Genomic DNA, 57,332 nt, shown 5'->3' on the forward strand with positions numbered 1-57,332 from the left:
CCTCGCAAAACGAGGCAGAATTTACAGTTCAGAACAATCTGACCTAAACAAAAGACACCAAAAACTGGCATCAAAAAAACAACCACACCCCACAAACGGGAAAACACGAGGCATGGCCAAAAAACAACAAACAAAAACCACCAAACACACTATTGAGTTCTCAAACAACACGCCCGGCCTGACCGCGCAACAAACCCGCGGCTAAAAGCCGCGGTCCGTAGTGCGGGCAGTGAGGAACTCCCAACTTAATGGGTGTTACTCTCGGATTTGGTCTTCGCTCTCCGGCGCTTGTCCGTGTCGCTCTGACCTGGAATAAGTTACGGCAGGGCTAACAGCGAGTCAAATCGCCAGGTCAGCGAGCCGTTTCCCCTGGTCAGAGGGGTCGTCAGCCCTGGCCGGAGCCGCCAACCCGCCGCACCCCCGCGATGTGGCGCTTGCCACGCCGCAACACCAGCCAGCGCTCACCGAGAAAGTCCGACGGCTGTGGTACCCACTCGTCGCTTTCCACTCGCGCGTTGTTCACATAGACGCCGCCCTCGGCGACCGTGCGGCGCGCTTCCCCGCGACTCTTCGACAGGCCCGTCGCAACCAACAGATCGGTGATCCCGTCCGGACCACCTGGCGCCAGCTCCGCGACCTGGCCATTGCTGGCCTCCGTCAACGCCGCCGACAGCGTCGACTCGTCGAGATCTGCGAGTTCGGCACGGCCGAACAGCGCCTGACTCGCCAGCTCGACGGCGTCGGTCGCCGCCTGACCGTGCACCAACGTGGTCAACTCCCGGGCCAGCCGGCGTTGCGCAGCTCGCTCATGGGGACGCTCCGCGGTAGCGGTCGCGAGTTCACCGAGCTCGTCGGCGGACAGGAAGGTGAACCAGCGCAGGTAGCCCACGACATCGGCGTCGGCCGCGTTCACGAAGTACTGGTACCAGGCATAAGGGCTGGTCAGCTCGGGATCGAGCCACAGATTGCCGCCGCCGGTCGACTTGCCGAATTTCTTGCCGTCGGCCGAGGTGACGAGCGGAACCGTCAGCGCATGTGCGGTCGCACCCAGCTTCTGGCGCACCAGGCGGACGCCCGCGATGATGTTTCCCCACTGGTCAGAGCCGCCGACCTGCAGACTGCAGCCGTGCTTCTTGTACAGCTCGACGAAGTCGTTGGCCTGCAGGAGCATGTAGCTGAACTCGGTGTACGAGATGCCGTCGCCTTCGAGCCGCCGCTTGATGGTGTCGCGGTCGAGCATGACGTTGACCGAGAAGTGTTTGCCCAGGTCACGCAAGAACTCGATGGCCGACATCGGCCCGGTCCAGGACAGGTTGTTCTCGACGATCGCGCCGTTGCCCGAGTCGTTGAACTCGACGAATCGCTCCAGTTGACCGCGAATACGTTCGGCCCAGTCGGCGACGGTGTCGGCGGTGTTCATCGTCCGCTCGCCGTTGTCGCGGGGATCGCCGATCATGCCGGTGGCACCGCCGGCCAGCACGATGGGTCGGTGGCCGGCCTGCTGGAATCGCCGCAGCGTGAGCAGGGGAACCAGGTGTCCGGCGTGCAGGCTGGGCGCGGTCGGGTCGAAGCCGGCATACAGCGTGAGCGGCCCATCCGTCGTCGCGGCGGCGAGCGCTTCGCGGTCGGTCGATTGCGCGATCAGGCCGCGCCAGTCCAGTTCGTCGAGGATGCCAGTACTCACGTCGTCGATCTTCCCCTATTGCAGGTCATCGCCTGTCATCAGTCACTGTCGCCCGGTGCCGGCGCCCGGGGACTGCGCCGGTAGTTCGACACTTCAGGGGTGCCCGGCAACCAGAACCGCCAGGGGCGGTCGGCGGCCTGGCTGACGCCCACTCGCGGCCCGGCGCTGCCCTCCTGCGGCGGGTTCAGTTCGATCCGGACAGGTGATCGGCGATCCACCAGGTCAATGCCGTTGTCCGCCAAGGTGATTCCGAGCGCCTCGCACAGATTGCCCGGGCCGCGAGCGTACGCCGCGGGCGCGATGCCGGCCCGCCGCCGGCCCGCGGCCACGCCGCCACCGTCGACGACGCGGGCCGCACGGAGCAGTACGGCACCCGCCACGCCGTCAGTGCAACAAACGACGTTGGCGCACACGTGGATTCCGTGACTGCGGTAGGTGTACAAATGCCCGGCCGGCCCGAACATCACCGAGCTCCGGGGCGTCGGCCCGCGGAACGAGTGCGCAGCCGCATCCGGCCAGGGCCCCGATGGTGGGCCGCCATAGGCCTCGACCTCGACCACGGTCGCGACGACGTCCCGGCCGTACAACGTGGCGCCGAGCAGGCGTCGGGCCGCGGTGACGGGATCGACGGCGAGTAGCTCGGCACTCATGGCCCGCCATTCTGCCCGGTCCGAGCCGGCCGTTGACACGTCGACACCAGGAGCGGAGTATTCATCACATGATGAGTTCATCGGTTGGTGAATTACACGGTGATGCCGCTGACGTGGCAATTCGGATCGAGGACCTGACCGTGATCCGGGGTAAGCGGCGCGCGATCGACGGGGTGTCCCTGCAGGTCCGGCGTGGCAGCATCACCGGGTTGCTCGGCCCGTCCGGCTGCGGCAAAACCACCCTGATGCGCGCCATCGTCGGTACGCAGATCATCACGAACGGCACGGTCACCGTGCTCGGGAAACCCGGCGGATCGGCCGACCTGCGCCGACGCGTCGGGTACGTGACCCAGGAGCCGACGGTCTACAACGATCTGCGCGTCATCGACAACGTGCGGTATTTCGCTGCGCTGACGGGCTCGAGCAAGACCGCGGCCGACGAGGCCATCGCTGCCGTCGGCCTCCAGGATCACCGAACCGCGTTGTGCGGCAACATGTCCGGCGGTCAGCGGACGCGCGCCTCATTGGCCTGTGCGTTGGTGTCCAAACCTGACCTGCTCGTGCTCGACGAACCGACGGTCGGACTGGATCCGGTCCTGCGGGTCGACCTCTGGGACCAGTTCGACCGACTGGCCCGCGACGGCACCACCCTGCTGGTGTCCAGCCATGTCATGGACGAGGCCGATCACTGCGGCGAACTGCTGCTGATGCGCGACGGCCGCCTGCTCGGACACACCACGCCCACGCAACTACGAGAGGACACCGGATGTTCATCGCTGGAGGAAGCGTTCCTGACCATCATCCGGCGCAGCACCGCGGCCAGAGCCGGCTGACGCTCCGGCCCTACCTGGCCACGACGGCCCGCATCCTGCGTCAGCTCGCCGCCGACCATCGCAGCATGGCGATGATCCTCGTGGTGCCGAGTGCCGTCATCACCTTGATGTACTTCATGTTCGACGATCTGCCGCACCGTCCCGGCACGCTGTCGCCGTTCAACAACGCCTGTCTGATCCTGCTCGGCGTCTTCCCGCTGATCGTCATGTTCCTGATCACCTCGATAACCATGCAGCGCGAACGGGTTTCGGGCACGTTGGAACGAATCCTGACCACTCCCCTGCGCCGGCTGGATCTGCTGGCCGCCTACGGATCGGCATTCTCGGTGGCTGCGGCCGCCCAGGCGACGCTGGCCTGCCTGGTGTCGTTCTGGTTCCTCGGGTTCGACACCGCGGGCAGTCCCGCCCTGGTCTTCCTGATCGCGATCATCAACGCGGTGCTCGGCGTCGGACTGGGGCTGTTGTGCAGTGCCTTCGCGCGTACCGAGTTCCAGGCCGTGCAGTTCATGCCGGTCGTGATCGTGCCGCAACTGCTGTTGTGCGGCATCATCGTTCCCCGCGAAATGCTGCCCGACTGGTTACGGTGGATCAGTGACGCACTACCCGCGACCTACGCGCTCGAGGCTCTCCAACAAGTGGCCGACCACCCCGACATCACCAGCACCACGATGCGCGACATCGTCATTGTGATCGCGTTCGCCGTCGTCACCATGTGTCTGGCCGCTGCGACCCTGCGCCGTCGGACCCCATGACCACGACACAGCCGCGGCCGCGCCGCAAGCCGCCCGGTCGTCCCACCGGAACCTCGGACACGAAGGAGACGATCCTGTCGTGTGCGCGGGACCTGTTCGCCCGCAACGGTTTCAACAACACCTCCGTGCGAGCGATCGCCTCGGCCGCCGGTGTCGACGCGGCGCTGGTGCATCACTACTTCGGGACCAAGCAGCAGCTGTTCGCAGCGGCAGTGCACATTCCCATCGATCCGCAGATGGTGCTGGGCCCGTTGCGGGACACCCCCGTCGACGAACTCGGCCACACCCTGCCGTCGCTGCTGTTCCCGATCTGGGACTCGGAGCTCGGCGTGGGGTTCATCGCGGCGTTGCGCTCGATGCTCGCGGGTGACGACGTCAACCTGATCCGGATTTTCCTCGAGGACGTCATCACCGCCGAAGTCGGTGCGCGGGTTGACAACCCGCCCGGCACGGGACGAATCCGCGTGCAGTTCGTCGCTTCCCAGCTGATGGGCGTCGTGATGGCCCGCTACATCCTGCAACTGGAACCGTTCAGATCGCTCCCGGTGCAACAGATCGCGGAAACGATCGCCCCCAACCTGCAGCGCTACCTCACCGGCGACCTGCCGGCACTGAGCTAACGCTGGGCAGCGCCGAGCAGTCGCTGATGCTCGGCGTCGTCGGTGACGTCGACCGCCTCGTCGATGAGCAGCACCGGTACCCCGGCGTCGATCCGGTACGCCCGGCGCAACCGCGGGTTGTACAGGCATTCGTCGCCGACCAGCAGCAGCTCACCCCGGTCCTGCGGGCACACCAAAATCGCGCGCAAAGCTTCGTCGATCACCTGGCGTCAGCCACCCAACGGAATCTGCGAGCCACCGGTACCCGGCACCAGGCCGGGTGGCAGGCCACCCGGACCACCGATGACGATGGGGTTCTGCGGCTTCACGCCGGCGGCACGGGCCTGATTGCGCTTCTGGAACTTCACCGTGTCCTGCAGCGCATGGATCAGCGGTACCTGGTTCGGACGCTGATCGAGGGCCGCCTCGATATCAGCGAGGTTGCCCCTCGAGGGGCCGAAGCCCTGGGCACGCAGCTTGAGCGACGTGTGCAGCAGCTTCGCGAGGTCGCCGCCACTGGCACCGATGTCGTACTCGGCGTCGAGGTCGTCCAGGACGTCGGCATGTGCCGCCGCAGGAGTGATCATCATCCCGACGGCCACAGCTCCCGCCAGAATCGCGCCGGCAACACCACGCCGGCGACGGCTGGTGTGTGACGTCATGCGTTCTCCATTCGATATCTGCGCCCGACGGCGTGTAACCCCGACTGACAAACCGCAGCCTAACAGCGACGACGAGGACCGGCAGGCTGTCACGACAGACTGCTCGTCCCGGTCAACTCGGCCTGGGCGGCCGCGGTGAAGGGCACGAACGAGTCACTGTCGACGTCGAACTGCCAAGAATTGTCCGTCGATTCGGGCACGCCGGCGGCCCGCAGTTCGGCCAGCACCGGGCGATACGACGCGTTGAGCGCCAGCTCCGGCACCACGTGGACGAGGTCCGGCACCACGCCGACCGGCAGATCGGCCAACGCCTCACGGAGGTCGGCGGGCAGCACGCTGCCGCCCGGACGCAGGCTCAACGCCGTGACCGCCAGCTCCCGATCGCCGACCGGCACCCGGTAGGTCACGGCGATGTCGACCGCGTCGAGACGGCCCAGCGCATTGCCGACCTCCTTGCCGAACACGGCGCCGCGCGGGGTGCGGATGACCGAACGGCGGTTGTCGACCATCCAGTAGTCGCCGTCGTCGTCGCGGCGGAAGAGGAACTCGGTCGAGACCCAGGTGTCCCCCGGCGCGAAAACACCGCGCTTGACCGACGCGGTCGGGTCGACAGGTCCACGCGGCTTGGCCAGCAACACGCCCACCTCGTTGGGCTCGGCGAGCGCCACGAAACCGTCGTCGCCCTCGAGGATGAGGTCGTCATAGACGTCGTAGGCGGCCAACGCGATCTGGCCGCCGCCCGGTAGTGGCCGGCCCTCGCTGCCGATCTTGGCGCCCGACACGTTGGCCAGCACGGCCTGACCGTCGGTCGTGGTGAAGAACTCCAGCACATGTGCGGGCTGGAACGCCTCCTCGACGCGGCGCCACAACCCGGCCGGCATACCCGAGCCGATGAACAGGCGCACCGGGTGGGTTCCGTTGATCACGAACGACGGGTCGTCGATGACGTCGCGCAGCATCGCCCAGGTGTAGGACACCACCGTGACGCCGTACTGCCGCAGTTCGTGCACGAAACGGTCGGGGCGCAGCCCGCGGGACAGCGCGATGCGCGCACCGCCGACGACAGCGCCGCCGAGCGACACGAGCAGGCCGGACTGGTGGTGCAGCGGGGTCAGGCAGTAGACGGTGTCGCCGCGGCCCAGGTTGGCCGCCGAGGCGGTGCCGAATGCCGACAGCGCCCAGCGGAAGTTGGTGATCTGCCGGGCCACCAGCTCGCCGCCAACGTTCGCGAACGCGATGTAGGCCAGGTCCTGCGCGTAGCCGGGGTTGGGCCGGTACCAGCCGGGCAGCTCAACGACGTCGGGGTCGATCTGCTCCATGTCCACGACGTCGGCGTCATCGGACACGTGCAGGTCGCGGTTCTCGCCGCCGCCGAGCACCAGGACGCGGGTCCGCAGCCGCCGGGCCGCATCCAGATTGGCCGGGTCGGAGATGATGTCGGTGACGCCGCCGAGGCGGGCGGCCACGGCCAGGTCGGCGTCGGGCGGCATCAGCACGGCCACCGCGCCGAGACGTGACAGCGCCGCGATGGCGACGAGCGCACTGGGGCGGGTCTCCATCAGCACGCCGACCCGAACGCCTTGTCGGACACCGACTTCGATGAGACCACGCACGACGTTGTTGATGCGGCGGTCCACTGCCTCGTAGGTGTGCACGCGGCCGTCGAACAGCAGGAACTCACCGTCCGGCGCGCCCTGGGCCTGCTCGCAGATGATGCGGCCCAACGAGATTCGCGTGTGGTCGTTGATCTGACCGAGACGGGCCAGCCGCGGTAGGGTCCGGACGGTCTCGATGGCCAGTGCCCGCGTCGACTTACCGGCCGTCACCACGGCGTCGGCCGCGGTGTTGGCAAGGCTGAACGCCATCTCCGTCGCGGCGGCAGCACCGTGCGCCACGCGGATCGCCAACGGCACCGACTCGCGCGGCAGTTCGGACTGCAGCGGCATCGGTACCACGTCGGACGGCATCGGTCCGCCGGCGTCGAGCCACTTGACCCACGACGCCACCGTCGGCCAACTCTGACTGGCGGCCTTGGAACCGACGACGAGACCGAAATGCCCGACGCGAATGAGGTATTCGTAGACATCGGCCTCCGGGGCGGCGCGCTTGATACCGCGCACGGCGGCGGGCTGACCGATGTCGTCGACCTCACCGACCACGGCCAGGACCGGGCAGGTGATGTCGGACAGCGTCACCAGGTTGCCGTGGATGGCGAAACCGCCGGTCATCATGCGGTTGTGCGCGATGAACTGCTTGAGCAGCTCCGCGATGGCCGGGCCGGACCAGGCGATCCAGCCCTCGCTGGCCAGGAACCGTCGCTGCTGCTCACGCGGCAACAGGGCCTCGCGGTCGTGCAACTGGCGCAAGAAATCGAGGCGCGACTGCGCGGTCTTGATCGGGTCGAGCATCTGGAAACCGTTGCGCGCCAGCCAACCCGGGATGTTGAGGCGGCTGAAGACATGGTCGGCCATGAAGTCGGCAACGCCGGATGCCAGGTTCGCCGGCATGTTCATCGGCAGTGCGGCCAGCGTGTCCACCGGAGACCCGAAGGCGACGATGCTGGCCAGGTCGCGGGACTGCCGATATGCGGCGGTCTGGTAGGCGAACATGCCGCCCTGCGAATAGCCGGCCAGGTGAACGTCTTTGCCGGTGGTTGCCTTGACGGTGTCGATGGCCGCACTGAGACCCACCACGTGGTCCGCCAGATTGCGGTCCATGCCGCCCTCGACCTGATCCGGCGAACCGAAGTCGATGACCCACGGGTCCAGACCGGCGGCGTGCAGGATGCCCACGGCGCCGTCGTCGCGGGTCACGTCCCACATGTCGGCGGACATCATCATCGGATGCACCATCAGCACCGGCGATCCGGCCGGGGCCGCGCCCGGACGCGCGTCCGGCGGGAAGTACCGCCGCAGCCGGTACATCGGCACGCTCTCGACGATCTGGAACGGCGACGGCACGGCGCCCGTCTCCAGCCCGCCGTAGCGAAGCACTTCCAGGCCGTTTTGAGCGGTAGCTACCAACCGCTCCACCGGCCCGGTGATCACCGAAAAGTCCACCACCGGGTACTCCCTTTTGGTCAAATAAGTACAAATCCCCCGATTACGACGCCATCATGGCACAACGCGCTGGTTACGGCGTGGCAGAGGCACCCGCGGCCGACGCCTAGAATCTGCGCCTGATGGCGCATCTACTTGGGGCCGAAGCCCTGCATCTGGAATTTCCGACCCGAGTGGTTTTCGATTCGCTGACGGTCGGGATCGAGGAGGGCGACCGGATCGGCATCGTCGGCCGTAACGGCGATGGCAAATCCAGTTTGCTGGCAATGCTGGGCGGCCGGCTCAAGCCCGACTCCGGGCGGGTGACGGTACGCGGTGGCGTCCGGATCGGGATGCTCGACCAGGCCGACACGCTCGACCACACCGACACCGTCGGGCACGCCGTCGTCGGCGACGTCCCCGAGCATGAATGGGCCGGCGACCCGCGGGGCCGCGACGTCATCGCCGGGCTGCTCGGCGACCTCGACTGGAATGCCGTGATCGGCACCCTGTCCGGTGGGCAGCGTCGCCGTGTGGCCCTGGCCCGGCTGCTCGCCGGTGACCACGACGTCCTGATCCTCGACGAGCCCACCAACCACCTCGATGTCGAGGCGATCACCTGGCTGGCCGCGCATCTGAAGAAGCGCTGGGCCGCCAACGCCGGCGGCTTGCTCGTCGTCACCCACGACCGGTGGTTCCTCGACGAGGTGTGTACCGCCACCTGGGAGGTGCACGACCGCATCGTCGAACCGTTCGAGGGCGGCTATGCGGCGTACATCCTGCAACGGGTGGAGCGCGACCGGCAGGCGGCGGCTTCTGAAGCCCGGCGCCAGAACCTGGCCCGGAAAGAACTCGCGTGGCTGCGCCGCGGTGCGCCGGCGCGGACGTCGAAGCCGAAGTTCCGGATCGACGCCGCCAACGCGCTGATCGCCGACGTGCCGGAGATCCGCGACAAGGTGGCACTGCAGTCGCTGGCCGTGACGCGCCTCGGCAAGCAGGTTGTCGACATTCTCGACGCGTCGGTGACCTACGGCGAGCGGCAGGTGCTGCAGGACGTCGAGTGGCGGATCGCGCCGGGCGAACGCACCGGAATCCTCGGCGTCAACGGCGCCGGCAAGTCGACGCTGCTCGGGTTGATCGACGGGTCGGTCGAGCCGACCGGCGGCCGGGTCAAGCACGGCAAGACAGTGCAGATCGCCACGCTCACCCAGGGTGTGGAGAAGCTCGCCGAGCATCTCGATGAGCCCGTGCGGGCGGTGCTGAGCCGGCTGGCCACCACTTACACGTTCGGATCCGGTTCCAAGGCGCAGGAACTCAGCCCGAGTCAGCTACTGGAGCGCCTCGGCTTCGCCAGTGCCCAGCTGTCCACCCCGGTGCAGGATCTGTCCGGTGGGCAGCAGCGCCGGCTGCAGTTGCTCCTGATCCTGCTCGAACAGCCCAACGTGCTGATCCTCGACGAGCCGACCAACGACCTGGACACCGACATGCTGGCGGCCATGGAGGACCTGCTGGACTCCTGGCCCGGCACGCTGATCGTCGTCAGCCACGACCGGTACTTCCTGGAGCGCGTCACCGATCAGCAGTTCGGCATCCTCGGCGGCCGGTTGCGCCACCTGCCCGGCGGGGTCGACGAGTACCTGCGCCTGCGGGCGACGCACTCGGCCCAAACCGGTACCGCCGCAGCCAAACCGGCTGTGGTCGCGACTGAGGGACTGTCAGGTGCAGAGCTGCGCGCGGCACAGAAGGAACTCACCGCCATCGAGCGTCGACTGGAGAAACTTGCGGGCCAGATCGACACGGCACACCAGCGTCTGGCTGAGCATGACCAGGGCGATTACGAAGGGCTGCAACGCCTCACGGGCTCGCTGCGCGAGCTCGAAGGTGAAGTGACCGAACTCGAGGATCGCTGGATGGAGTTGTCCGAGGACGTCAGTAGCTGAACGTGGTGGCCGGCTCGTCGCCGATCCACTGCCACAGCGGGATGGTGCCGCCGAGGTCCGCGTTGGCCACGACGTGTTCGGCGTCAAGGGCTTTGGCATTGAAGCAGATCGGGCAGATGAGGAACTTGCCGCCGGCGGCTTCGTAGCGGGCCATCAGGTCCGGCAGTGGTGGGCAGCCGTCGCATGCGACGCCGAGCGCGAACCCCGGTTGGGCGAGGCGCACGGCTTCCTTGGCCAGGAACATCATCGTCGGGTGTCCCTGTTCGGCCGCGCCGACGGCCATGAGCAGGGCGATGGTGACCTTCTCGGCGTCCTCCAGACCGGTGGTGAGGCTGATCGCCACTTTCGAGCTCATGAGCGGTTCTCCTTCTGTTCGGGCTGAAATCCTGAGCACAGCAGGTCGATTGAATGGATGCGGTCGTCGGCGGCGGCGAACAGGCGCTGCTCGACGATCTTGACGGCGGTCGGGTCACCCGGTGGCGAGGTGCGAACCCGCCAGCTCAGCGCGACGCGGTCGCCCACGCGGCCGACGGAAGCATCGACCAGTTCGAACGTGTCGGCGCCGAACCAGTGCCGGAAGCGCCCGACGGTGTCGTCGGCGCCGGTCACGTCGACGAGGCCGGGAGGGATCAGGGCGCGGAAATGTACGTCGGGAGCAAGGCATTCGGCGAGCGCGGCGAAGTCCTGGCCGGCGAAAGCCTCCAGAAAGGCGCCCGCCACAGCCCATCCCGCGCCGATGTCGTTGCTCATGTATCGGTTCTACGGCCCGCCGGCGCCTCGGCACATCGGGTGAACACCCGATCTATTCGGCGGCGCTGACCAATCCGTGGCGCATGGCGAACATCGCAGCGGCACCGCGCGTCGACACCCCGATCTTGGTGTAGATGTGTTCGACGTGGGTGCCGACGGTGCGTGGCGTGATCGAAAGGTGTTGGGCGATCTGCCGATTCGATGAACCACGGACCAGCTGCTCGAGGACTTCGAGTTCGCGGCCGGTCAGACCGGCGACGAGTGGGGTCCGGCGGCTGGGCCGGCAGCCCGCGGCGGTCAGCACCGCTCCGACGGCGGCGCCGTCGAGCCGCCCCGCGGTGACCTCCGCGCGCAGGGCCTCGGCGCGGTCGGCGGGTGCCAACGCGGTCCGGTGCGGGCGATCCTCGCCGAGTGCCTGGTAGACCGCCGCGGCGGCCAGGAGCCGGGCCGGCGCGGGGATCGCGGTGCCGGTGAGCCCGCGTGGGTACCCGCTGCCGTCCATGCGCTCGTGGCAGGCCGCGGCGACCGCGCCGATCTCGCACAGCCGCGGCTGCCGGCACAGCACCCGTTCGGTGAGATACGGCACGGTGCGAACGCGCTCGCGTTCGGCAATCGTCAAGGGACCCGGCTTGTTCCAGATGCCCGTCGAGACACCGATGGCCCCGATCCGGTGTACCAACGCCGCGCGTTCGGCGAGGGCGACGTCGTCGTCACGCAGTCCGGCCGCTCTGGCCGCCGCTGCGGTGAGTTCGGCGACGCGGCGTGAATAGCCCAGGAACCAAGTCGATTTCAGGTCGGCGTAGTCGGCGAAGACCTGCAGCACCCCGGTCAATTCGGCGTCGGGAATGGTGCGATCGAGCGACGCGCAGCCCCCGATCACCGCGCCCCAGGCGTCGACGGTGTCGAGTCCCCCGAAGATCTCGTCGGATCTGGCACCGCACACGTCCACCAGCTCGGGGTCGAACTCGCTCCCCCGTCGGCCGCGCAGCATCTCCAGCGCGCCGTCGACACCGCCGGTGCGGTGGTGCACCTCGGCGTCGTCGGCAATGTGGACGACCCGCATCACCGGCTGAATCTGCGCGCCCCGGGCCCGCCCCGGCACACCCTTGCCGTCCCAGCGCTCGAAGGCGTCGAGCAGTGCGGCGCGCACCTCGGGCGGCAGGTCCAGGCGGTCCGCGATGTCGCTGGCCGTCTGACAGTGGCTGACAAACAGTTTCGGCATCTCGGTGACGCCCTGGGCCAGGAATCGGCCGACCATGGTGATGCGCTGCAACGCCGGCTGCCCTTGCGCGAGGTGTCCCAGCAGAAACCGCGCCATGCCGGGTCCGGCCTTGTCCACGTGATAGCTGTCGGCCCGCATCCGGAGGTCGTCGCCGAACCAGTGCGCCAGCTCGTGCGAGTCGGCAACACATCCCATCCAGGCCAGTAGCGACACGTAGAAGGCAGCGGCCTGATGCTCGGGCGCCATGCCCGCGGCGGCGGCCAGGCGCGTCGCGAGGACCGTCTGGCGCAAAACATGCTCCTGCGGCTGTCCCAGACCGAGATCGGTGGCCAGCGAGAGCGAGGCGATGAGCTCCGCCAGGCGCACTTCGGGCGTCTGGGTACCGGCCATCGGCTCAGTATTGCGCCAGTTCCCTGGCGATGGTGGCCTTCCGGAGCAGAAACCCGCCCTCGTCCAACTTCTTTCGGCGCAACCAGCCGGTGACTTCGGCATTGCACTTGCTGGCGTTGCACGACCGGCACGCCGGCACCACATTGTCGAGCGTGTACCGCCCGCCGCGGGAGATGGGCTGCACGCAATCCTTCTGCAGGTCGGCGTCGTCGGCGCCGCAGTAGGCGCAGCCGCCCCAGATCTCTTGCAGGACAGCCCACTGCTGCGTCGTCAGGTCATGCTCGACCTTCGCCATCCGACGTTTGCGTCGTCTGGCGTAGACCGCGGCGCGGCTGCGAGCTGGCACCGCCCGAGCCTACGGCCGCCGACGGCCTCAGCCCTGCAGGCGGGCCCGCAGACGGCCGGCGGTGTCGGCTGCTTCAGCGGCTGGGCGCCGGCACCGTGAAGGTCGGTATGGGTGGCAATGGGCTGAACGTCGGCACCTGAATGTTGCCGGGTGACAACGGCCCCGGCTGATACGTGAAATCGACACTCGCTGCCCGGTGACCACACAACAGCACGAGCCACGCACAACCGGCGAGGAACAGCGCCGCCATGACATACCCCGACCATCGCAGACCCCGGCCGGCCAGGGCCACGACGTACTCCACACAGCGGACCCCGAACACGATCGGCAGCACCATCAGTGCAAACCACAGCGCGCCGGGCTGCGCCGCCAATCGGTAGCACGCCCATCCCAGGCCGACCGGCAGTCCCAAGCCGAGCAGCCACACCAACCAGTAGCCCGATTGCTCGGTCAGATGGTCGCCCAAGCTCACGTCGCGGTCGCTGCGAAGGCGCCCGATGGTCACCATGACGTGAGCGAGACCGGCCAGCAGGCACGCGACGATCAGTGCCTGATACCCGAGGCGTACACCATTTGGGCTCCATCCAACGATGATCAGCACAGGTGCGACCGTGGCGATGAATGCGGCCAATGCGGCCAACCCGATGCCGGCCAACGCAATCGGACCGCGCCACAGCCGCCGGGCCAGGTAACCGCGCGGAAGCTGCTTGCGCACTCGAGAGAAGGTGCGAATCCAGTGCACCAGCAGCGGCGCCATCAACACCGGCGCCAGATGACGCAACACCGACGGCGGCACCCACGCGGAGAAGAGGACCACCGCCAACGTGTAGATCCAGACGCCGCCGGCAAGCCGGGCGATGGTGCCCCACACGGTCTGCGCGAGCGTGTGCCGTGCTGCGCCGTGGGTGGGTTCGTCGACGAGAACCGCGGACAGACCCGCCACGCGCCCTCCGGCGAAAGGCCGAGCCGCGGCGGCCTCGGTCTGCAGATCAGCACTTGATGGATCGAGGCTCAATCCGGTGGCGATGAATTGCGCAGCGCGGTCGTCGCCACACCGGCGGGCCACGCGTGCTGCGGCCAAAAACAGCTCAGCGTCATGGGATTCGAGTTCCAACGCCCGATCCAGGGCCGCCCTCGCGGCACGTCGATCCGGCACCTCCGCCAGGCAGGTCGCGAGGAGCATGTGCGCGTCGGCGTCATGGGGATTCGCTTCTACAGCCCGACGGGCATATCGGACCGCGTCTGCGGTGCGGCTCGCCGAGAGGCTGACGCGCGCCAGCACCTGCAACGCCAACAGCGACGTGCCGTGTTGCGCTATCGCCGCATCTGCGGCGGCGCGCGCACGGTCCAGATCGCCGACGTTGTAGACCGCGACGGCGAATGCTTCGAGCAGCTGTCCCTCGTGCGGGTGCTCGGCAAGGCCGGACGACAGCAGGTCCGCGGCGGCTTGCCACTGGCCGACGTCGCCGAGCAGTTGGGCTCGCAGCACCACCGCCTCGACGTCCACCGGCGTCTACCCCAGCTGTGACCGCAGTTGCGCCGCCCGATCCCGCACGATGGTGAGCTGCTCGGCAACCCTCGCCGGCGACGTGCCGCCGCGGGCGTCACGCGACTCGACCGAACCGGCGATGGTCAGGACGTCGCGCACTTCGGCGGTGAGTCCCGGGTGGATACCGGCCAGCTCGTCGGCGGCGAGTTCTTCCAGCCCGACTCCCCTGGCCTCGGCGGCCTTGACCGCCGCACCGGCTGCCTCGTGCGCGACGCGGAACGGAATACCTTGGCGCACCATCCATTCCGCGATGTCGGTGGCCAGGGTGTAGCCGAGCGGCGCCAGCGCGGCCATCCGGTCGGTGTCGAAGGTCAGGGTGCCGACCAGGCCGGCCATCGCGGGCAACAGCAGCTCGAGCTGAGCGACGGAGTCGAAGACCGGCTCCTTGTCCTCCTGCAGATCCCGGTTGTAGGCGAGCGGCTGCGCCTTGAGCGTCGCCAGCAGGCCGGCCAGGTTGCCGATGAGGCGGCCGGACTTACCGCGGGCCAGTTCGGCGATGTCAGGATTCTTCTTCTGCGGCATGATCGAGCTGCCGGTCGACCAGGAGTCGTGCAGCTTGACGTAGCCGAATTCCGTTGTGCTCCAGAGGATGATGTCCTCGGACAGGCGGGACAGATCCACGGCGATCATCGCGAACACGAACGCCGCCTCGGCGGCGAAGTCGCGCGAGGAAGTGGCGTCGATCGAATTGTCCGCAGCCGCATTGAATCCTAGATCCGCCGCGATGGCGTCGGGGCTCAGGCCGAGCGAGCTACCGGCGAGCGCACCGGAACCGTAGGGCGACACCGCCGCCCGCTTGTCCAGATCGAGCAGCCGGTCGGCGTCGCGCAGCAGCGGGTGCGCGTGCGCGAGAAGGTGGTGGGCCAACAGCACGGGCTGCGCCGACTGCAGGTGCGTCTTGCCGGGCATGATCGCCGTGGGGTGCGCCGCGGCCTGGCCGGCCAGCGCGGCCGCCACGTCGAGCACGCCGTTGCCGACGGTCTTGATGGCGTCGCGCAGCCACATGCGGAACAGCGTCGCCACTTGGTCGTTGCGGGACCGGCCGGCGCGCAGCCGGCCACCGAGGTCCTCACCGACGCGGTCGATCAGGCCGCGCTCCAGTGCGCCGTGCACGTCCTCGTCCGTCGGCAGCGGCCCGAAGGAACCGTCGGCGACGTCGTTGCCGAGGCTGTCCAGGCCGGCCAGCAGCCCGTCGCGCTGCTCGTCGGTGAGCAACCCGGCGTTGTGCAGCACGCGGGCGTGCGCCTTGGACGCGGTGACGTCATATGGCGCCAGCGCCCAGTCGAAGTGCGTCGACTTGCTCAGTGCGGCAAGCGCATCGGACGGGCCGGAGGCGAACCGGCCACCCCACAGCGAACCCTCGTTGGTCGTGCTGCCCGACATTTACAGACCCAGGTCGCGCTTGGCGGAGATCTTGGAGCTCAGGCCGTGCAGCTGGACGAAGCCCTTGGCCGCGCTCTGGTCGAAACTGTCGCCCTCGTCGTAGGTGGCGAGGTTGAAGTCGTAGAGCGACTCACCCGAGCGCCGGCCGTTGACGGTGATGTGGCCGCCGTGCAGGACCAGGCGGATGTCGCCGGAGACGTGCTGCTGGGTGTGCTCGACGAACGCCTCCAGCGAGGCCTTCAGCGGGCTGTACCAGAGACCGTCGTAGGTCAGCTCGCCCCACTTGCGGTCGACGCCGCGCTTGTAGCGGCCGAGCTCGCGCTCCAGGCAGACATGCTCGAGCTCGGTGTGCGCGGTGATCAGCACCATGGCGCCCGGGGCCTCGTAGATTTCGCGGGACTTGATGCCCACCAGGCGGTCCTCGACGACGTCCAGGCGGCCGACGCCCTGCGCACCGGCGCGGGTGTTGAGCTCCTGGATGATCTGCAGCACGCTCAGCGGGCGGCCGTCGATGGCGACGGGGCGGCCCTTGTCGAAGCTGACGATCAGCTCGTCGGGGGTGTTGAAGTGGACCGTCGGGTCCTCGGTGTAGTCGTAGACGTCCTTGGTCGGGGCGTTCCACAGGTCCTCGAGGAAGCCGGTCTCGACGGCACGGCCCCACACGTTCTGATCGATGGAGAAGGGCGACTTCTTGGTGACGTTGATCGGGATGTCGTTCTCCTGCGCGAAGGCGATGGCCTTCTCGCGGGTCCAGGCGTAGTCGCGGACCGGGGCGATGACCTCCAGCTCCGGGGCCAGGGTGTTGAAGCCGACCTCGAAGCGGACCTGGTCGTTGCCCTTACCGGTGCAGCCGTGCGCGACGACGGTGCCGCCATGGCTGCGGGCCGCCTCGACCAGGTGCTTGACGATCAGCGGGCGCGAGATGGCCGACACCAGCGGGTACCGGTCCATGTACAGCGCGTTGGCCTTGATGGTGGGCAGGCAGTACTCGTCGGCGAACTCGTCGCGGGCGTCGACCACCACGGCCTCGACAGCGCCGCAATCGATGGCACGCTGACGCACCACCTCCATGTCCTCGCCGCCCTGGCCCAGGTCGATGGCCACGGCGACGACCTCTTTGCCGGTCTCCTTGCCGATCCAGCTGATCGCGACCGAAGTGTCCAGACCGCCGGAATACGCCAGGATGACGCGCTCGGACATGTGTCAATCTCCTTGTTCTAGTACTGCTACAGGTTCTCGAAGGTGGCGGCGAGCTCGGCGCCGCTCATCGGTTCGCGGGCGACAACCAAAAGGGTGTCATCACCGGCGATCGTGCCCACAACATAAGGCAGAGCCGCCCGATCTATTGCACTGGCCAGGTACTGCGCTGCCCCAGGTGGCGTACGTAACACCGCCAGGTTGGCGCTGGCGTCGGTGGACACCAGCAGCTCGCCGAGCAGTCGGGACAGCCGCTCGGTGCCGCCGGAGACGCCTTTGACGGGGCTGCCGTCCTCGGGGACGACGTAGACGCCGGTGCCGCCGTCGGCACCGCGCAGCTTGACCGCACCCAGTTCCTCCAGGTCCCTCGACAGCGTGGCCTGGGTGACGTCGATGCCCTCCGCGGCGAGCAGGGCCGCGAGTTCGGTCTGGCTGCGCACCGGGTTCGCCGACAGCAGCGCCACGATGCGCGACTGTCGTCCGGCCCGGGTCGGTGCGGTCATCGTGCGTTGTGCTCCAACAGCCAGACCAGCATGGCCTTCTGCGCGTGCAGACGGTTCTCGGCCTCGTCGAACACCGCGCTCTGCGGGCCGTCGATCACCTCGTCGGTGATCTCGTCCCCGCGGTGCGCCGGCAGGCAGTGCAGCACCACGGCGTCATCGTTGGCGCGGCCCAGCAGCGCGGTGTTGACCTGGAACGGGCGGAACGGCCGCACGCGGTCCAGGCCGTCGTTCTCCTGGCCCATCGAGGTCCAGGTGTCGGTGACGAGGACGTCGGCGCCGTCGGCGGCGGCCTGCGGGTCGGTGGTGACGGTGACGGTCGCGCCCGTCTCCGCCGCGCGCTTCTTGGCGGCCTCGACGAACTGCGGGTCGGGCTCGAAGCCCTTCGGCGCGGCGATGGTCACGTTGAGGCCGGCCGTGACGCCGCCGACCATCAGCGAGTGCGCCATGTTGTTGGCGCCGTCGCCGAGGTAGCTCATGTTGAGCCCGGCCAGCTTGCCCTTGCGCTCGGCGATGGTCTGCAGATCGGCCAGCACCTGGCAGGGGTGGAACTCGTCGGACAGGGCGTTGACGATCGGTACGGTCGCGCCCGACGCCATGGCCGTCAGGCGCTCCTGCGCGAACGTGCGCCAGACGATGCCGTCGACGTAGCGCGACAGCACGGCGCCGGTGTCCTCGAGGGTCTCCTCGCGGCCCAGCTGCGTGCTGCGACCGTCGACGACGACGGCGTGCCCGCCGAGCTGGGCGATGCCCATCTCGAACGAGAAGCGGGTGCGGGTGGAGTTCTTCTCGAAGATGACGGCGATGCCCCGCGGGCCCTCGAGCGGACGACGGCTGAACGGCGCCTTCTTGAGTTCGGCGGCCAGCGCGAGGACCTCGGCCTGCTCTTCAGGCGTCAGATCGTCGTCACGGAGAAAATGGCGGATCACTGGGACTCCCCTGCTGCGGTGTCGAGAACGGTGGGTAGGGCGGTCAGGAACGCGTCGATCTGCGCGTCGGTGATGACCAGCGGCGGCGCCAGCCGCACGACGTCGGCAGCCGCGGCGTTGACGAGGAAACCCGCGTCGCGCGCGGCGTTCTCGACAGCCTTGGCCTGCGGCGCGGTCAGGACGACGCCGAGCAATAGCCCGCGGCCACGCACGTGGTCGACCAGCGGGTGGTTCAGCTCCTCGATACCGTGTGCCAGCGTCTTGCCGGCGGCGTCGGCGCGGTGCACGAGGTCGTCATCGGCGAGGGTCTTGACGACCGCCAGGCCCGCAGCCGTGCACACCGGGTTACCACCGAAGGTGCTGCCGTGCATGCCCGGCTGCAGCAGTTCGGCCGCATCGCCGATGGCGATGCAGGCGCCGACGGGCAGACCGCCGCCGAGGCCCTTGGCCAGCGTGATGACGTCGGGCGTGATGCCGTCGTGCTGGTGCGCGTAGAACGCGCCCGTGCGGCCGATTCCCGTCTGCACCTCGTCGAGCACCAGCAGCGCACCATGTTTCGCGGTGAGCTCTCGTGCCTTGACCAGGTAGCCGGCCGGCGGGGTGACGACGCCGCCCTCGCCCATGATCGGTTCGAGGAACACCGCCGCGGTCTCGTCGGTCACGGCCGCTTCGAGCGCCTCGACGTCGCCGTACGGCACGTGGGTGACGTCACCGGGCAGCGGCAGGAACGGCTCCTGCTTACCGGGCTGGCCGGTCAGGGCCAGCGAGCCCATGGTGCGGCCGTGGAACGCCCCTTGGGCCGCAACGATTTTGGTGCGGCCGGTGAGCCGGCTGATCTTGAACGCGGCTTCGTTGGCTTCGGCGCCGGAGTTGCAGAAGAAGACTCGCGCCGGCGCGTCGAGCTGGGCCACCAAGGCTTCGGCCAGCGCGATACCCGGTTCGGTGGCGTACAGATTCGAGGTGTGGCCCAGCGTGTTCAGCTGCGTGGTGACGGCCTCGATCACCGCCGGATGACGATGTCCCAGCACGTTCACCGCGATGCCGGCCAGGAAGTCGACGTAGCTCTTGCCGTCCGCGTCGGTGACCACGGCGCCGTCGCCGCTGACCAGCGCGACGGGCGGCGTGCCGTAGTTGTTGGTCATCACCGCTTGCCAACGGGCTTGCATTGCTTCGGTTCCCTTCATGCGGGTGACACGACCTTGGTTCCGGTGCCCTCGTCGGTGAACAGCTCGACGAGGACACAGTGTTCGACCCGGCCGTCGATGACGTGCGCGCTCGGGACACCGTTCTCCACGGCCCGCAGGCATGCCTCGATCTTGGGCACCATGCCGGATTCGAGCTTCGGCAAGAGTTGTGCCAGTGCGGCGGTGTCGATTTCGGTGACCAGCGAGGTGCGGTCCGGCCAGTCGGTGTACAGGCCTTCGACGTCGGTGAGCATCAGCAGCTTCTCGGCGCCGAGCGCTTCGGCGACTGCGGCCGCGGCGGTGTCGGCGTTGATGTTGTGCACCACGCCGTCGGCGTCGGGAGCGATGGTGGACACCACCGGAATCCGGCCCGCGTCGATGAGATCCAGGATGGCCTCGGCGTTGACGTGTTCGACGTCGCCGACCAGACCGATGTCGGTGGGCACGCCGTCGACCGTCACGCTGCGCCGCACCGCGGTGAACAGCTGTGCGTCCTCACCGGTGATGCCGACCGCGTACGGGCCGTGGGCGTTGATCAGCCCGACGAGCTCGCGGCCGACCTGCCCGAACAGCACCATCCGGGCGACGTCGAGGACCTCGGGCGTGGTGACGCGGAAGCCGCCCTTGAAATCACCTTCGATACCAAGGCGTTTCAGCATCGCGCTGATCTGCGGACCACCGCCGTGCACGACCACCGGCTGGATGCCGCAGTTGCGCAGGAACGCCATGTCGGCGGCGAAGGCCGCCTTGAGGGTGTCGTCGGTCATGGCGTTGCCGCCGTACTTGACCACGACGATCTTGCCGTGCAGCTGCTTGAGCCACGGCAGCGCCTCGGCAAGCACCGCCGCCTTCACCGCGGTCGAGAGCCCGGCCGTGCTCATGAGCTGTACGCCGAGTTCTCTTCGACGTAGGCGTGCGAGAGGTCGGTGGTCCGGATGGTGGCCTCGTGCTCGCCGATCTGCAGGTCGACGACGACCTCGATGTCGGCGCCCGAGAGGTCGACGTCGCGGGCACCTGGCGCGCCGGCACCGTCGATGCACACCGCGGAACCGTTGAACGACACGCTGATCCGGTCCGCCACGAGTTCGATGGGCGCGATGCCGATGGCGGCCAGGACCCGGCCCCAGTTGGGATCGGACCCGAACAGCGCGGTCTTCACGAGGCTGTCGCGCGCCAGCGCTCGGGCACCCACGAGGGCGTCGTCCTCACTGGCCGCGCCCTTGACGGTGATCGCGATGCGCTTGGTGACGCCTTCGGCGTCGGCCTGCAGCTGCGCGCACAGGTCGTCACAGACGGCGAGGACCGCCTCGTCCAATTCGCTTTGGCTGGGCCGGATTTCGCTGGCGCCGGACGACAGCAGCAGCACCGTGTCGTTGGTGGAGCAGCTGCCGTCGATGTCGAGCCGGTCGAAGGTTCTGCCGGCCGCGTTCTTGAGGGCGAGGTTCAGCGCTTCAGCGTCGGCGACGGCGTCGGTGGTGATGACCACCAGCATGGTCGCCAGCGACGGCGCCATCATCCCGGCACCCTTGGCCATGGCACCGATGGTCCACTTGCCCGGGTGGTGCAGCGCAACCTGTTTCGGCACGGTGTCGGTGGTCATGATGGCCCGCGCGGCCTCGTCACCGCCCGACAGCCCACCGGCCATCTCATGCACGATCTCGGTGACACCGGCCAGCACCTTGTCCATCGGGAGCCGATCCCCGATCAGGCCCGTCGAACACACCGCGACCTCGATGGCCCCGGTCTCGGTGCCCCAGTCACTCAGCGCGGCGGCGACGGCCTCGGCGGTCTGGTGGGTGTCCTGAAAACCGCCCGGGCCGGTACAGGCGTTGGCGCCACCGGAGTTCAGGATGACCGTCCGCAACCGGCCGCTCTTGAGGACCTGTTCGCTCCACTGCACGGGAGCGGCCCGCACCTTGTTGCGGGTGAAGACCCCGGCGGCCGACAGGTCGGGTCCCTCGTTGAACACCAGCGCCAGGTCCGGTTTCCCGGAAGCCTTGATGCCGGCTGCGATTCCGGCTGCCCGGAAGCCTTCCGGCGCGGTGACGCCCTGGTTGCGATGCAGGGACGGGGTGTCGGTCACGGTGCTACTCCCACGGTGGATAGTCCTTCGGTTTCCGGCCAGCCGAGCGCGATGTTCATGGACTGTACTGCCGCGCCGCCGGTGCCCTTGGTCAGGTTGTCGATGGCGCACAGAGCGACAAGGGTCTTCGCGTCCTCGTCGACCGCGACGGCGATCTGCGCGGCGTTGCTGCCCACCACCGAACCGGTCTTGGGCAGCTGTCCTTCCGGCAGCAGGTGGATGAACGGCTCACTGGCATAAGCCTTTTCGTACGCCGCCCAGATCTCCTCGACGGACGCCGTGGTGCGCGCGGTGCACGTCGCGAGGATGCCGCGCGATGTCGGGATCAGCACCGGGGTGAACGAGACCGTCACGTCCTTGTCGGTGACGGCCCGCAGGCCCTGGGCGATCTCCGGCGTGTGCCGGTGCGCGCCGCCGACGTTGTAGGCCCGGGCCGAGCCGATGACCTCGGCGGCCGACAGGTCGACCTTGCCGGACTTGCCGGCGCCCGAGGTGCCGCTGACCGCCACCACGGTGACGTTGGGCTCGACGAGCCCGGCCGCGACGGCCGGCACGAGAGCCAGCAGCGCCGAGGTCGGGTAACAGCCCGGAACCGCAATGCGTTTCGTACCGACGAGCTTGTCCCGGCCGCCGGGCAGCTCCGGCAGCCCGTAGGGCCAGCTGCCGGCGTACTCGGAGCCGTAGAACTTCTCCCAGGCCGCGGCGTCGGTGAGCCGGAAGTCGGCGCCGCAGTCGACGATCAGGGTGTCCGGGCCGAGTTGCTGCGCGAGCGCGGCCGAATGTCCGTGCGGCAGACCCAGGAAGACGACGTCGTGCCCGGCGAGAACGTCGACCTCGGTGGGCTGGAGCACCTGGTTTGCGATCGGAAGGAGGTGCGGGTGGTGGTCACCGACCGTGGTGCCGGCATTGCCCGCGGCGGTCAGCGCACCGATGGTGAGGCGACCGTCGGCGTAGGCCGGATGGCCCAGCAGGAGCCGCAGAATCTCGCCGCCGGCATACCCACTGGCGCCGGCCACCGCCACAGAAGTCATACGAGCGATTCTGCATGTTTATGCATCAACTTGCAAACCAATTACTGCGCCTTCTGGAGTCACGCAACGTGTTGTCGCGGATGACGCCCGGTGAAAGCGACCAAGCGATCAAGAGCCTCGGCATCGGTGGTTACCGGTACCTGAGGGTCGAACCCCGCAGTACGCCGACTGTCCGGGGTGATGATGCGCTGTGCAAGCGAGAGCACGAAGTCGGCGTGTGCGGCGGCGACAGCCAGCGGGCGTGCCAGTGCCTGCGCGAAGTCCCAACCGTGCACCACCAACTCGACCGACAGCACTCCCAACGCCAGGTGCGCGGGCATGACCCTGCCGGCGAACATCGCGTCGCCTTCCGTGCCCCGAGCGCGCCAGGCGTCGATCACCGAATTCGTGGTCTGCGAGATGCGTGTCCCGATGCCTGCGTTCTGCGTGACGAAAACCTGCGCTCCGGCCGCCTCGCCCACCATTGTCACAGTTCCCGCCAGATGATCCGCCAGCGCGGCCACATCGAACCCCGGGCAGGGCGTCGGCAATCGCACACTCTCGCCGACGGCGGCGGCCAGCACCGGGAGAATCGCGGCCAATGCCAATTCGGCGCTCGACAATTCGTTCATGCCGGTGATTCTCTCCGTGCATCGCGAAACGCGGCATAAGTAATCTGACTGCCGGCCGCGGCCGACAACCCTTGCCAACCTGGCCAGATCACTTGGAAGACCGTCACGCCCGCCGCACGCCAAACGACGGTCACCGTGCGGATACCGCGATTCGGTCCGGGTTGATGTCCTGATGTGGTGACGGCATATCGGGCGTATCAGGTGACCGGACAGCGGCAATTCACCCTCGTGGAACGGGAACTTCGGGAGCCGGACCATGGGCAGGTCCGCATCCGCGTGTTGGCCTGCGGGGTGTGCCACAGCGACGTGCTCGCCGTGGAGGGGCAGCGAACCGACCCGCAGGAACCTGTGGTGCCGGGACATGAGGTGATCGGCATCATCGACGCTGTCGGCACCGGCGTCGATCCACGCTGGCAGGCCGGTGACCGCGTCGGAGTGGGGTTTCTCGGCGGGCAGTGCGGGCAGTGCGACTTCTGCCGCCGCGGAGACTTCGTCAACTGCAGTGATCAACCACAGCCGGGTACCACCACAGACGGCGGCTATGCCGAGATCATGTACGCCCGGTCCACCGGATTGGTCCGTGTCCCAGACGGTTTCGACGCGCTCACCGCAGCCCCGCTGCTCTGCGCGGGTGTCACGGTGTTCAACGCGATACGCGCCGCTGGGCCACCGCTGAACAGCTTGGTGGCGATCCAAGGCATCGGCGGGCTCGGCCATCTCGGCATCCAGTACGCAAAGAAGATGGGATTCCAGGTCGTCGCCGTCGCACGCGGCACCGGGAAGGAGGAGCTGGCAAAGACATTGGGCGCCGACCATTTCATCGACAGCTCAACCGAACATGTCGCATCGGCGCTCAACGCACTCGGCGGTGCCGCCGCCGTCATCGCGACGGCGTCGAGCGGACCGTCGATGGCCGGGTTGGTCGCCGGACTGCGGCCCCGCGGACGTTTGGTCGTTGTCGGGGCATCCCCCGAGCCGCTGCCTGTTCACACATCCGACCTGATCTTCGGGGGCCGCAGCATCCTCGGCAGTCTGACCGGTTCTGCGATCGACAACGAAGACAACCTGGCGTTCAGCCTCACGCACCAGATCGCGCCGCTCGTGGAGCCCATGCCTTTCACCGAAGCACCCCGTGCGTATGACCGGATGATGTCCGGCCGCGCCCGGTTCCGCGTGGTGCTCGACGTCGCCACCCCCGCCTGATCCGTTTCTGTCGCAAAAGGAGTCACATTCATGGTCGCCACATACCGCAGCGTCGAGGTCACCGAACCCGGTGGTGCAATCACACTCACGGACCGGCCGGTGCACGAACCCGGCGACGGCGAGGTGTTGGTCCGCGTCGAAGCCTGCGGCGTGTGCCATTCGGACTCTCAGATCGCCGCGGGCCACCTGCCCGGCACGGTTTTTCCGGTGACGCCCGGTCATGAGGTCGCCGGTCACATCGTGGCGGTCGGGCCCGGAGTGCTCGACTGGCAGATCGGCGACCGCGTCGCGGTCGGCTGGTTCGGGTATTACTGCGGGAGCTGTTCCCGCTGTCGCCGCGGTGATTTTGTGCACTGCACGCGCTCGAAGGTGACCGGGGCCGGGTTTCCGGGCGGCTATGCCGAGATGCTGCTCGTGCACCAGTCCGGACTGGCACGGATCCCCGACGCCCTCACCGCCGTCGAAGCCGCACCACTCGCGTGCGCCGGAGTGACGATGTTCAATTCGCTGCGCCACAGTGGTGCACGCCCAGGCGACGTGGTCGCCGTCTTGGGCATCGGCGGACTGGGTCACCTGGGCGTGCAGTTCGCCGCACGCATGGGATTCCGGACCGTGGCCATCGCACGCGGCGCCGGAAAGGCCGATATGGCTTATCAATTGGGCGCTCACCATTACATCGATTCGACCGCCGCCGACGTGGCCGCCGAACTGCGCAAGCTCGGTGGCGCGCGGGTGGTGGCGGCGACGGCCACCAATCGGACCGCGATCAGCGTTGCGGGCGACGGCCTCGCGCCACACGGTGAGGTACTCACGCTTGCCGTGCTCGCCGAACCACTCGACATCACTCCGCTACAACTGATCAACGCCTCAGGCACCATTCATGGGCATCCTGCCGGTACCGCAGCGGATACCGAAGACACCCTGGAATTCGCTGCCCTGCATGGCATTCGGCCGTGGGTTGAACCGATGCCGCTGCGGGATGCGGCCGCCGGTTACGACCGGATGATGCGCAATGAAGCGCGCTTTCGGGTGGTCCTGACGATGACCGACGCCGGGTAGTCGGTAGCGGCGGTGCCTCGCGTGGTTGCGCGGGCACCGCCCGCACCGGGCAATGCGCTCAGGCCAATAGTCCCAGTAGCTGGTTGAAGCACTCCGACATCGAAGGGTGCGTGTAGATCTCGTCGCGCAGTGCACGCGCGGTGATACCGTGCCGCATCGCCAGTGCGACGATGTTGATCACTTCGTGGGCGTCATGACACCACAGTGTGGCGCCGAGAATCTTGCCGGTGGTGGCATCGACGACGACCTTCATCATTCCTTCGGTCTGTTCGACGATACGTGCACGGGCCACGGTTGCGAGATTTGCGACCGGACTTGCGGCGACGAGGACGTCGTGACCCGCATTGCGCGCCTGCGACTCGGTCAATCCCACCCGGGCCAGCGGCGGGGTGAGGAAGAGACACGTAGGTACTGCCGTTCGCTGCGACGCCCGCCGAGGTTCATCGACCCCGGATAGCTGGTCGGCGACGATGCGGTAGTCATCGAGTGAGATATAGGTGAATTGGGGTCCCCCGGTGACGTCACCGACCGCAAAGATGTGTGGCACGCTGGTGCGACGGTAGTCGTCGACGACGACTGCACCCCTGTCGGTCGTCTTGACTCCCGCCCGGTCGAGGCGCAATGCAGCCGTGTTCGGGATGCGCCCGAGCGCGACGAGAACAGAGTCTGCGTCGACACTGACCGGTCGTCCATCGCTCAGGTACCGAACACGAGCCATCGGCGCGGCGCCGGGACGGAGGATCGTCTGCACGTCGACGACATCGGCGCCGGTTTGGATATCTACGCCGCGCGCGGCCAGCAGTGAACGCGCCATGTCCGCGATCTCAGGCTCCTCGCTTGCGAGCACTGCCGGATTCCTCTCGAGGACCGTGACCGAGCAGCCGAACGCGGCATACATCGACGCGAATTCGAGGCCGATGAATCCACCACCGAGAACGACGAGGCGTTCCGGGCGAGCCGCCTGATGCAACAGCTCGACGTTGGTGACGGCCACCGGACAAGCAGCCAGGCCGGGTATGTCCGCGGTGCCGGCGCGCGCCCCGGTTCCGATGACGATCTGACGAGCGCTCACCGTCACGGCACCTGCATCACAACTGACCTGCACCGTGTTGGCATCTACGAACATGGCGGTGCCGATCAGCACCGTGACCGACGGAATACTTTCCAGTGCAGCGAGGTTGGCCGCACGAAGCCCCGCGGTCAACCGCTCCGTTGCGGCAACCGCTGCGGCATAAGCCAGTTCACCCGGGAGGTTTGTCGCGGCGTTCTTCTCGCCCTGATGGACCATCGACTTCGTCGGCACGCAACCGGTGTTGATGCAGGTGCCGCCGAACATCTGCGCCGCCTGCTCGACCAGGACCACCCGTTGGCCTGTCCGGCCAACGTCACCGGCCAGCGTCTTGCCACCCTTACCGAAACCGATGACGAGCAGATCGGCTTCGATCGCCGTGCTCTCCACGACGTCGGTTCCAGCTTCGTTCGCCATCACAGGGTCAACACCACCTTGCCGGTCCTGACACGGTAGGACTGCGCCTGCCCGGCCTGTTCCAGCGGGAAGGTGGCCGCGATCGTCGGGACCAGCGCCCCGCGGCCGGCAAGCTCTGCCAGCGCAGTCATGCCCAGCCGGTCGGCCTCGACGAACAGTCCGGCCGGCCGGATACCTCGCGCGACAGCGTCGGCGACGACCTCCGGCAGAGACTGCGGCAGCGACGAGACCAGCGTGCCGCCGGGTTTGAGCACCTGCAGCGCCTTGCGCTGATAGTCGTTACCAATGAGGTCGAACACCACATCCACATCGCTGAGCACCGTCGCGAAATCGGTTGTGGTGTAGTCGATCACCTCATCGGCGCCGAGGCCGGTCACTATCTCGACGTTATCGGGTGACGCCAGTCCGATGACATACGCGCCGAATGCCTTGGCGATCTGCACCGCCAGATGTCCCACCCCGCCGGCCGGGGCGGTGATCAGCACCCGGGTGCCCTCTCCGATGCCGGCGGTGTCCACCAGTGCCTGGTAGGCCGTCAACCCGGCCAGCGGCAACGCGGCGGCCTGAACATGGTCGAGGTTCGCCGGTTTCGGCACGAACACCCGAGTCGGAGCGACGACATAGTCGGCATAGGCGCCGTGCCCCAGAGGGAATGGCAACAGGCCGAACACCTCGTCACCGGGCCGGTAGAGGGTGACGCCGAAACCCACGGCTTCGACAGTGCCGGACACATCCCAGCCCAGGACGAACGGTGTCGCCCCGACGAGTACCCCGCTCTGACGGTTCACCCCGTCAACCGGGTTCACACCGGCGGCGTGCACCCGGACCAGAATCTGCCCAATTCCTGGTGTAGGACGGTCGATCTCGACCACGTGTAGCACCTCGGGCCCGCCGAGTTCGTCCTGGCTGACAGCTCTCATGGCGCTCATCCCAGGAACCGGTTGACGTCGTGCGCGAAATCCGCGATGTGCTGGAACAGGAATCCGTGGCCAGCGTCGCTGTAGAGCACCACCTTGGCATCCGGCAGTTGCTGCGACATCGCGTAGGTCGCATAGGAATTGATCATCACGTCATGGGCACCGTTGACGACCAGCACCGGCAGCTTCAGTTCGGCCAGCCGCAGGTAGTAACCACCGAACGCGGCGATGGCACTCAACTGGGCCCGATAGGTGTCCCCTTGCACCGCGGCCTGGGACTGCAGCAACCGAGTGTCCAAGCGCCGCAATGAAGCCAGTCCGGCGGCACGACCCTGATCGGTTTCGGGGAAGAACAGGTACAGGTAGTCCTCATCGTCGTTGACGGGGTGGCCGAGAATCTCCCCCACCCGGGGCCCGGGGGCCGGCTGGTCCGGCACTCCTGCCGGCGTGCTGCCCGCGACCACCAGCCGACGCACCAATTCCGGTGCACGCAACGCAATGCCCTGGGCGACAATGCCACCCAACGACCATCCCAGCACGTCGACCTCGGTCAGCCCGAGCGCCCGGATGAACGCGATACCGCCGTCTGCAAGCCCGTCGATGGTGGTCGGCGCGGCACCGCTGGAGAGGCTGGTCCCCCGATTGTCGAAGACGATGACCTCACGTTCGGCGGCCAGCGCATCGAGCAGTTGTGGATCCCAATGGTCGACAGTTCCGCGCAGGCGCATGCACAGCACCAGCGGGACTCCGCCGGTCCTCCCGAATCGGCGGTAGTGGAAACGTTCGCCGTCAGGGCCCCCGACGAAGCGATCCTCTGCTTGATCGGACAAATATGTCATGGGCATTCCCTTCAGTTGACGGTGATATCGGTCAGTTCGATGGACACCACGAGTTGCTCCGGTAGCGGGTGGTTGTCGGCGTCGCGGACGTAGATCATCCGGGTGCGTGGGATGACCAGACCGCCGATCTCATCGAAATCCGAAACGTAGTGAGCGCCCGGGGCTCCCCCGGCAATGTCGACCTGGTAGTCGCGACGTCGAATCAGTCCGTCGGAATCGATGTACAGGATCTGGTGGGGACTGTGGGTGGCGATCGCGTCGGGGTAGTCGACGTGCAGGGTGCGCCATTGCTGGCCGTCCTCGGTCCAGGATTCGCCCTCTGCGGTACGCACACCGGGAAAGGTGAGATTGAACGGCTCGGCCGTGTAGGTCCACATGGCGTACCCGGTGAAGTACGCCAATTGCAATGTGCTCCAAGGTGTTTCGAGAGTATGCCCGGCGAACGATGCTCTGGGATCGTCGAGCATCTCGACGATGTCCCCGGCTGTTGTCTCGATACCGACCCGTTGCGGCGTGTAGGCGGTCTTCAAATCGGGCGCAGTGAAAGGCGACAGCGAGGTGCGTTGGTCTTTGATCCAGACCGTGATCTCACCGTCGTCGACGATGCCGGGTACGGCCTTGATGTCCCAGATGGCGCCCCCGAACCGTTTGCGCGCGGTGACCGAGGTCAACTCCCGCCAACGGTCGACGCCGCCGTAGGCATTCAGCACAGAGGTGAGCAGGTCGGTCATGAATTCTCCTTAGCGGCCGAGGAATTGGCGGACGTGCTGGCCGAACTCGACCGGATACTGGTCGAGGAATCCGTGGTCTGCATCGGGATAGATGCGCAGTTGGGCGCCGCGGATCCTCTCGGCCAACAAGTAACTGTTCTTGGTCGACATCATGGTGTCGTTGTCGCCGTTGGCGACAAGCGTCGGTTGGGTGATGGCCGAAAGCCGTTCCAGCTTCGACGATTCCGGTATGCCCCAAGTCATCAGCGCCTGGTACTGCGCGTCACGACAGGCCAGAGTGGTTTCGGCGTCACGGTCGGTGTCTCGAGCGTGGGTGCGCGCCAGGTACTCCCAACCGCGCTGGACGCTCTTCTCGGAGCCGGAAAAGAAGAGCGCGATGAATCCTTCGGCGGTGATCTCGTCGGCACAGGCGTAGGCGTAGACGTCCTCGGACCACCTGTGCAGATCGGGAGCACCCTGCGGCGCCGTGCCGGCGAGCACCAGCCGGCGCGGCAATCGCGGACGCACCAGCGCGATCTCCTGGGCGATGTGACCGCCGAGTGAAAAACCGAGCAGATCAACGGATTTCAGGCCGAGCGCGTCGATGAACCGGAGGGCGTCGCGCGCCATGTCCGCGATGTTGTCGGGTGTGGCGCCAGTGGAGCCTCCGACGCCGCGCAGGTCGACGGTGATCACCTCACGGTCGGCCGCGAGCACGTCCAGGAATGCTGGGTCCCAGTAATCGAGATTGCCGCGAAAATGCTGAAGCAGCACCAGTGGCGGCACCGTGGCCGAAGGACCACCGAAGCGCCGGTAGGCGAACCGTTCACCGTCGACCTCGATGTCCAGGTTGGCGGCGTGCGCAGCGCCCACCGCGGTGGAGGCTTCCGTCATGTGGTGTCTCCCTGCTGTCGTCGTTGTCACCAGCCTGCGTTCTCGGCCCGGCTCCCGGTATCCGTGAATTGACTACGGGGGTATGCGGACGAGGGCCCGCGTGTCGCGATGGTCGTTTGACTGATGGCCGCGTCTGACAGCTGAGGCCAGACTGGCACCCATGCCATTCATCGAGGGCTCCGACGGGGCGCAGCTGTACTACAAGGACTGGGGATCCGGGCCGGCGGTGGTCTTCAGTCATGGCTGGCCGCTCAGCGCCGACGCGTGGGATGTGGAACTGAAACTCCTCGCCGACAACGGTTTCCGTGCCATCGCCCACGACCGTCGGGGGCACGGCCGGTCCGAGCAGACGTGGTCTGGCAACGATATGGACACCTACGCCGCAGACCTGGCGGCGCTGATCAACGGACTCCGATTGTCCGACGTCGTCGTTGTGGGGCATTCCACCGGAGGTGGCGAGGTGGTGCGGTACGCGGCACGCCACGGCGCCGGTCGGGTGCGCAAGGTGATCACGGTCGGCGCGGTGCCACCGGTGATGGTGGCATCAGCAGAAAACCCCGAGGGCACACCGCTGTCGGTGTTCGACGACATCCGGGCCCGCGTACTGGACAACCGATCCGGGTACTGGCGGGAACTCGCGGTGGCGTTCTACGGTTTGAACCGAGACGGTGCCACCGTCTCCCAGGGACTGATCGACCATTTCTGGCTCCAGGGCATGCAGGCGGGACTCGCATCGGCGTACGACTGCGTCAAGGCGTTCTCGGAAACCGACCTGACCGCGGATCTGCGGGCCCTCGAAGCGCCGATCCTGATCGCCCACGGCGACGACGATCAGATCGTCCCGATCCACGATGCGGCGTCGAAATCGATCGAGCTGGTGCGGTACGGCACCCTACGGGTGTATCCGGGCGCCCCCCACGGTATTCACGGCGACTACCAGCAACAGCTGAATCGCGATCTGCTGGACTTCATTCGGAGTTGAGCGAGTCGATGAGTGCCACGTCACGGGTAGGTACAGCGATGCCGTCGTGCCGACGGAAGACCACCAGTGCATGCTCGCCGGTGGATTTCTCGATGAACCGGTAGCCGCTGCGCTTGGTGGTGACCCGGTGTTTGCGACCCCACTGCCCCATCGCGGCGAGCACTGTCACCAGATCATGTCCGGCGTCGGTGAGCACGTAGCGACTGCGCGTGCGCTCGCCGGGCTCCCGATAATCCTCGACCTCCAGGATGCCGGCGGCCACCAACTCGGCCAGCCGCGCGCTGAGTACATCGGAGGCCACCCCGAGCTGCTCGCGGAATTCGGAGAACCGGGACCGCCCCAGCAATGCCTCGCGGGCGATCAGGATGGCCCACCGCTGCCCCAGCACCGCCATCGTGCGGGCTATCGGGCAGGCGTCGTCGGACCACGGGTCGGTGCGCATCCTCACACCATACCTAGGTTGGCAATGCCAATTCAGGCTGCTAGCTTGGCAACGGTGATAATCGGTCGGTCAACCGAGTTGTCAAGCGTCACCGACACGCTCGCCGCGATCTCCACAAGTGGCGCAGCGCTTGTCGTCGACGGTGAGGCCGGTATCGGCAAGTCCACGTTGCTATCGGCGATCGCCGACTGGGCGGTGGCCAACGGCTACAGCAGGCTGGGCTGTTCGGGCCTGCAGAGCCAGAGCGAAGTGGGTTTCGCCGGCATCCACGAACTCATCCACCCGGTGCTCGACCACACCCCGGCATTACCACCCCGCCAGCGCACGGCCCTGCTGACCGCTTTTGGCCTGGCCGAAGGCCCGACGCCAGATCGGCTGATGGTCAGCCTGGCGGTACTCGGACTCCTCGAAGAATCGGCGAGCCGACGCCGAATCGTCCTGATCATCGATGACGTCCAGTGGCTGGACCAGTCTTCGCTGGAGGTTCTGGCGTTCGTGGCGCGCCGGCTCAGTAATGCACCGCTGATGATGTTGTGCGCCGAACGTACGGGGCTCGATGGCGCCACCGCATATCTGGACGGTCTGCCTCGATTGTCATTGGGTCCCTTGGCTCCCGAACATGCCCGTCAACTGTTGAGCACCACCGCCCAGGACGCAGACGCCCTGCTCCAGCAACGGGTACTCGAGCAGGCAGGCGGCAACCCGCTGGCAGTCATCGAACTGTCCGGCGCCCTGAGCGAGCGCGGCAGCAGCGCCACCTTCTCCGGTGAGCCGCTGCCCACGACCCGCCGGGTCGAACGAGCTTTCCTGTCCCAGCTCGACGACCTGACCGACAACGGCCGCCTGCTGCTGCTATTGATCTCGGCCAGTGATGGCCAGCTACGTGACATCGACGTCGCAGCTGATCTTCTCGGCCTGGTACTCACCGATGAATTGGCCCCGCTGGAGCGGGCGGGCCTGATCAGGGCGGGCGGCGACCGGATCCACGTCCGCCATCCGTTGATCCGATCGACGGTCTATGGCGCAGCTCCGCTGTCCACGAGGACAGTCGTCCACCGGGCACTCGCCGACGCGACGGTGGACCTGGTCCGCGCGGCATGGCACCGCGCGGAAGCCACATTCGGCACCGATGAGCAAGTTGCCACAGCTTTGGAAGGCGCCGCGCGGCACGCCCATGCGCGCGGCGCCGGCGCCGAATCCGCCGCGGCCCTGCGCCGGGCGGCCGTGCTGTCCCCAGAACCGTCTTCTCGGGTGCGCCGGTTGACCGAAGCGGCCGAGATCGCCCGCAGCTCCGGACTGACCGCCGAGTCCATCAGCATTCTCGGCGAAGCCGAGAATCTCGGTGCCAAGCATTGCAGCGCAGAGCAATTGGCCATCACCCGATTCGTCCTCAATGCGACCGCTGCGCTATCGGGCCAGTCGGCGACCGAACTCGTGGCGCTCGCCGGCAAGTTCACGGACGGCGACGCCGCACAGCGTCGGTTGCTGTGGGCTGCAGCCATCGAGTGCCGCATGCACGGCCTCGCCGAGGAGCCCCGTCGCGACATCGTCGCGGCCATCAGCCGCCTCGATCGCGGCGCGGACGATCCGGCGGTATGCATGGCAATGGCGTTGCTGGACGACACCGGCGCGGGTCAGGCCCTACGCACCCGTCTGCCCCGGTTCGTAAACGAGGTTGCCGACGACCCCTTGCTGTTGATGGCGCTCGGGTTCGCCGCCGAGGCGGTCGCCGACCGCACGCATGCCATGCAGTGCTGGAAGCTGGTCCAGAGCAGGTCCAGGACCTCAGGGTCAGCCGCCGACGAATGCGAGAGTCAGCGCGGCGCGTCGCACCTGCTGTTGCAAGAGGGCCGAATCCAGGCCGCGGCCATCGCGGCCGAGAATGCGCTGCGGCTGGCCCGGGACATCAAGCTACCGATGACCGCGGCCTCGGCGGCGGCCACCCTGGCCCGGGTGCAGGTATGGCAGGGCCGGTTCGACCAGGCCCACGAGACCATAGCCACCGCGCGTCGACTGCTGGCTCCCGATCCCGCGATCCTGTGGCATGACGACGCGCACTGGGCAGCGGGCCTGTTGTCACTGTTTACCGCCGATCCGGCCGAGGCATTGGGACACCTGCTGAAAATGACCGGCCACAGGACATCCCAGCGGTGGGCCGTCGCCGATCTCGCCGAGGCCGCGGCCGGCAGCGACCGAGCCGAACTGGTGCGACCGCTGCTCGCGGAGATCGAGGATCAGGCGCGACAGCTGGGGACCGGCCTGGAGTTGATGCTCGCGCATCGGGCACACGCGCTGTTGGCCCAGACCGATGATGCGGCACAGGACCATTTTCTGGCAGCTCTGGCCGCCGGAGATGACGCGGACGCCGAACTCGAAACGGCCCGAACGCATCTGGCATATGGGCAATGGCTGCGCAGACAGCGCCGGATCACCGAGGCGCGCACCCATCTGTCGTCGGCGCTGGCCGTATTCGACGCCGCCGGCGCGGCACCGTTCGTCGATCGGGCCGCCGCCGAGCTGCGTGCGGCAGGCGTGGCCACCCCTGCCGGGACTCCGCGTCAGGGCCCGGCTTCCGACCTGACCTCCCAAGAACTTCAGATCGCTCAGTTGGCCGCCGCAGGGCTGACCAACAGGGAGATCGCCGACCGCATCTACGTTTCACACCGAACCGTTGCGGCCCACCTTTACAAGATGTTCCCCAAGCTCGGCATCACCAACCGCAATCAACTGCACACCGTGTTGGGCCAACAACAATGATCTGACCGATGCCTACGATGCGCACGCAGCTCCGGCGAGCGGCCCCAAAATGCACGCCGCAGGCGGCGTGTCTGCGTACAAACACGCCCGCTCGCGGGAAGTTGAACTAGCGGCGGTGCTCGGCGCCGAGGCGCTCGGTGGCCAGGGCCACGGCGGCGTCGCGGGCCGCGCTGGCCTCGTCCTCGGTGAGCGTCCGGTCGGGCGCCCGGAACCGCAGGGCCAGGGTCAGGGACTTGCGACCCTCCCCGATCTGCGGGCCGGTGTAGACGTCGAACAGCCGTGCGTCCTCCAGTAGGTCGCCCGCACCCTCGCGCACGACGTCGACCACGGCCTGGGCCGCGACGTCGTCGGCGACGATCAGGCTGACGTCCTGGAAGACCGCCGGGTACGGCGACACCGACGGCACGATGGCGCGCTCGACGACCGGGATGGCGTCCAGGTTCAGCTCGACGGCGCACGTGCCCTTCGGCAGGCCGGTGCGCTCGATGACGGCCGGGTGCAACTGGCCGGCGTAGCCCACAACAGTGTCACCGACGAGTACCTCGGCGCAGCGGCCCGGGTGCCACGGCAGTTCCTGTGCCGCGCGCAGCGTCACCTCGACGCCGCAGGCCCGAGCGATGATCTGCACGGTCTCCAGGGCGTCGGTGGCCTCGACCGCACGACCCGGGCCCCACGGGCCGGCCGGCTCACGCAGGCCCGTCAGGACGGCGGCGACGTGCAGCGGCTGGTACGGCAGCGCCTCGTCGATCTCGGCCAGTTCGGCGTCGGTCGGGCGCCGGTCCACCGGGATGGGCGCGAGCGCCTTGGTGTGCGGCGTGGCCTGCACGACCTGCTCGATGCCGAACAGGGCGACGTCGGCCGCACCGCGAGACACGTTGCGTACCAACGCCTCCAGCAGGCCCGGCAGCAGCGTGGTGGCCAGTGTGGGCCGGTCGGCCTCGAGCGGGTTGAGCACCGAGATCGTGGCGCGGCGCGGGTCGTCGGCCGGCAGGTCCCAGGCGTCCAGCACGCCGGCGGGCAGGAACGGTGTCGGCAACACCTCGACGAAACCGCCCAGCGCCAACGACTTACCGATGGCACGCCGGCGCTGCTGCGCCGCCGTCAGACCGCGGCCGGCGGGCGCCTGCGGCAGCACCGACGGGATGGCGTCGAGCCCTTCGAGCCGCAGCACCTCCTCGACCAGATCGGCGGGCTGCTTCATGTCGGGCCGCCAGCTCGGCGGCACGACTGTGGCGGTTGCGCCGGACACCGTGACGTGCGCGCCGATCTGCATGAGGCGGCGGGCCGTGGTGCCGTCCGGGTAGCTGACGCCGGCGACGCGGTCGGGCAGGTCGACGGAGATGGTCACCGGCGGCTGCGACCAGTCCGGCGCGGTGTGCTCGGCACGCCAGTCGGTGAGCGTGGGTTCGACGGTGCCACCGGCGATTTCGGCCAGCAGCGCGGCACAACGGTCCAGCGCGGCGCGGGAGATCGCCGGGTCGACGCTGCGCTCGTACCGGCGGCTGGCCTCGCTCACGAGGTGCAGGCGGCGCTGGGTGCGCGACACCGCGGCCGGATCCCAGACCGCCGCTTCCAGCAGCACGTCGGTGGTGGTGTCGCGAACCTCGGTGGTACCGGCGCCCATGACGCCGCCGATGGCCGCGGTGGCCACGTCGTCGACGATCAGCACGTCGCCCGGATCCAGTTTGCGCTCGACATCATCGAGGGTGACGACGGTCTCCCCCGGCTTCGCGAAGCGCACGTCGAAGCCACCGGTGATCAGCTTGCGATCGTGGGCGTGCATCGGGTGGCCGAGCTCGAGCATCACGTAGTTGGTGACGTCGACGGCCGGTGAGATGGCGCGGATGCCGGACAGCAGCAGGCGGCGCTGCAGCCACCACGGCGACACCGCGGCCGGGTCGATGCCGACGACCGGACGCAGCCCGAAACGCTGCACGCCGGTGCCCGGCTGGACCGTCAGCGGCCAGGCCTCGCCCTCGGCGGGCAGGGGCGGCACGTCGGCGGGGTCGACGAAATCCAGGTCGAAGGCGCATGCGATCTCGCGTGCCATGCCGCGGATGGAGAGGCAGTAGCCGCGGTCCGGGGTGATGGCGAGGTCGAACACCACGTCGTCCAGCCCCAGCACCTCGGCGCCCGACGCACCGGGCTCGGCGGTACCCGGGGGCAGCACGATGATGCCGGAATGGTCGGAGCCGAAGTTCAATTCGGCCGCCGAGCAGATCATGCCGTCGGACACCCGGCCGTAGGTCTTGCGCGTGGCGATCTTGAAGTCACCGGGCAGCACGGTACCCGGGAGCGCCGCGACCACGAGGTCGCCGACGGCGAAGTTCCGTGCGCCGCAGACGATGTCGCGGGGTTCGGCTTCACCCACGTCGACCTTGCAGGCGCGGATGGGCTTCTTGAACTCGGTCAGTTCCTCGATCTCGACGACGCGGCCGACCGTCAGCGGACCGGTGACCGGCCCGGCGGCGATGACGTCCTCGACCTCGTGGCCGATCCGGATGAAGGCCTGTTCCAGTTCCTCCGGCGACACGTCCCAGCCGGGAGCCCCGGCCTGGACGGCTTCGCGCAGCCAGCTGTAGGGAATACGCATCAGGCACCCACCCCGAACGGCAGGGAGAAGCGCACGTCGCCCTCCACCATGTCGCGCATGTCGGGAATTCCGTTGCGGAACTGCAGGGTTCGCTCCAATCCCATGCCGAAGGCAAATCCGGAGTATTCGTCGGGGTCGATGCCGCAGGCCCGCAGCACGTTCGGGTTGACCATGCCGCAGCCGCCCCACTCCACCCAACCGGGGCCGCCCTTCTTGTCCGGGAACCAGACGTCGACCTCGGCCGACGGCTCGGTGAACGGGAAGAAGTGCGGACGGAACCGGGTGCGGCCCTCGGGGCCGAACTGGGCGCGCGCGAGGGCATCCAGGGTCCCGCGCAGGTTGGCCATGGTCAGGCCCTTGTCGACGGCCAGCCCCTCGACCTGGTGGAACACCGGGGTGTGGGTGGCGTCGAGTTCGTCGGTGCGGAAGGTGCGGCCGATCGACACGATGTAGACGGGCAGTTCGCGTTCCAGCAGGGCCCGGATCTGCACCGGCGACGTGTGGGTGCGCAGCACCTGTCGCGAGCCGTCGGGCGCGATGTGGAAGGTGTCCTGCTCGCTGCGCGCGGGGTGGTCCGGCGGGAAGTTCAGCGCGTCGAAGTTGAACTGTTCGGTCTCGACCTCGGGACCTTCGGCCAGTTCCCAGCCCATCGCCACGAAGGTGTCGGCGACGTTCTCGGCCAGGATCGTGATGGGGTGCCGGGCACCGATGGGCTGCCGCGTCGTCGGCAGCGTCACGTCGATGCGTTCGGCAACCAGGGCGGCGGCATCGCGCTCGGCGCGCAGCACCACGATGCGGTCGTCGAACGCCTGCTGCGCGGCGCTGCGGGCGACGTTGACGCGCTTGCCGGCGTCGGCCCGCTCCTCCTTCGGCAAGGTGCCCAGTGCCTGACGGGCCAGCGCGATGGGCGCCTTGTCCCCGAGGTGCTCGGTCTTGGCGCGAGCCAGAGCGTCCAGGTCAGCGGCCTGGTCGAAGGCGAGACGAGCGGCCTCGACCACCGCGGTCAATGCTGCTTCTGATAGTTCTTCACCCTGCTCAGCCACCCGGAGATCATAGCGACGAGCGTCGCGCCCACCGCACTCGCCGGGACCGGCAGACCTCAGGCTTCGGCGAGCTCCCCGTCATCGGGTTCGGTTGCGGCGTCCTTGCGCGGCCTGATCCAGTACATCGCGAGGTCCTCGGGCACGCCGGATGTCTTCGGGCCGAACAGCTGCTTGCGCACCTTCTTGGGCGTCACGCCGAGGGCGTCCAGGTACTGCTGGTCGATCCGGTCGAGCGTGGACTGCGAGATGATCAGCCCGCCCTTGGTGGCCCGCTCCATGACGCGTGCCGCGATGTTGACGTCGACGCCGAGCAGGTCCGACCCGATGCGCTGCGGCCGCCCGGTGTGGATGCCGGCTCGCATCTTGGGGTGATAGCCGTCGATCTCGACTTCTTTCAGGGCATCGAGCGCGCGGATGACGGACCGCAGGGCGGTCACCGGATTGCTGAACACGGCCATGGACCCGTCGCCCATGCGTTTGACGATGTGGCCGCCGGATTCCAGCAGCGGCGGTTCGAACACCTGGGCCACGCGACGCAGCAGTCGCAGCGTGGTCTCGTCGCCGACGCTCAGCGACCACTTGGAGAAGCCGACGAGATCGGTGAAGACGATGGTCACCTCGGGGTTCGCGGGCCGGCCCGACACACGTTCGGTCAGGGCCTGCCACACCTGCAGCCCGGCGAGACTCACCTCGTGGGACGCCCCGCCGCGTGGCAACAGCCGATCGGCGGCCCGGGCCGCGGCGCTGGGGCCACCGACACCGGCCACCGACAGCGGATCACCGAAATCGGGGTCGCCGGGCAGGGCACGACGTGCCCGCCTGATGAATCCGATTACAGCCGGACTGTGATTGGTGTTCTGCAACCACCCCAACGGTCCACTTGATCCTGGCCCCGCGTGTGACGCCGGGCCGATCTCTCCCACACCGTCGGATCGTTCTTCGAACGATTCGACTTCCACGACGCCACCCTAGGTGGCGGCCCGCGGCACCGGCAACGACCGTGGCCGCGCGTCGGAAAACTGGCTGGTCACTGAGTTATGGCGACCCGATGGACGCTCTGTAACGGTCCCGGCAACACCATCGTCAAATCGTGGACAACATACGTTGTCACGATTATCGTGGCGACACAGAACCCTCGGTATCAACGTTGAGCGAGGACACCATGACCCCACGGACGACACCCGCCGCCGAACCCCTCGGGCCGGATTCGCTGACCTGGAAGTACTTCGGCGACTTGCGCACCGGCATCCTCGGCGTGTGGATCGGCGCGATCCAGAATATGTATCCCGAACTGGGGGCCGGCGTGGAGGATCATTCGATCCTGCTGCGGGAGCCGTTGCAGCGGGTCGCGCGCTCGGTGTACCCGATCATGGGCGTGGTCTACGACGGTGACCGCGCCGCCGACACGGGCGCCCAGATCCGCGGCTATCACGAGACCATCAAGGGCGTCGACCACGACGGCCGCCGCTACCACGCGCTCAATCCCGAGACGTTCTACTGGGCGCACGCGACGTTCTTCATGCTGATCCTCAAGACCGCCGAGTACTTCTGCGGCGGGTTGACCGAGGCCGAGAAACGCCAGCTGTTCGACGAGCACGTGCAGTGGTACCGCATGTACGGCATGAGCATGCGGCCGGTCCCGGAGACCTGGGAGGACTTCCAAACCTATTGGGAACACAAGTGTTCCGAAGAGCTGGAGATCAACCGGGCCACGCTCGACATCTTCACCATCCGAATCCCCAAGCCGTGGTTCGTGCTGATGCCCACCCCGGTGTGGGACCAGATGTTCAGGCCTCTCGTGGCCGGGCAGCGCTGGGTTGCGGCCGGTGTGTTCGACCCCGCCGTCCGGGAACGGGCCGGCATGCGCTGGACACCCGGTGACGAAGTGGTGCTGCGCCTGCTGGGCAAGGCTGTCGAACTGGCCTTCCTCGCCGTCCCCGATGAAATCCGTTTGCACCCAAGAGCATTGGCGGCGTACCGCCGGGCCGCCGGGCGCGTGCCGGCCGACGCGCCACTGGTCGAGGCGCCGGGATTCATGGCCCCGCCGAAAGACCGCTGGGGCCTGCCGATGCATTATGTCCCACGTCACAAGTCGTTGATGGAGCGCGCCGGGTCACTGGTGCACACCACGTTCTCGTTGGCCGGTCTGCGTCCCGCACGCAACCGTTCAGTGTCCGGAAAGGCTGCCTGAATAGATGCTTGATTGGTCCGACGTCGATATTGCCGTGCGCGACGCCGTTCGCGAGTTCGTGGACAAGGAAATTCGGCCCCACCTCGACGAACTCGAGGGCGGCGACATGGAGCCGTACCCGATCATCCGAAAACTGTTCGCCACCTTCGGAATCGACGTCATGGCACGGGAGGCACTGGAGCGACGGCTGTCCCGGCTGCGGTCCGGCGAGGCCTCGGACGGCAAGCCGCGGGCGTCCGGTGGGATGTTCGGCGGTGGACCGGACCAGGCCGGCATGGGCATGGTGCTGATCAGCGAATTGTGCCGGGTCAGTTCAGGTCTGGTGACGGGCGTGGGCGTCAGCCTGGGCCTGACGGTCCCCACGATCCAGAGCCGCGGCACCCTGGCCCAGCAGGAACGCTGGCTGCCCGGCCTGGTGACCTACGAGAAGGTCGGCGCCTGGGCCATCACCGAACCCGACTCGGGCTCGGACGCATTCGGCGGCATGAAGTCCTACGTCGTGCGCGACGGGGACGATTACATCCTCAACGGCCAGAAGACCTTCATCACCAACGGCCCCGACGCCGACGTCGTCGTCGTGTACGCCAAGCTGGACGAGGGCGACGGCGCCGACAAGCGCGACCGCAAGGTGCTGACCTTCGTGCTCGACCGCGGCATGGAGGGCTTCGTCCAGTCGAAACCGTTCCGCAAGATGGGCATTCACTCGTCGCGCACCGGTGAACTGTTCTTCAACAACGTCCGGCTGGGCCGCGACCGGCTGCTCGGCGAGACCGAGGAGAACAAGGCCGGCGACGGCCGCGACAGCGCGCGCTCGAGCTTCTCGGCCGAACGCGTCGGCGTCGTGTCGATGTCGCTGGGCATCATCGAAGAATGTCTGCGGCTGTGCATCGACTACGCCAAGACCCGCACGTTGTGGGGGCAGAACATCGGCCAGTTCCAGCTGATCCAGCTCAAGCTGGCCAGCATGGAGGTGGCCCGGATGAACGTGCGCAACATGCTGTTCCGCGTCATCGAGTCCGGCCAGGCCGGCCGGCAGATTCCGCTCGCCGAAGCGTCGGCGATGAAGTGGTACTGCTCGCAGGCCGCCACCGATGTCGCGATGGATGCCATCCAGTTGTTCGGCGGCAACGGCTACATGACCGAGTACCGCGTCGAGCAGTTGGCGCGTGACGCCAAGTCGTTGATGATCTACGCCGGCAGCAACGAGGTGCAGATCACCCACGTCGCCAAGGGGCTGCTGGCCTAGGCCGAATCAGGAGTGGGCCCGGGAGCTCTCGTACAGGCAGATCGATGCGGCGGCTGCCACGTTGAGGCTCTCGGCGCTCCCCCGCATCGGGATGTGCACGCGCTGCGATGCCAGCGCCATGACGTCGGGCGGCAGGCCGTGCGCCTCGGGTCCGAACAGCCACGCGGTACGCGCCGACAGATCGGCGGCGCGGATGTCGACGGAGGCGTCCAGCGCGGTTGCGAGCACCTCCATGCCGCTGTCCCGGATCGCCGAAACCACCGCGGCCGCATCGGGATCCACCACCACGGGCAGTGAGAAGATGCTGCCCGCCGAGGACCGCAGGCATTTCCCGTTGTAGGGGTCGACGCTGTGTCCGGCGAACACCACGGCGTCGGCACCCATGGCGTCGGCGATGCGGATCAGGGTGCCGGCGTTGCCGGGCTCCGACATGCCGACCGGCACCGCGAGCAACCGTGGCTCTGCCGCCAGCACGTCCGCCAACGACGTCTCGGGCAGCGCGCACACGGCGATGAGCCCGACGGGCGTCACGGTCTCCGACAACGCCTTTGCGGCCTTCTCGGTGATCACCGCGACCGGGGCACCGTCCAGCAGTGCGCCGAAGCGCTCCAGCGCGGCGGCCGTCGCGAAGACCTCAGAAACAAGTCCGCGCCGCAGCGCTGCCTCGACGAGGTTGGGTCCCTCGGCAAGGAAGCGCCCGGCGCGTTTGCGCCCGACGTGGCGCTGCAGCTTGGCTGCAGCGACCACCCGGGCAGATCGCTCGGTGAGCGCTGAGTCTGTAGTCAGACTCAGGCAGCCTCTCCGGACGGGGCGTTGACGTCAGCAGGCAGAGCGGCCTTGGCCACCTCGACCAGCGCGGTGAACGCGGCGGGATCGCTGATGGCGATCTCCGACAGGTTCTTGCGGTCGACCTCGACGCCGGCCAGCTTCAGGCCCTGGATCAGGCGGTTGTACGTGACGCCGTTCTCGCGAGCGGCGGCGTTGATACGCGTGATCCACAGCTTCCGGAAGTCACCCTTGCGGGCGCGACGGTCGCGGTAGGCGTAGGTCAACGAATGGAGCTGCTGCTCCTTGGCCTTGCGGTAGAGCCGCGAGCGCTGCCCGCGGTAACCCTTCGAGGCCTTCAGTACTGTGCGCCGCTTCTTCTGAGCGTTCAGTGCGCGCTTCACGCGTGCCATGAGTTTTCCTATCCTTCGATGTTCAGGGGAGCGGGCGGTACTAGCCGGCCAGCATCTTGGCGACACGCGCGGTGTCGTTGGCAGCAACCACGGCGCGACCGTCGAGACGACGGGTGCGCTTGGTGGCCTTGTGCTCCATCAGGTGGCGGCGGTTGGCCTTCTGGCGCACGATCTTGCCGGTTCCGGTCTTGCGGAACCGCTTCGATGCGCCACTGTGGGTCTTGGCCTTGGGCATGTGTCCTCAGTTTCTTTCCATGCGGTCGCTCGCGGCGGCTGGAGGCCGCTGCGAGCGATCGCGACTGCTGTTACGCGGTTGCGTCAGATTCAGGTGCCGCGGGGGCCGGCCGTCCGGCCGGCGCGTCGGCGTCGTGCGCCGCCTTGGCGCGAGTCTTCGCGCCGCGGTGCGGAGCCAGCACCATCGTCATGTTGCGGCCGTCCTGCTTGGCGGACGTCTCGATGAAGCCGTATTCGGCGACGTCGGCGCCCAGCCGCTGCAGGAGTCGGTAGCCCAGTTCGGGCCGCGACTGCTCACGTCCGCGGAACATGATGGTCACCTTGACCTTCGACCCTGCTTCGAGGAAGCGGACTACGTGACCCTTCTTGGTCTCGTAGTCGTGGTCGTCGATCTTGGGACGCAGCTTCTGTTCCTTGACGACGGTCTGCTGCTGGTTCTTGCGAGACTCACGTGCTTTCTGAGCCGTCTCGTACTTGAACTTGCCGTAGTCCATGATCTTGCAGACCGGCGGCTTGGCGCCTGGCGCAACTTCGACAAGGTCGAGATCGGCGTCCTGGGCGACGCGGAGGGCATCTTCGATGCGCACGATCCCTACCTGCTCGCCGTTCGGTCCGATCAACCGAACTTCAGGTACGCGAATGCGCTCGTTGACGCGTGTCTCAGTGCTGATGGGGCCTCCCGGGTTGTTCCATTACTTGTTCAGTAGAGGTCACACCCGGCTCAGCCATCTGTTCGCATGAACAGAAAAGCCCTGCATATAGCAGGGCCCATTGCCGACCGATCACGGCTCACGCCGCCTGCGCACAACGCAGAACAGGCACAATGTGCCTGTGACCGGACCGTCAAGCCGCGAGGCCGACGGTGGGAGTGGGACTCCACTTGCTGTCCTGACGTAAGCCAGGACGGTCGCGCATGACACTCTAGCAGTCATGACCGACCCGAACCTAACCAGTGACCAGGTGCGCGAGCTCGCCGAGATCCCCGCCGTCGAGGTGATCACCCGCGCCGCCGTCATGCTGATGAGCGCGGCCGCCGAGAAGCTCGGCCTGGCCGATGCCGATCCCGACGAGAGCCCGCACCGCGACCTCGACGAGGCCCGTCGCCTCATCACCGCGCTGGCCGGCCTGGTTCAGGCCTCGGCCGAGTATCTGGGACTGCACGCCGGCCCGGTCCGGGACGGCCTCAAGAGCCTGCAGCTGGCGTTCCGCGAGGCGAGCGTCGCGCCGGACGAGCCCGGGCAGGGTCCGGGCGAGAAGTACACCGGCCCGGTCTGGTAGCTCAGGGGCTGTGCAGACACTTCCAGGTTTCACCGCATATTGTCCGAACTTATGACGTTGACGCCGAGCAGATCGCAGCAGCGCCCGACGACATTGGGGTGGGTTCCGCCCGCGGCCGGATGGACCGTCGGTGTCGTCGCGACCCTGTCGCTGTTCGCCAGTCTGTCGCCGCTGATCCGGTGGATGATCCACATCCCCCGCGAGTTCGTCAACGACTACCTGTTCAACTTCCCGGACACCAGCTTCGCCTGGTCGTTCGTGCTGATCCTGCTGGCCGCGGCACTCGCCGCACGTAAGCGGATCGCCTGGTGGGTCCTGCTGATCTACATGGTCGGCCACATCGGCTGGAACGTCTACGGACTGCTGTCCGACAACTTCCCGGACGGCGACCTGACCTTCGTGGAGGACTTCGGCGAGGCGCTGGGCCTGGTGTTCCACATCGGCGTCATCGTGGTCCTGCTGCTGTCGCGGAATCAGTTCTGGGCCAAGGTCCGCCGCGGGGCGCTGCTCAAGGCGGCCCTGACCCTGGTCGCCGGCATGGCTGTCGGCATCCTGGCGGCCTGGGGGCTGCTGGAGATGTTCCCCGGCCGGCCGCCGCTGGACCCCGACTACCGACTGGCCTATGCGGTGAACCGGGTCAGTGGTTTCGCCGCGGTCGGCAAGGAGGCGTTCGAGGGCGGCCATCCGCACGCGTTCCTCAACGCGCTGTTCGGCCTGTTCGGCGCCGTGGCGCTGATCGTGGCGGCGATCGTGCTGTTCCAGTCCCAGCGCGCCGAGAACGCCCTCACCGGCGAGGACGAGTCCGCGATCCGCGGCCTGCTCGAGCTGTGGGGCAAGAACGACTCGCTGGGTTACTTCGCCACCCGCCGCGACAAGGCCGTGGTCTTCGCACCCAACGGCCGTGCGGCCATCACCTATCGGGTCGAGGTGGGCGTCTGCCTCGCCAGCGGTGATCCCGTCGGCGACCCGCGGGCCTGGCCGGCGGCCATCGACGCGTGGCTGGCGCTGTGCCAGACCTACGGTTGGGCACCGGGCGTCATGGGCGCCAGCTCGACCGGCGCGGAGGCTTACCGCCAGGGTGGTTTGAACGCCCTGCAACTCGGCGACGAGGCCATCCTGCATCCGCAGAACTTCCGGCTGTCGGGCCCCGACATGCGGGCCGTCCGCCAGGCCGTCACCCGCGCCCGCCGCGCCGGGCTGACGGTACGGATGCGTCGGCACCGCGACATCAGCGCCGACGAGATGGCTCAGGTGATCGCGCATGCCGACGCCTGGCGCGACACCGAGACCGAACGCGGCTTCTCGATGGCGCTGGGCCGGCTCGGCGACGCCGCCGACGGGGACTGCCTGCTGGTGGAGGCCGTGCAGGGTGACGGCCAGGTGGTGGCGATGCTGTCGCTGGTGCCGTGGGGCAACAACGGGGTGTCGCTGGACCTGATGCGCCGCTCCCCCGCCTCCCCCAACGGCACCATCGAGCTGATGGTCAGCGAGTTGTGCCAGCGCTCGGAAGAGATTGGCGTGAACCGGATTTCGCTGAACTTCGCGATGTTCCGCTCGGCGTTCGAGCAGGGTTCGCAGCTGGGCGCGGGCCCGATCCTGCGGCTGTGGCGCGCGCTGCTGATCTTCTTCTCGCGGTGGTGGCAGCTGGAGACGCTGTACCGCTCCAACATGAAGTACCTGCCCGAGTGGGTACCGCGCTATGCCTGCTACGAAGACGCGCGCCTGATCCCGCGTGTGGGCGTCGCGTCGGTGATCGCCGAGGGCTTCCTCGTGCTGCCGTTCTCCCGCCGCGACGAACAGCCCCACACCGGCCACCACACCGCGGCCCCCAAGAACCTGATCGATTCGGGACGGCTGCATCCCGACGGCAGCGCACCCGATGTCGCTGATCTGGCGGCCGGGGCATCCGACACCGCCGAGGCCCGGCGCCTGCCCGACCAGGTCCGGGTCCGGATGGCCAAGCTGCAGGCGTTGCAGGCGGAAGGCATCGACGCCTACCCGGTGGGACAGGCGCCCAGCCACACGGTCGCCGAGGCGCTGGGGTCGGCCGCCGACACCGCGGTCTGCGTCGCGGGCCGCGTGCTGCGGCTGCGCGACTACGGCGGCGTGCTGTTCGCCCAACTGCGCGACTGGTCCGGCGAAGTCCAACTGCTGCTGGACAATTCGCTGCTGACCGGCAGCACCGTGGCCGAATTCACCGGCGCCATCGACCTCGGTGACCTGATCGAGGTCTCCGGCGCCATGGGCACCAGCCGCAACGGCACGGTGTCGGTGCTGGTGCACAACTGGCGCCTGATCGGCAAGTGCCTGCGCCCGCTGCCCGACAAGTGGAAGGGCCTGACCGATCCCGAGGCCCGCGTCCGCACCCGGTACCTGGACCTGGCGATCAACACCGAGTCGCGAGAGTTGATCACCGCGCGCAGCCGGGTGCTGCACGCCATCCGGGAAACGTTGGTGGGCAAGGGTTTCCTGGAGGTCGAGACCCCGATCCTGCAGCAGATTCACGGCGGCGCGAACGCGCGGCCGTTCGAGACCCACATCAACGCCTACGACCTTGACCTGTACCTGCGCATCGCGCCCGAGCTGTACCTGAAGCGGCTGTGCGTGGGCGGTGTCGAGCGCGTCTTCGAGCTGGGCCGCGCGTTCCGCAACGAGGGTGTGGACTTCAGCCACAACCCCGAGTTCACCCTGCTGGAGGCGTACCAGGCGCACGCCGACTACAACGTCTGGATCGACGGCTGCCGCGAGATCATCCAGAACGCCGCGGCGGCCGCCAACGGCGCGCAGATGGTCATGCGCCCCGGACCCGACGGCAGCCTTACGCCCGTTGACATCTCGGGCCACTGGCCCGTCAAGACGGTGCACGACGCGGTGTCCGAGGCGCTGGGCGAGCACGTCACCCCGGAGACCGATGTGGCGACCCTGCGCAAGCTGTGCGACGGCGCGACGATCCCGTACCGGACCCACTGGGACGCCGGCGCGATCGTGCTGGAGCTGTACGAGCACCTCGTCGAAGACCGCACCGAGGCACCGACGTTCTACAAGGACTTCCCGACCTCCGTGTCGCCGCTGACCCGGCCGCACCGCAGCATCCCCGGCGTTGCCGAACGGTGGGACCTGGTGGCCTGGGGTGTCGAGCTCGGCACCGCCTACAGCGAGCTGACCGATCCGGTGGAACAGCGCCGGCGGCTCGAGGAACAGTCGCTACTGGCCTCCGGCGGCGATCCCGAGGCCATGGAGCTGGACGAGGACTTCCTGCAGGCGATGGAATACGCCATGCCGCCGACCGGCGGTCTCGGCATGGGCGTCGACCGCGTGGTCATGCTGATCACCGGACGCAGCATCCGCGAGACGCTGCCGTTCCCGCTCGCGAAGCCGCGGTAAGCACAGGAGCCTCCCAGCTTCGCGCGGCACCCTGACGTCGTGACGATCGGTGCGACGAACGCCGGGCTCTATGGCGAGCAACATGTTTCGTTGACGCACGGCTGGCTGCCCGGCACCGTCCAGGCCCTCGCGGTGACAGTGCTGATCTTCGCGGTCGGCTGGCGTAACAGCCGGTGGCGCGCCGTCTGGCTGCCCGTCGCCGCCGCGTCCGGCTTGCTGGTGACGGCCACCGCCCGCTGGATCGTGGCATCGCAGGGCTGGTCCGACGAACCCGCGCCGACCCGGCTGTGGGTCTGGACCGCGGTGACCGGCGCCGCGGTGGTTCTGCTGATCGTCGGCTGGCAGGCCACCCGCTGGTGGCGCCGCGGGCTGGCGATGCTGGCGGTACCGCTGTGCGTGCTGTCCACGGGGCTGACGCTCAACGCCTGGGTCGGATACTTCCCGAATCTCGACACCGCGTGGGAACAGGTCAACTCGGCGCCGCTGCCCAACCAGACGCGACCCGAGACCGTGGTCGCGATGCAGAAGGCACGGCAGATACCGAGCAAGGGCAGCGTGGTGGAGATCCAAACCGGCTCGGCGGCATCGGGATTCAAGCACCGCGACGAATACGTGTACCTGCCGCCGGCCTGGTTCGCCAGCAACCCGCCGCCGCGACTGCCGATGGTGATGATGATCGGCGGCGAATTCAACACCCCCGCCGACTGGCTGCGGGCCGGTAACGCGATCACGACGGTCGACGCCTTCGCCGCCGCTCATCAGGGCAACGCCCCGGTGCTGGTGTTCGTCGACCCCGGCGGTTCTTTCAACAACGACACCGAGTGCGTCAACGGGCCGCGCGGCAACTCCGCCGACCATCTGATCAAGGACGTGCTGCCCTTCATGACCGCCAACTACGGCGTGAGCACCGACCGCCGGCACCGCGGCATCGTCGGCTGGTCCATGGGCGGCACCTGCGCGGTGGATCTGACGGTGATGCATCCGGATCTGTTCAGCGCGTTCCAGGACATCGCCGGGGACATCGCGCCGAACGCCGGTGACCGGCCGCAGACCGTGCAACGACTGTTCGGTGGCAGCACCGCCATATACGCCGACTGGGACCCCATGACGGTGATGTCCCGTCACACGTACGACGACATCGCGGCCTGGTACGACATCAACGGACCGGAGCTCTCACGCGGCCCGCTGCCCGCGCAAACCGTTGCGGCGCACTCGCTGTGCGGCGTCGGCAGCACCCGTGGCATCCGGTGCGCGGTCGTCGAACGGCCGGGCAAGCACGACTGGCCGTTCGCGGCGCAGGCGTTCAGCGCGGCGCTGCCGTGGCTGGCCGGCCAGCTCGGGACACCGGGCGTGCCGCGGCTGCCGTTGCCCGCCGCGACGGCACCCGCCATGCCGGTCGAAGCCGCTCGCCGGTGACCTAGTAGTCGGCTTCGGCGGCCAGGATCTCAGCGAGGAACGCGTCGGCACCGGGCGCCGCCAGCCGGGCCCGCACGTAGCGCCGGACCCGGTCCCGAACCGCTGCCGTCTCGCCGGTCCCGGCACCCACCGTCACGGTGGTGTCCGTCCAATCATGGCCCCACGCTTGGTTTTCGGTGGCCGACAGCGGCACGGTCGCGTTTCCGTCGATGTCGAGCGTGCCGCCGCCGCCGATCGAACCCGAGTCCAGCCGCACCGGGATGCCGTCCGCGGGACCGATGGTGGCCACCCGGATGTCGGCGACCACCGCACCGTCACGGGCCCACACGGACCAGTCGATGGTGTGCTCGGCAGCGTCGAATGTCCGCGGTGGCACCGCGGTCCACGAGACGGATGCGACGCCGTCGGCGATGGCCCCGTCGCCGACGGCACCGGGCTGCCCGGCGGCGAGCGCATAGTCGTCCTGCCGCGGTGGCCCCTGGGCCGCAAGGACTTCGGACCAGTCCCCCAGTCCGGCCTCGTCGGCGAGGTCGACACAGCTGCGGACGAGGCCGAGAATCCGGGGGTCCCCGGATGCCGCCGTACTCGCCAACGCCTGTCGGTGCGGCGCCAGCAGCCCGGCGATATCCGAATCCAGGGTGTCCTCGGTGAAGTAGTCCTGCAGAGCCGCCGTCGACAGCGCCACCTCGGCGTCCAGCACCGCGGGGTCCAGCGGCACGATGCCGTCGCGGGCGCTGGCCGGCCACCACCGCCGTAGCCAGTGCCCGACGGCCAGACGGCGAAGTGCGGCAAGGGGTTCGGGCAGTAGCAGGACGTCGGCAGTCTCGGCGGCGGCGAGCACCGCGACATGTCCGGCCTCGCCGACCAGCCGCCACAACCAGTCGGCCGCGGACAGATCGGTGAACGTGATCCGGACCGCCTGCACCGGATCGTGGATCGTCCAGGCGAGGACCGCACCGCTCACCTCGAGCACCGCCACCTCCGGCGGTGCCGCGACCTCGGACCCCAAAGCCCACAATCCGGAATCGACAGTGAGTTTCATCCTGCCGCCTCCAATTCCAGCATCGCCTTGATGCGCTGGCGATGATCGAGACTCACCGACCGGGCGACCCCGTCCAGCAGTCCGCGCACCTCGCCGGCGTCGTCGCAGGGTTCCTGCCAGACGTCACGTCCGTGCAGGCGGGCCCACAGCCGCGAGACATAAGGACGGACGAATGCGCCGAGGTCGTCCACCACCTGCTGCTGCCGCGGGTGCACCGGTCCGTCGTCGGTCAAATAGCGACGGGCGTGCAGCACGTACGCCTCTTTGCGGAGCCGCGCCTGAATCTGGCCCGAAAGGTGGTAGCGCGTCCGGTGATTCACCTCGAGCGGCGCCAAGTCCATCCCGATCTCGATGCCGGCGACGAGCGTGGCCTGGTTGTCCTCGGCCAGTAGCCCCCACGGCGAGGCCGCACGGTCGGCCTCTTCGGCGCACAGGGTCGGCAGGTCGGGCAACTCGTCGCGGTCGAGGGCACGGCGCAGCGTCGCCCGGACCCGGTCGACGATGCTGCGGTCGAGGGGACGTTCGGCGGCGCGGGAGCCGGCGACCGTCGGCTTGGCTTGCGGTGCGGCACCGCACAACCCGATCTGGTCGACCGACCACGGCGCGGCGGGCAGGGCGTCCCGCATCCGGGCGCCGAAGTTGTACGGGGTGTTGTCGCCGATCAACGTGGTCCAGACCCGTTGCCGCGCAGCATCGGCGTTGTGGCCACCGTCCGGGCCGAGCACCGTCGTCAGGCCGGCGAGAAACGGTTCGCACGGCGCCTCGTCCGCCCTGACGTCGTCCCAGCCGGCATCGAGCTGACGTGACAACGTCTCCAGCACCGCAGGATCGGCGAGGTACTCGTGCAGCCGCTCGACCGCGGTGCGGTCCCGATCGCCGTGCACGTCGCGCAGCGCCTCCGCGACGATGCGCGAATCATCCTGCCCTGGTGTGCCTCTGGTCGCGGCCAGTTCGAAACACACCGGGAAGTAGAGCTCTTGGGCATTGCCGGTGGTGATCCGGTCGCGCCGGCGCTGCGCCTTCAACAACGCGAACCACTGTGCCGCGGCCCGCAACTGAACCGCGTGGTCGACGATCACCCGGCGCATCTCGTCGGCGACGTCGGCGGCGACGACGGGCGCGGAGTATTCGGGGTGCGCCCGCAGCCGGAGCACCAACGGATCGATGATGCGCTTCACCGCGCGGCTCAGCGGACCGCCGTCGGGACTGCTCAGCAGTTCGAGACCGGGCCCGATCTCGCGCCACGCGGCGTCGATGACGGCACGACGTGGTTGTGGCCCAATGGTCATCAGCGTGCCCCGTCGACGGAGAAGGTCATCAGCGCGGCCCAGTACACGGGGCTGAGTGTGGCGTCTCCGGTTCGCCAGCGCTGCAGGCAGTCTCGTTGCCAGCGGTTCACGGCACGAGCCGGTGTCGTCGCCTGGTGCGCGGCGTCGACGGCGATGATCGCCTCCGCCATCGGGTCGGCGGCGCCCGCCGTGGCCGTCCGGTATCCGGCGGTGGTGGGCAGCGACCAGAGAGTCGCGGTGACCACCTGTGCGCCACCGAGGATCATCGCCGCGACCAGTCCGGTGGCCTCGTCGAACCGGTAGTCGGCGCCGGATGCGCAGGCCAGCAGCGCGACCCGGGGCGGGATCGGCAATCCCATCACCATGATGTCGGCGGCCGTCAGTGGCTCGGGCTCCGCCAGATGCAGAGCCGCCTGGTCGGCCGAGCCGTCGCGGTCGGGAGCGGCACTGGCATGCCCGACGTACACGAGCCGTGCCGGGCGCAGCGCCAGCTGCTCCGCCAGCCAGTGCCGGTCGGCGTCGCCGCGGCGGAAGAGCTCCACGGTGGCGTCGACCGCTGGGAGGGCCGGCCGCTCGCCGAAGTGCCGGGCCAGCACGGTGTCCGGTGCGGGCCGGCCGAGCACCGAGCCGAGCGCTGAATCCGGCCGCTGGCCGGGCACTTTCGGGTCCAGCACCAGCAGCGGCGGCCCGTCCGCTGGTTGGGGCTGCCTGCGTGGCGCGTTCGCGATGTTGGGTGGCACCGCCAGCAGGAGGTCGGCGACTTCGATCAGGCGCTCGTCGCCAGTTCCGCTGGACTGCGCGAGCAGGCCCCACGGCACCCGGCTCAGGCGGGCGCTCGGCGATACGAAGAGCACCGGTAGGTCCGGGTCAGCGGTGCACTGCCGCAGCAGATCCCACGCTTTGTCCGGGAGCAAGGCCCCGAGGAGCCGGGCGAGCTCCCGTTCGCGTGCCACAGCAGCGAACGGACCCGTCGCCAACGACCGGGTCAACGCTTCGGAAAGTTGTTCACCGTCAAGCGGATCCGGCAAGGCCTCAGCCAGCGCGGAGGTCACCGCCAGCAGAACGTCCTCGGCCACCACCCAGGTGACCAGCCGCTCCGGTGCGCCGACGACCCGGAGGCTGACGTACGTCGCGATACCGATGTCGGCGAAGCGGAGCACCAACGTCGTTGCGGTGTCCTGGGTTACGGGCATGTCGACCACGCCTCCTGGTCCGCGGTGACGGCGCGGCCATAGCGCGTCTGGGCCAGCTCGCGGTAGCGCGCCAGCACCGGCGCACCGTCGGGCTCCATCTGCAGCGGCGGCAACGGCCCGAGCCGAATGAGCCCGGCGGCGCCGACCGCGACCGGGCCGGATGCGACCGACGCCAGTTCGTCGACCTCGAGAACCGGTGCGGCTGTCGTGGTGGCCCGGGCCCACTCCATCGTGGCGCCCGTCGCGGCGTCGACGCTGAATGCCCCTCGGGCGCTGTGATATTCGATCAGTTCGCCGACCAGCGCCGGATCCTGCGATTCCCAGGCGACCGCGAACGCACCGGCAAGAAGAGGTGCCGCCACCCCGGCGGCCCATCGCGACCGGGCATCGGCGTCGGTGATCGAATAGCGCACCGAGTCGACAGCCAGCGCCGCGGGCAACTTCAGGTCGGCAGCGGCGGCCAGTTTGTCCATGCCGGAACGGTATTGGTCGGTGCCGGGTTCGGCGGACCACGTCCCGAGCCCACCGCGGTAGCGGGCTTCGGCCTGTGCCCAGGTGTCGGCGGGATCACCCGCGGCATCGAAGCCGAGATCCGCGAGTCCCTCGGCACGCCAGACGGTGCCGAGTTGGTCATCCAGCCGGGCGTACTGCAACCAGCTGCTGCGCGGTGAGGAATCCAGGCAAGTCCGGGCCTGATCGATCAGTGCCCGGGCCTCGTCGTAGCGGCCCCGGAAGATGGCGATCCAGCTGCGTTGCAACAAGATACGGTGTACGTGCAGCGGCTTGCCCAGCTCACGCCAGTGCCGTTCGGCGTGTCCCCAGCATTCGTCTGCGGCCTGCAGCGCGCCGGCGGCCAGTCGGGTGAGTCCGAAGTACAGCCAGCAGCGCGACACCTCGTGGGCCCGCGCCTGGCGGGCGATCTCCGGATACGCGGCAGTGAGCAGCGCCTCCGTACCCTGCTGGTCACCGGCCAGCCAGCTCACCGCCGCCCGCTCCAATTTCGCTCGGGCCGCGGCCAATTCCCAGCCCCGAGCCTGCGCCCGGGCCTCGGCGCGGCGCAGCCACGGCAATGCCTCGTCCACTTTGCCGGTGTCGATGCAGAACCGTGCGTAGCCGAGCGCTCCGGTGAGCCAGAGGTATTCCCGTTCCGGGGTGGTGGCCGGCGGAGCGATTGCGGCGAGCACGTCCTCCCACAGCGGCACCGAGCGGACGTGCAGATCGTCGTCGCAGAGCGCGAGCGCGCACAGGATGCGGGCGTGGGTCAGCAGATAGGTGTGTTCGTCGTCCAGATCGGAGTATGGGGACGGGCCGTCCAGCGCGGTCAGGGACGCGGCCGCCCCTTCGTGGTCGCCGATCGCGGCGGACAGGCCGGTCCGCAGGAAGGTGGCCCGGCGGCGGTAGCGGCTGAGCATGTGATCCGCGTCCTCCGGGGTCATGGTCATCTGCGCGACGATCTCGGCCGGCGCACGGCCGCCCAGGATCGATGCGTAGATGTCGAGGCAGTCGTCGATACGACGGATGCATTCGCGCACGCCGTCCAGGGCGCCGCGGATCAGATAGATCTCGCCGAGCTGGGCGAAGACCTCGAGCATCTGGTCGTCGCGGTCGGCGGCTTCGATGGCGGGCATCAGCGACAGCAGCAGTTCTTTGGCTGTCTGCTCGTCGGCGGCGAACATCAGCGCGCGGGCGCGAGCGAGTTCGCCGGTGATCGACACGGCCGAATCATAGGTCGAGCGGCGGATGCATGGTCTGCACCCGCCGCTCGGGCAGCCCCGGGCATGTCAGCCGCAGGACACCTTGATCTCGAAGTTCTTCGAGATCATCCCCGCCATGGGGTTCTTCATATCGGCACCGGCGGCCTGCCCGGTGATGGTGTACGTGCTGCCGTCGACCTTGACGTCAGCCGAGCCGGTCTTCATGCCGCCCATCTCCGACACCGCGAGCGCGTTGCCGTCGACCACCAGGCCCAGGGACTGCACCTTCGGCGGCGAAGCGTCCGTCATGACGACGCCGAGGCCCTGCGCGCCACCGCCGATGGGTGCGCTGGCAATGTTGATGCTGCCGCCCTGCTTCACGCAGGTCACCGACTTCAGGTCCAGGCCGGCCAGGTCCTGGCCCTCGACCTTGACGACGGTGTTGCCGCCGCCGTTGCTCACCGAACCCGGACCGGACGCCTTCGGGCCGTCCGCCTTGTCGGTGGAGCAGCCGATGAGGGTGGCGCCCACGGCCAGCATGCCGATACCAGCGGCCAGAGTGCGATTGATGTTCATGTCAGAGGGTTTCCCTTCTTCGTTACGCCGCCCCAGTGGCGTCGTCGTGCGGTAAGTACACGCGGGCGCCGCGGCTACCGATCCCAACTTTGTGGCGCGGTACGGTGAAGCCATGGCCGACGAAACCGAGCCCATCGACGCCGAGATCGTGCCATTGGATGCGGCGCCCGCCCCGGTGCCGGTGTCCCCGCCTGTCGATCCGGGCTACACCCCCGACGGTGTCCCGACCTTCGAGTCGGTGCGCGACAAGATCGAGAACCGGTACGGCACCGCGATCGGCTCGGCCGAGCTGGCCGCGGAAACCCCCGAGGGCCGTTCGGTCGAGGAACAGTACGAAGCGCGCCAGAAGGCTGCCGCGGAACGCCTCGAGCAGATCCGTCGCTCGATGCACGACGGCTGACTTGCGTACCTTCACCATCGCCAAGCGCCGCAATCGCTTGGCGCACCGCCATTTCCTGAGCGATCCGGCCTCGAGCCCCGCCGAGGTGACCCGGGCGCTGGTCGGCCTGCACGGCACCGATCCGGCCACTCCGTACCTCTCCCTGTGGGCCCGACTGCCCGGTTTCGCCGTGGACGACCTCGATGCGGCGCTGTACCGGGACCGGCAGTTGGTCAAGCACATGGCCATGCGCCGGACGCTGTGGGTCGTGCACACCGCGGACCTGCCTGCGGTCCAGGCCGCGGCCAGCGAGCGCGTGGCCACCACCGAGCGCAAGCGGCTGATCGCTGACATCGAAAAGTCCGGCATCGCGGCCGACGGCGAGGCGTGGCTCGAGCTGGCATCGGCTGCGGTGCGTCGGCACCTGGAAGCGGGTTTGACGGCCGGCACTGCCGCGCTGCGGGCCGCGCTGCCCGAGTTGGCGGGCAGCTGGGATCCGGCGCCCGGAAAGACCTGGGGCGGAAGCACTCCCGTCGCGCCGCGGGTGATGACGGTGCTGTCCGCGCAGGGGCACGTCCTGCGCGGCCCCAACGACGGCATGTGGACGACATCGCGGCCGCTGTGGGCCGCGGCGTCGCACTGGCTGGCTGAACCCGTCGTGGCGATGGAGCCTGATGCGGCACGCGACACCTTGCTGCGGACCTGGCTCCGCACGTTCGGGCCGGCCACGGCCACTGACATCAAGTGGTGGTTCGGTCACACACTGACGTGGGCGCGTGACGGACTGCGCTCGATCGAGGCCGTGCAGGTCGCCCTCGAGGGCTGCGATGACGCCGGATTCGTCCTACCCGACGATCTCGACGACACTCCCCCGGTTGCGCCCTGGGGCGCACTGCTGCCCGGGTTGGACCCGACCGTCATGGGCTGGCAGGCGCGTTCCTGGTATCTCGGCCCGCACGCGGGCCAGTTGTTCGACCGCTCGGGCAACGCCGGTCCCACAGTGTGGTGGGACGGCCGTGTCGTCGGCGCCTGGGGTCAGGACGTCGACGGCCGGGTGCAGCTGCAATACGTCGAAGACGTCGGAGCCGCAGCACGGAAAACGCTGCAGCGCAAGGCATCCGAACTGACAGACTGGCTCGACGGCGTGCGCGTCAAGCCGCGCTTCCCGTCACCGCTGAGCCAGGCCCTCTGCCGCTGACGCTAGACACTCACCTTGCGCCGCTTGGCCTTCGGCGGATCCGGCACCACGGCGGGCAACAACTCGGCGAGGAACTGACCGGTGTAGCTGTCGGGAGTCGCCGCGACGTCCTCCGGCGTGCCGGACACCACGACGGTGCCGCCGCCGGCGCCGCCTTCGGGACCCATGTCCACGATCCAGTCCGAGGTCTTGATCACGTCGAGGTTGTGCTCGATGACGATGACCGTGTTGCCCTTGTCGACCAGGCCGTTGATCACCTTGAGCAGCTTGCGGATGTCCTCGAAATGCAGGCCGGTGGTGGGCTCGTCGAGGATGTAGACGGTGCGCCCGGTGGACCGCTTCTGCAGCTCGGCGGCCAGCTTCACGCGCTGCGCCTCACCACCGGACAGCGTCGGGGCCGGCTGGCCCAACCGCACGTAGCCCAGGCCGACGTCGACGAGCGTCTTGAGGTACCGGTGGATCGAGCTGATCGGCTCGAAGAACTCGGTGGCCTCCTCGATGGGCATGTCGAGGACCTCGGAGATGGTCTTGCCCTTGTAGTGCACCTCCAGGGTCTCCCGGTTGTAGCGCGCGCCCTGGCACACCTCGCACGGCACGTACACGTCCGGCAGGAAGTTCATCTCGATCTTGATGGTGCCGTCACCTGAACATGCTTCGCAGCGGCCACCTTTCACGTTGAACGAGAACCGGCCCGGCTGGTAGCCGCGGACCTTCGCCTCTGTGGTCGCCGCGAACAACGTCCGGATCTTGTCGAACACACCGGTGTAGGTGGCCGG

At 68.2% G+C, this 57,332-nt stretch carries 54 protein-coding genes (1 of these 54 running past the window's edge); 16 read left to right on the plus strand and 38 right to left on the minus strand.

Features of this window, described 5'->3' with window-relative positions; all coding sequences use genetic code 11:
- Positions 1-205, plus strand: a 205-nt coding sequence (locus VXD91_RS07830; protein ID WP_346415114.1) for a hypothetical protein, incomplete at its 5' end; no start/stop codon positions are given.
- Between the two features lie 180 nt (positions 206-385).
- Here VXD91_RS07830 and tyrS read toward each other — a convergent pair.
- Both tyrS and VXD91_RS07840 read right to left on the minus strand, forming a co-directional pair.
- A complete protein-coding gene (gene tyrS / locus VXD91_RS07835) occupies positions 386-1,684 on the minus strand; it encodes a tyrosine--tRNA ligase (RefSeq protein WP_226518636.1) in 1,299 nt (432 codons plus the stop codon).
- 38 nt (positions 1,685-1,722) lie between these two features.
- The gene (locus VXD91_RS07840) at positions 1,723-2,334 is read right to left on the minus strand and encodes a DNA-3-methyladenine glycosylase (RefSeq protein ID WP_346415115.1); all 612 of its coding nucleotides are present in this window, start codon (positions 2,332-2,334) and stop codon (positions 1,723-1,725) included.
- 68 nt (positions 2,335-2,402) lie between these two features.
- Here VXD91_RS07840 and VXD91_RS07845 point away from each other — a divergent pair, with 68 nt between their 5' ends.
- From VXD91_RS07845 to VXD91_RS07855, 3 genes are read left to right on the plus strand one after another with little or no spacing between them, the layout of a single operon-like run.
- Positions 2,403-3,167, plus strand: coding sequence for an ABC transporter ATP-binding protein (locus VXD91_RS07845; protein WP_064860763.1), 765 nt, complete (start codon positions 2,403-2,405; stop codon positions 3,165-3,167).
- Entirely contained in the window at positions 3,101-3,919 is an 819-nt protein-coding gene (locus VXD91_RS07850) for an ABC transporter permease (RefSeq protein ID WP_346415116.1), read from the plus strand. The genes VXD91_RS07845 and VXD91_RS07850 overlap by 67 nt, the downstream gene beginning before the upstream one ends.
- Positions 3,916-4,539, plus strand: a complete 624-nt coding sequence (locus tag VXD91_RS07855) for a TetR family transcriptional regulator (protein ID WP_138249661.1) — start codon at positions 3,916-3,918, stop codon at positions 4,537-4,539. Before VXD91_RS07850 ends, VXD91_RS07855 begins: the two co-directional genes overlap by 4 nt.
- Here the strand turns inward: VXD91_RS07855 and VXD91_RS07860 are convergent.
- From VXD91_RS07860 to VXD91_RS07870, 3 genes are all read right to left on the minus strand, one after another.
- On the minus strand, positions 4,536-4,742 hold the full coding sequence (locus VXD91_RS07860) for a Trm112 family protein (RefSeq protein WP_138249662.1): 207 nt from the start codon (positions 4,740-4,742) through the stop codon (positions 4,536-4,538). The genes VXD91_RS07855 and VXD91_RS07860 overlap by 4 nt on opposite strands.
- Before the next feature lie 6 nt (positions 4,743-4,748).
- Positions 4,749-5,180 (minus strand): hypothetical protein, encoded by a 432-nt coding sequence (locus tag VXD91_RS07865; RefSeq protein ID WP_138249663.1) that lies wholly within the window; start codon positions 5,178-5,180, stop codon positions 4,749-4,751.
- A gap of 89 nt (positions 5,181-5,269) precedes the next feature.
- Positions 5,270-8,242, minus strand: coding sequence for an acyl-CoA synthetase (locus tag VXD91_RS07870; RefSeq protein WP_226518640.1), 2,973 nt, complete (start codon positions 8,240-8,242; stop codon positions 5,270-5,272).
- A 119-nt stretch (positions 8,243-8,361) separates the two neighbouring features.
- Here VXD91_RS07870 and VXD91_RS07875 point away from each other — a divergent pair, with 119 nt between their 5' ends.
- Positions 8,362-10,158 carry an ABC-F family ATP-binding cassette domain-containing protein gene (locus tag VXD91_RS07875; protein WP_346415117.1) on the plus strand — a complete coding sequence of 599 codons (1,797 nt, stop codon included), beginning with the start codon at positions 8,362-8,364 and terminating at the stop codon, positions 10,156-10,158.
- On the opposite strand, the gene VXD91_RS07880 is transcribed toward VXD91_RS07875, so the two are convergent.
- The 14 genes from VXD91_RS07880 to VXD91_RS07945 form a co-directional block, all read right to left on the minus strand.
- A complete protein-coding gene (locus VXD91_RS07880) occupies positions 10,148-10,513 on the minus strand; it encodes a DsrE family protein (RefSeq protein WP_346415118.1) in 366 nt (121 codons plus the stop codon). The genes VXD91_RS07875 and VXD91_RS07880 overlap by 11 nt on opposite strands.
- Positions 10,510-10,908 (minus strand): nuclear transport factor 2 family protein, encoded by a 399-nt coding sequence (locus VXD91_RS07885; RefSeq protein ID WP_346415119.1) that lies wholly within the window; start codon positions 10,906-10,908, stop codon positions 10,510-10,512. Before VXD91_RS07885 ends, VXD91_RS07880 begins: the two co-directional genes overlap by 4 nt.
- 52 nt (positions 10,909-10,960) lie before the next feature.
- Positions 10,961-12,520, minus strand: a complete 1,560-nt coding sequence (locus VXD91_RS07890; RefSeq protein ID WP_346415120.1) for an HD domain-containing phosphohydrolase — start codon at positions 12,518-12,520, stop codon at positions 10,961-10,963.
- A 4-nt stretch (positions 12,521-12,524) separates the two neighbouring features.
- A complete protein-coding gene (locus tag VXD91_RS07895) occupies positions 12,525-12,815 on the minus strand; it encodes an HNH endonuclease (RefSeq protein ID WP_318987273.1) in 291 nt (96 codons plus the stop codon).
- A gap of 124 nt (positions 12,816-12,939) precedes the next feature.
- Positions 12,940-14,373: a tetratricopeptide repeat protein gene (locus VXD91_RS07900; protein WP_318987253.1), complete on the minus strand. Its 1,434-nt coding sequence runs from the start codon at positions 14,371-14,373 to the stop codon at positions 12,940-12,942.
- Between the two features lie 6 nt (positions 14,374-14,379).
- Positions 14,380-15,798 (minus strand): argininosuccinate lyase, encoded by a 1,419-nt coding sequence (gene argH / locus VXD91_RS07905; RefSeq protein WP_346415121.1) that lies wholly within the window; start codon positions 15,796-15,798, stop codon positions 14,380-14,382.
- The gene (locus VXD91_RS07910; RefSeq protein WP_293022047.1) at positions 15,799-16,998 is read right to left on the minus strand and encodes an argininosuccinate synthase; all 1,200 of its coding nucleotides are present in this window, start codon (positions 16,996-16,998) and stop codon (positions 15,799-15,801) included.
- Positions 16,999-17,024: 26 nt separating this feature from the next.
- A complete protein-coding gene (locus VXD91_RS07915; RefSeq protein WP_133428208.1) occupies positions 17,025-17,498 on the minus strand; it encodes an arginine repressor in 474 nt (157 codons plus the stop codon).
- Positions 17,495-18,424: an ornithine carbamoyltransferase gene (argF, locus tag VXD91_RS07920; RefSeq protein ID WP_135355142.1), complete on the minus strand. Its 930-nt coding sequence runs from the start codon at positions 18,422-18,424 to the stop codon at positions 17,495-17,497. Before argF ends, VXD91_RS07915 begins: the two co-directional genes overlap by 4 nt.
- Positions 18,421-19,608, minus strand: coding sequence for an acetylornithine transaminase (locus VXD91_RS07925; protein ID WP_167837869.1), 1,188 nt, complete (start codon positions 19,606-19,608; stop codon positions 18,421-18,423). Before VXD91_RS07925 ends, argF begins: the two co-directional genes overlap by 4 nt.
- A complete protein-coding gene (gene argB, locus VXD91_RS07930; RefSeq protein ID WP_064857959.1) occupies positions 19,605-20,489 on the minus strand; it encodes an acetylglutamate kinase in 885 nt (294 codons plus the stop codon). Before argB ends, VXD91_RS07925 begins: the two co-directional genes overlap by 4 nt.
- The gene (gene argJ, locus VXD91_RS07935; RefSeq protein WP_207546778.1) at positions 20,486-21,691 is read right to left on the minus strand and encodes a bifunctional glutamate N-acetyltransferase/amino-acid acetyltransferase ArgJ; all 1,206 of its coding nucleotides are present in this window, start codon (positions 21,689-21,691) and stop codon (positions 20,486-20,488) included. Before argJ ends, argB begins: the two co-directional genes overlap by 4 nt.
- Positions 21,688-22,722, minus strand: coding sequence for an N-acetyl-gamma-glutamyl-phosphate reductase (argC, locus tag VXD91_RS07940; protein ID WP_346415122.1), 1,035 nt, complete (start codon positions 22,720-22,722; stop codon positions 21,688-21,690). Before argC ends, argJ begins: the two co-directional genes overlap by 4 nt.
- Before the next feature lie 59 nt (positions 22,723-22,781).
- Positions 22,782-23,333 carry a TIGR03086 family metal-binding protein gene (locus tag VXD91_RS07945; protein WP_138249679.1) on the minus strand — a complete coding sequence of 184 codons (552 nt, stop codon included), beginning with the start codon at positions 23,331-23,333 and terminating at the stop codon, positions 22,782-22,784.
- Between the two features lie 174 nt (positions 23,334-23,507).
- On the opposite strand from VXD91_RS07945, the gene VXD91_RS07950 reads away from it, so the two are divergent.
- Together VXD91_RS07950 and VXD91_RS07955 are read left to right on the plus strand one after the other, a co-directional pair.
- Complete coding sequence (locus tag VXD91_RS07950; protein WP_064857961.1) at positions 23,508-24,536, plus strand: alcohol dehydrogenase catalytic domain-containing protein; 1,029 nt, start codon at positions 23,508-23,510, stop codon at positions 24,534-24,536.
- 30 nt (positions 24,537-24,566) lie between these two features.
- Positions 24,567-25,595, plus strand: a complete 1,029-nt coding sequence (locus tag VXD91_RS07955; protein ID WP_064857962.1) for an alcohol dehydrogenase — start codon at positions 24,567-24,569, stop codon at positions 25,593-25,595.
- Positions 25,596-25,653: 58 nt separating this feature from the next.
- Here the strand turns inward: VXD91_RS07955 and VXD91_RS07960 are convergent, their stop codons facing one another.
- The 5 genes from VXD91_RS07960 to VXD91_RS07980 are packed head-to-tail and all read right to left on the minus strand — an operon-like array spanning position 25,654 to position 30,441.
- Positions 25,654-27,081 (minus strand): FAD-dependent oxidoreductase, encoded by a 1,428-nt coding sequence (locus VXD91_RS07960; protein ID WP_226518649.1) that lies wholly within the window; start codon positions 27,079-27,081, stop codon positions 25,654-25,656.
- Positions 27,081-28,010 carry an NADP-dependent oxidoreductase gene (locus VXD91_RS07965; protein WP_204158627.1) on the minus strand — a complete coding sequence of 310 codons (930 nt, stop codon included), beginning with the start codon at positions 28,008-28,010 and terminating at the stop codon, positions 27,081-27,083. The genes VXD91_RS07960 and VXD91_RS07965 overlap by 1 nt, the downstream gene beginning before the upstream one ends.
- Positions 28,007-28,837: an alpha/beta hydrolase gene (locus tag VXD91_RS07970; protein ID WP_061007341.1), complete on the minus strand. Its 831-nt coding sequence runs from the start codon at positions 28,835-28,837 to the stop codon at positions 28,007-28,009. Before VXD91_RS07970 ends, VXD91_RS07965 begins: the two co-directional genes overlap by 4 nt.
- Positions 28,838-28,848: 11 nt before the next feature.
- Entirely contained in the window at positions 28,849-29,568 is a 720-nt protein-coding gene (locus tag VXD91_RS07975) for a hypothetical protein (RefSeq protein WP_346415123.1), read from the minus strand.
- A gap of 9 nt (positions 29,569-29,577) precedes the next feature.
- Complete coding sequence (locus VXD91_RS07980) at positions 29,578-30,441, minus strand: alpha/beta hydrolase (RefSeq protein ID WP_061007336.1); 864 nt, start codon at positions 30,439-30,441, stop codon at positions 29,578-29,580.
- Between the two features lie 160 nt (positions 30,442-30,601).
- Between VXD91_RS07980 and VXD91_RS07985 the strand changes: the two genes are divergently transcribed.
- Positions 30,602-31,423, plus strand: a complete 822-nt coding sequence (locus tag VXD91_RS07985; RefSeq protein WP_346415124.1) for an alpha/beta hydrolase — start codon at positions 30,602-30,604, stop codon at positions 31,421-31,423.
- Here VXD91_RS07985 and VXD91_RS07990 read toward each other — a convergent pair.
- Positions 31,410-31,865 (minus strand): helix-turn-helix domain-containing protein, encoded by a 456-nt coding sequence (locus tag VXD91_RS07990; RefSeq protein WP_061007338.1) that lies wholly within the window; start codon positions 31,863-31,865, stop codon positions 31,410-31,412. The two genes, VXD91_RS07985 and VXD91_RS07990, sit on opposite strands and share 14 nt — an antisense overlap.
- Before the next feature lie 54 nt (positions 31,866-31,919).
- On the opposite strand from VXD91_RS07990, the gene VXD91_RS07995 reads away from it, so the two are divergent.
- Positions 31,920-34,622, plus strand: a complete 2,703-nt coding sequence (locus tag VXD91_RS07995; protein ID WP_346415125.1) for an AAA family ATPase — start codon at positions 31,920-31,922, stop codon at positions 34,620-34,622.
- Between the two features lie 106 nt (positions 34,623-34,728).
- Here the strand turns inward: VXD91_RS07995 and pheT are convergent, their stop codons facing one another.
- The 3 genes from pheT to VXD91_RS08010 are packed head-to-tail and all read right to left on the minus strand — an operon-like array spanning position 34,729 to position 39,217.
- Complete coding sequence (gene pheT, locus VXD91_RS08000; protein ID WP_346415126.1) at positions 34,729-37,215, minus strand: phenylalanine--tRNA ligase subunit beta; 2,487 nt, start codon at positions 37,213-37,215, stop codon at positions 34,729-34,731.
- A complete protein-coding gene (gene pheS, locus VXD91_RS08005) occupies positions 37,215-38,258 on the minus strand; it encodes a phenylalanine--tRNA ligase subunit alpha (protein WP_318987260.1) in 1,044 nt (347 codons plus the stop codon). Before pheS ends, pheT begins: the two co-directional genes overlap by 1 nt.
- 56 nt (positions 38,259-38,314) lie before the next feature.
- Positions 38,315-39,217, minus strand: a complete 903-nt coding sequence (locus tag VXD91_RS08010) for an adenylate/guanylate cyclase domain-containing protein (RefSeq protein WP_318987261.1) — start codon at positions 39,215-39,217, stop codon at positions 38,315-38,317.
- A gap of 203 nt (positions 39,218-39,420) precedes the next feature.
- On the opposite strand from VXD91_RS08010, the gene VXD91_RS08015 reads away from it, so the two are divergent.
- Positions 39,421-40,449 carry an oxygenase MpaB family protein gene (locus tag VXD91_RS08015; protein ID WP_212814112.1) on the plus strand — a complete coding sequence of 343 codons (1,029 nt, stop codon included), beginning with the start codon at positions 39,421-39,423 and terminating at the stop codon, positions 40,447-40,449.
- Between the two features lie 4 nt (positions 40,450-40,453).
- Positions 40,454-41,695: an acyl-CoA dehydrogenase family protein gene (locus VXD91_RS08020; RefSeq protein WP_318987262.1), complete on the plus strand. Its 1,242-nt coding sequence runs from the start codon at positions 40,454-40,456 to the stop codon at positions 41,693-41,695.
- Positions 41,696-41,701: 6 nt separating this feature from the next.
- On the opposite strand, the gene VXD91_RS08025 is transcribed toward VXD91_RS08020, so the two are convergent.
- The 4 genes from VXD91_RS08025 to infC all read right to left on the minus strand — a co-directional run bounded on the left by VXD91_RS08025 (position 41,702) and on the right by infC (position 43,778).
- Entirely contained in the window at positions 41,702-42,442 is a 741-nt protein-coding gene (locus tag VXD91_RS08025; protein ID WP_318987263.1) for an RNA methyltransferase, read from the minus strand.
- Between the two features lie 41 nt (positions 42,443-42,483).
- Positions 42,484-42,873 (minus strand): 50S ribosomal protein L20, encoded by a 390-nt coding sequence (gene rplT, locus VXD91_RS08030; RefSeq protein WP_029121325.1) that lies wholly within the window; start codon positions 42,871-42,873, stop codon positions 42,484-42,486.
- Positions 42,874-42,913: 40 nt separating this feature from the next.
- Positions 42,914-43,108 carry a 50S ribosomal protein L35 gene (rpmI, locus tag VXD91_RS08035; protein WP_020103309.1) on the minus strand — a complete coding sequence of 65 codons (195 nt, stop codon included), beginning with the start codon at positions 43,106-43,108 and terminating at the stop codon, positions 42,914-42,916.
- Positions 43,109-43,178: 70 nt separating this feature from the next.
- On the minus strand, positions 43,179-43,778 hold the full coding sequence (infC, locus tag VXD91_RS08040; protein WP_082762265.1) for a translation initiation factor IF-3: 600 nt from the start codon (positions 43,776-43,778) through the stop codon (positions 43,179-43,181).
- 259 nt (positions 43,779-44,037) lie between these two features.
- Here infC and VXD91_RS08045 point away from each other — a divergent pair, with 259 nt between their 5' ends.
- The 3 genes from VXD91_RS08045 to VXD91_RS08055 are packed head-to-tail and all read left to right on the plus strand — an operon-like array spanning position 44,038 to position 49,185.
- A complete protein-coding gene (locus VXD91_RS08045; RefSeq protein ID WP_061003551.1) occupies positions 44,038-44,385 on the plus strand; it encodes a DUF1844 domain-containing protein in 348 nt (115 codons plus the stop codon).
- A 51-nt stretch (positions 44,386-44,436) separates the two neighbouring features.
- Positions 44,437-47,769, plus strand: a complete 3,333-nt coding sequence (gene lysX / locus VXD91_RS08050) for a bifunctional lysylphosphatidylglycerol synthetase/lysine--tRNA ligase LysX (RefSeq protein WP_318987264.1) — start codon at positions 44,437-44,439, stop codon at positions 47,767-47,769.
- Positions 47,770-47,808: 39 nt separating this feature from the next.
- Positions 47,809-49,185, plus strand: a complete 1,377-nt coding sequence (locus VXD91_RS08055; RefSeq protein ID WP_318987265.1) for an alpha/beta hydrolase-fold protein — start codon at positions 47,809-47,811, stop codon at positions 49,183-49,185.
- Between the two features lies 1 nt (position 49,186).
- Here VXD91_RS08055 and VXD91_RS08060 read toward each other — a convergent pair whose 3' ends face one another.
- The 5 genes from VXD91_RS08060 to VXD91_RS08080 form a co-directional block, all read right to left on the minus strand.
- Positions 49,187-50,227, minus strand: a complete 1,041-nt coding sequence (locus VXD91_RS08060) for a hypothetical protein (RefSeq protein ID WP_318987266.1) — start codon at positions 50,225-50,227, stop codon at positions 49,187-49,189.
- Positions 50,224-51,516 carry a hypothetical protein gene (locus tag VXD91_RS08065; RefSeq protein ID WP_318987267.1) on the minus strand — a complete coding sequence of 431 codons (1,293 nt, stop codon included), beginning with the start codon at positions 51,514-51,516 and terminating at the stop codon, positions 50,224-50,226. The genes VXD91_RS08060 and VXD91_RS08065 overlap by 4 nt, the downstream gene beginning before the upstream one ends.
- Complete coding sequence (locus tag VXD91_RS08070) at positions 51,516-52,709, minus strand: CHAT domain-containing protein (RefSeq protein ID WP_318987268.1); 1,194 nt, start codon at positions 52,707-52,709, stop codon at positions 51,516-51,518. Before VXD91_RS08070 ends, VXD91_RS08065 begins: the two co-directional genes overlap by 1 nt.
- Positions 52,700-54,424: a hypothetical protein gene (locus VXD91_RS08075; protein WP_318987269.1), complete on the minus strand. Its 1,725-nt coding sequence runs from the start codon at positions 54,422-54,424 to the stop codon at positions 52,700-52,702. Before VXD91_RS08075 ends, VXD91_RS08070 begins: the two co-directional genes overlap by 10 nt.
- Before the next feature lie 66 nt (positions 54,425-54,490).
- Positions 54,491-54,973 carry a lipoprotein LpqH gene (locus tag VXD91_RS08080; RefSeq protein ID WP_212814767.1) on the minus strand — a complete coding sequence of 161 codons (483 nt, stop codon included), beginning with the start codon at positions 54,971-54,973 and terminating at the stop codon, positions 54,491-54,493.
- Positions 54,974-55,091: 118 nt separating this feature from the next.
- Here VXD91_RS08080 and VXD91_RS08085 point away from each other — a divergent pair, with 118 nt between their 5' ends.
- The gene (locus VXD91_RS08085; RefSeq protein WP_318987270.1) at positions 55,092-55,379 is read left to right on the plus strand and encodes a hypothetical protein; all 288 of its coding nucleotides are present in this window, start codon (positions 55,092-55,094) and stop codon (positions 55,377-55,379) included.
- Between the two features lies 1 nt (position 55,380).
- Entirely contained in the window at positions 55,381-56,556 is a 1,176-nt protein-coding gene (locus tag VXD91_RS08090; protein ID WP_346415127.1) for a winged helix DNA-binding domain-containing protein, read from the plus strand.
- Positions 56,557-56,558: 2 nt separating this feature from the next.
- Here the strand turns inward: VXD91_RS08090 and uvrA are convergent, their stop codons facing one another.
- Positions 56,559-57,332 carry the end of an excinuclease ABC subunit UvrA gene (gene uvrA, locus VXD91_RS08095; RefSeq protein WP_212814080.1) on the minus strand. Its footprint extends 2,127 nt past the window's final position, so only the last 774 of its 2,901 coding nucleotides appear in the window; its start codon lies off the right edge, out of view; the stop codon is at positions 56,559-56,561.

Origin of the sequence: Mycobacterium sp. SM3041 (genome assembly GCF_039668335.1) — a bacterium.
Classification (GTDB): Bacteria; Actinomycetota; Actinomycetes; order Mycobacteriales; family Mycobacteriaceae; genus Mycobacterium.

Coding starts and splice junctions, on each gene's coding strand:
- VXD91_RS08015 (WP_212814112.1), top strand. CDS start 39,421: ATGACCCCACGGACGACACCCGCCGCCGAACCCCTCGGGCCGGATTCG.
- VXD91_RS08060 (WP_318987266.1), bottom strand. CDS start 50,227: ATGAAACTCACTGTCGATTCCGGATTGTGGGCTTTGGGGTCCGAGGTC.
- VXD91_RS07865 (WP_138249663.1), bottom strand. CDS start 5,180: ATGACGTCACACACCAGCCGTCGCCGGCGTGGTGTTGCCGGCGCGATT.
- VXD91_RS07880 (WP_346415118.1), bottom strand. CDS start 10,513: ATGAGCTCGAAAGTGGCGATCAGCCTCACCACCGGTCTGGAGGACGCC.
- VXD91_RS07980 (WP_061007336.1), bottom strand. CDS start 30,441: ATGACGGAAGCCTCCACCGCGGTGGGCGCTGCGCACGCCGCCAACCTG.
- VXD91_RS08065 (WP_318987267.1), bottom strand. CDS start 51,516: ATGACCATTGGGCCACAACCACGTCGTGCCGTCATCGACGCCGCGTGG.
- argH (WP_346415121.1), bottom strand. CDS start 15,798: ATGTCGGGCAGCACGACCAACGAGGGTTCGCTGTGGGGTGGCCGGTTC.
- VXD91_RS07895 (WP_318987273.1), bottom strand. CDS start 12,815: ATGGCGAAGGTCGAGCATGACCTGACGACGCAGCAGTGGGCTGTCCTG.
- VXD91_RS07840 (WP_346415115.1), bottom strand. CDS start 2,334: ATGAGTGCCGAGCTACTCGCCGTCGATCCCGTCACCGCGGCCCGACGC.
- VXD91_RS07875 (WP_346415117.1), top strand. CDS start 8,362: ATGGCGCATCTACTTGGGGCCGAAGCCCTGCATCTGGAATTTCCGACC.
- pheT (WP_346415126.1), bottom strand. CDS start 37,215: ATGCGTATTCCCTACAGCTGGCTGCGCGAAGCCGTCCAGGCCGGGGCT.
- rplT (WP_029121325.1), bottom strand. CDS start 42,873: ATGGCACGCGTGAAGCGCGCACTGAACGCTCAGAAGAAGCGGCGCACA.
- lysX (WP_318987264.1), top strand. CDS start 44,437: ATGACGTTGACGCCGAGCAGATCGCAGCAGCGCCCGACGACATTGGGG.
- VXD91_RS08045 (WP_061003551.1), top strand. CDS start 44,038: ATGACCGACCCGAACCTAACCAGTGACCAGGTGCGCGAGCTCGCCGAG.
- argB (WP_064857959.1), bottom strand. CDS start 20,489: ATGAGCACGGCCGGGCTCTCGACCGCGGTGAAGGCGGCGGTGCTTGCC.
- argC (WP_346415122.1), bottom strand. CDS start 22,722: ATGACTTCTGTGGCGGTGGCCGGCGCCAGTGGGTATGCCGGCGGCGAG.
- VXD91_RS07970 (WP_061007341.1), bottom strand. CDS start 28,837: ATGACATATTTGTCCGATCAAGCAGAGGATCGCTTCGTCGGGGGCCCT.
- VXD91_RS07910 (WP_293022047.1), bottom strand. CDS start 16,998: ATGTCCGAGCGCGTCATCCTGGCGTATTCCGGCGGTCTGGACACTTCG.
- VXD91_RS07985 (WP_346415124.1), top strand. CDS start 30,602: ATGCCATTCATCGAGGGCTCCGACGGGGCGCAGCTGTACTACAAGGAC.
- VXD91_RS07990 (WP_061007338.1), bottom strand. CDS start 31,865: ATGCGCACCGACCCGTGGTCCGACGACGCCTGCCCGATAGCCCGCACG.
- VXD91_RS07955 (WP_064857962.1), top strand. CDS start 24,567: ATGGTCGCCACATACCGCAGCGTCGAGGTCACCGAACCCGGTGGTGCA.
- VXD91_RS07850 (WP_346415116.1), top strand. CDS start 3,101: ATGTTCATCGCTGGAGGAAGCGTTCCTGACCATCATCCGGCGCAGCAC.
- VXD91_RS07965 (WP_204158627.1), bottom strand. CDS start 28,010: ATGAGCGCCATGAGAGCTGTCAGCCAGGACGAACTCGGCGGGCCCGAG.
- VXD91_RS07945 (WP_138249679.1), bottom strand. CDS start 23,333: ATGAACGAATTGTCGAGCGCCGAATTGGCATTGGCCGCGATTCTCCCG.
- VXD91_RS07915 (WP_133428208.1), bottom strand. CDS start 17,498: ATGACCGCACCGACCCGGGCCGGACGACAGTCGCGCATCGTGGCGCTG.
- VXD91_RS08070 (WP_318987268.1), bottom strand. CDS start 52,709: ATGCCCGTAACCCAGGACACCGCAACGACGTTGGTGCTCCGCTTCGCC.
- VXD91_RS07885 (WP_346415119.1), bottom strand. CDS start 10,908: ATGAGCAACGACATCGGCGCGGGATGGGCTGTGGCGGGCGCCTTTCTG.
- rpmI (WP_020103309.1), bottom strand. CDS start 43,108: ATGCCCAAGGCCAAGACCCACAGTGGCGCATCGAAGCGGTTCCGCAAG.
- VXD91_RS08020 (WP_318987262.1), top strand. CDS start 40,454: ATGCTTGATTGGTCCGACGTCGATATTGCCGTGCGCGACGCCGTTCGC.
- VXD91_RS08085 (WP_318987270.1), top strand. CDS start 55,092: ATGGCCGACGAAACCGAGCCCATCGACGCCGAGATCGTGCCATTGGAT.
- VXD91_RS07890 (WP_346415120.1), bottom strand. CDS start 12,520: ATGGCCGGTACCCAGACGCCCGAAGTGCGCCTGGCGGAGCTCATCGCC.
- VXD91_RS07975 (WP_346415123.1), bottom strand. CDS start 29,568: ATGACCGACCTGCTCACCTCTGTGCTGAATGCCTACGGCGGCGTCGAC.
- VXD91_RS07925 (WP_167837869.1), bottom strand. CDS start 19,608: ATGAAGGGAACCGAAGCAATGCAAGCCCGTTGGCAAGCGGTGATGACC.
- VXD91_RS07855 (WP_138249661.1), top strand. CDS start 3,916: ATGACCACGACACAGCCGCGGCCGCGCCGCAAGCCGCCCGGTCGTCCC.
- VXD91_RS07960 (WP_226518649.1), bottom strand. CDS start 27,081: ATGGCGAACGAAGCTGGAACCGACGTCGTGGAGAGCACGGCGATCGAA.
- VXD91_RS07845 (WP_064860763.1), top strand. CDS start 2,403: ATGATGAGTTCATCGGTTGGTGAATTACACGGTGATGCCGCTGACGTG.